A 46,691-nucleotide genomic window follows, 5' to 3' on the forward strand; every position below is an offset into this window, starting at 1 on the left:
GTGTCCGGCCATGGGCCGGACCTACGAATTGTTACGGGCCCATTGGGACCCGGATACATCATCAACGGGCGTCGGGCAGATCAATTCGCGGTTCACCACTTGAACAACACCAGGCTGATCGCCAGGCTGGCCATGCCGGCCACCAGGCCGTAGACCGTTTCGTGACCCTTGGCGTAGCGCTTGGCCGCCGGCAGCAGCTCGTCCAGCGCCAGGAACACCATCACCCCCGAGATCAACCCGAATACCCAGCCGAAGGTGGCGTGGTTGAGCACGTTCGACAGCAGCAGGTAGCCGATGGCCGCGCCGATCGGTTCGGCCAGGCCCGACAGCAGGCTGGCGCCGAAGGCGTAGGCCTTGTTCTGCGTGGCGAAATACACCGGCACGGCAATGGCGATGCCTTCGGGAATGTTGTGGATGGCAATGGCGAAGGCCAGCGGCATGCCCACCGACGGGCTTTCCAGCATCGCGAAGAACGTCGCCAGGCCTTCGGGGAAGTTGTGCGCGGTGATCGCCACGGCGGTCAACAGACCCACCCGCTTGATGTAGGCCTTGTTGTTCTCGCGGAACATCGGGTCCTGCTTGTCCAGGCTTTCGTGCGGGTTGGGAATCAGGTGGTCGATCAGCACGATCAGCAGCACGCCGCACAGGAACGCGGCCGTGGCATAGGCATAGCCCACCCGCGCGTCGTAGGCGAGGGTGAACGAATCGATCGCCTTGGTCAGGATCTCGGTCAGCGACACGAACACCATCGCGCCCCCCGCGAAGGCCAGGCCGAACGCCAGCAGGCGGGGGTTGGGGCGGCGCGAGAACAGCACCATCAGGCTGCCCAGGCCGGTGGCCAGGCCGGCAGCCAGGGTCACCAGCAGGGCGACCCCTACATTTTCATTGGAAATTTCCAGCGTCAGCCGCCCCGACGCAGGCGTTCTTCCACCGCGAAGCACTCGTCGGGCTTCGGCTGCGGCGGATTGAAGCTCACCGGCACCTGGATGGTGGTGGACACCGGCTGGCCGGCGCGGGTAGCGGCGTTGAACTGCCAGCCTTCCACGGCCTTCTGCGCCTGCTCGTCGAGCTGCGCGTTGCCGCTGCCCGAGACCAGCTGGATCTGGCCCGGCTTGCCGTCGGTGCCGATCACCACCTTGAGCGTGGTGGTGCCACCGATGCCCTGGCAGGCCAGCTCGATCGGGTACGCCGGCGGCGGGGTCTTCACCGCCGCCACCTCGGTGGGCGCCGCCACCGGCGCGGCCGGCGCAGACGGACCACCGCAACCGGCAAGCCCGGCAACAAGCGCGACAATGGCAACGCGTAGAGCCACGCCCTGCGTGGCTGCTCCTGTCATTTTCATGGCAATCACTCCGTCAGGCTCGAAGCCTTGGCTGCACAGATGAAGTCGTTCTCGCTCAGCCCGCCCACGTCGTGGGTGGAGAAGCGCACCACGGCCCGGTCGTAATGCACGCCCAGGTCGGGGTGATGGTCCTCACGGTGGGCCACCCAGGCCAGGGCGTTCACGAACGCCATCGTGCCGTGGTAGTCCTTGAACCGGAAGGTGCGGGTCAGCGCCTGGCCCTGTTCGGCCAGCTCCCAGCCGGGTACCTGGGTCAGCAGCTCGGCGATCCGGGCCTCGCCCAGTTTGTGGTCGCTGCCCTTGCGCGGCACGCAATGGGCCTGCGCCAGCGGAATCAGGTCGGCCATGAAATTCTCCATCTCGTCTATGCCTGAACAATGCGCCGGACAGTGTATAAACCGAATGAGCGCATAACATGTAAGCCGCTAGAATAGCCGCATGATCCAGATCTCCGACACTGCCCAGACCTATTTCCGCAAGCTCATCGAGCGCGAAGCCGTGCCCGGCATGGGCGTGCGCCTCAGCGCCGTGGACGCCGGCACCCCGCGCGCCGATGCGCGCCTGGAGTTCGCCGAACCGGCCGACCTGCTCGGTGACGAGTGGGCGGTGGACTGCGACGGCTTCACCCTGTACGTCGCCGCCACCAGCGTGGCCTGGATGGACGGGGCCGACATCGACATCGTCACCAACGCCACCGGCGGCCAGCAGCTGACCATCAAGGCGCCGAAGATCAAGGGCGATGCGCCGAACGATTCGGCCTCGCTGGTCGAGCGCGTGCGCTGGGTGGTGGAGAACGAAGTCAACCCGCAGCTGGCCTCGCATGGCGGCAAGGTTGCCGTGCAGGAAGTCTCCGCCGACGGCGTGGTGCTGCTGCGCTTCGGCGGTGGCTGCCAGGGCTGCGGCATGGCCGACGTGACCCTGAAGCAGGGCATCGAGAAGACCCTGATGGGGCGTGTGCCGGGCATTACCGCAGTGCGCGACGCGACCGACCATGACAGCGGTCACGCGCCGTACATTCCCCGCGGCACGGCTGCCTGATCGCCCTGCGTGACCTCCCGTCGGGCTGACGACATCCTCGATTGGCTGCTGGCCCGCCAGCCGGACAAACGCATTGTCGAAAAGACCACTGGCCTGCCTTATGGCTGGGGCCTGTGGCTGCGCGCGTTGACGCCGTTGCCGCGCCCGTTCCGTTCTACGGAAGTGATTGCCCAGTTGATCGATCGGCCGCTGCCTGGCTCGCCCGGCCGCCTGCCGGCGCTGGGCACCGTGCAGGCGCTGCGCCGCCTGCTGTGGCAGACCTGGGACCCGGCGCCGCGCGACCAGCGCTGGATGCGCTGGACCTCGGCGGCGCTGAGTCTGCTGCTGCATGTGATGTTTGCCGCGCTGCTGCTGTGGGTGGCGCTGGTGCGCCCGCCGGTGGAGCCGGAGCAGGGCGGCGATGGCGGCCGTATCCAGGTGGAATTCATCGGCAAGGGCACGCCGCAGGAAAGTGGCGGCGGCGAACCGGCTGCCGCAGCCGGCAGCGCGGCGGCCGCGGCCAGCGCACAGTCCGCGTCGGCAGCAGCGGCGAGCGCGCGTGCCGGCAGTACCGCGGCGGCTACCGCCCCGCAGCCCCCGGCCCAGCCCGAGCCGCAGCTGGCCGCCAGTGCCGAACCGACCCCTGCGCCAACGCCGCCCGCGCCGACGGCGGTTGAGCAGCCGGTCCAGGCGACCGATGTTGCCGTGGCCACCACCGATTTCGTGGTGCCGCCCACCAGCGTGCCGCGCACCGAAGTGCGGGTGATTCCGCGCGAAGCACCCGAGGTGCAGGTGCGCGAGCGCACCGTGGAGGTGGTGGAAGCCCCCGCCGCACGCGCGGTCACGCCCACGCTGCGGCCGGTTGAGCCGCAACTGCGTACGCCGGAAGTCGCGGTCCGCGAGCGCGAGGTCACGGTGGTGAGCGCGCCCACGCCGCCGGTGCCCACGCCGGGCCCGCGCGTGGAGGTGACGCTGCCGCAGCGCGAGCTGCAGGTGCGCGAACGCGAGGTTGCACCGGCTCCGTCGGTATCGGTCACCGTGGCGCCGGTACCGCAGCGCGAGATCAGCGTGCCCGGGCGCAGCCCGGAGGTGACGGTGCGCGAACGTGCGGTGCCCAATGCCGCGCCGCGACCGTCGCCATCACCTACGCCGACGCCGGCAGCGTCCACCGCTGCGACCACGCCCAGCCCGACCGCTGGCGCGGCCACCCAGCCGTCGCCGAGCCGCAACGCGGCGTCTGCAACGACACCGTCGAAGACCCCGTCCAGTACGCCGGCCGCACGCCCCGCACCGAACCCGGGCAATTGGGCAACGCCGGCGCGCGGCGACGACTGGGGCGCGGCCGACCGCAACCGCGATGGCGACCGCAGTGGCGCGCAGGCCAACCAGGGCACCGGACGCACCGGTGATGGCCTGTTCAATGCCGACGGCAGCGTGCGCGTGCCCGGCCAGGAAGGCAGCGGCGACACCGCGCGCGGCGCGCCCGGTGGCGACAACGATGGCTGGAGCCGCGAGCGCATCGCGCAGTCCGGCACGTGGCTCAAGCGGCCGCCGTACGACTACACCCCGACCTCGTTCGACAAATACTGGGCGCCCAACGAATCGTTGCTGGCCGAATGGGTGCGCAAGGGCATCAAGGCCGTGGAGATTCCGATTCCGGGCAGCAGCTCGAAGATCTCCTGCGTGGTATCGATCCTGCAGTTCGGCGGCGGCTGCGGCCTGACCGACCCGAACATGCAGGACCAGCCGGCCGTGGCGCGCCCGCCGCCGGATATTCCGTTCAAGAAAGAGCTGCAGGACGACAACGGCAGCCGGTGATGGCTGCGCCGTCACCGTCCGGTAGAGCCTAGCCGTGCGTGGCTATCGAGGTGCCAAAAGAATCCGGTAGAGCCACGCCGCGCGTGGCTATCGCGGTGCCGGATACTCCGCAGCCACCCATGGGGTGGCTCTACGGCGTTGGATCATTCGCGCAGCGCGATGGGTGTTTGATCATTCCTGCAGCGCGACGAACGCCCAGAACGGCACGTCCTGGGCGCTCCACGCCTGGCTGGTTTCATCCAGCACATCCAGCAGCGTGTCGAAATCGGCGGTGGCATCGGCCTTCAGCCCATCGGCATCGCTGAAGAACAGCGCATGCCCATCGGCCTTCAGCCACGACAGGTCGCGCAGGCTGTCCGACAACGCATCCCAGTTGCCGCCAAACGAGCTGGGAAAATCCAGCTGCGCGGCAATGCGCGCCAGCAGCGTGCGTTTGTCATGGCAGCCCGCCAAATCAATGGTGGCCACGCGAAGTCCGGCATCGCGCATCGCGGCCGACAGCGGACCGATATCGTCGTTGGTGACCGAATACACGCCGGCGTTGTTGATGTCGTCCAGGCCCAGTTCGAATGCGTCGTGGTTCATTGCCAGCTCCCGGCGGGTGGGACCTCGAAACTGCGGAAGGTTTCGTAATGGTCGTCGGTGTAGAACCAACCGGTCGGCGGGTTGCCGCCGGTCACGATGCGGCGCGCGCCGCGGTTGCCGGCGCCCGGCGTATCGACGGTGTATTCGCGGTAATAGCCGCGTGGGCGCTCCGGCAGCCGCTGTTCGCGATTGCTGAAGACCCCACCGTCCTGACGGTGCGGGTAGGGGCCGCCGCGCTGGATGAGCACGATGGTCTGCCGTGCTTCGGTTGGCAGGAAGGCGGGTAGGGCGTCGTGGGTCTGCTGCGCGGCCGCGCCCGGGTTGGCCGGCGCGTCGTTGCTGACTGCGGGGCCTGCATCGGGTTGGGTCAGCGACGGGGCGAACTGTGGCTTCGGTGCGCGCTGTGCTTCCTTGATGGCGAACAGGCCGCCAACCAGCAGGACGATGGCAACGAGCAGTAATAGGGGTTTGCGCATGGGCGGGCATGGCGTGTTGGGTGGGGGTACTGTACTGCGTCTTTGTTTAACGCTGCTTGGTTGCCACGCAGGGCGTGGGATTGTGGCTTCGGATGGCGGTGCGTGGTTGCCACGCATGGCGTGGCACTACGCTTCGTCACCGGTACGTAACATGCGGGGCTCATGGAAAGAAGTTTCCTTTACGTGGGGCTTGGTAAGCTTGTCGGCCATCCCCATCATCGACTTCGCAACGCCCTGCCTTCGCCGGGCGAGTGAGCTACCAGGAGATCCACATGGCCTACACCCTCCCCAAGCTGTCCTACGCCTACGACGCGCTCGAGCCGCATATCGACGCGGCAACGATGGAAATCCATCACACCAAGCATCACCAGACTTACATCAACAACGTCAATGCGGCACTGGAAGGCACCGAATACGCCGACCTGCCGATCGAAGAGCTGGTGAAGAAGACCAAGTCGCTGCCGGAGAACCTGCAGGGCGTGGTGCGCAACAACGGTGGCGGTCACGCCAACCACTCGCTGTTCTGGACCGTGATGGCCCCGAACGCCGGCGGCAACCCGGTCGGTGACGTCGCCCAGGCGATCGACGCCCAGCTCGGTGGCTTCGAGAAGTTCAAGGAAGCCTTCACCAAGGCCGCGCTGACCCGCTTCGGCAGCGGCTGGGCCTGGCTGAGCGTCACCCCGGACAAGAAGGTCGTGGTGGAAAGCAGCGCCAACCAGGACAGCCCCCTGGAAAACGGCAACACCCCGATCCTGGCACTGGACGTGTGGGAACACGCGTACTACCTGAAGTACCAGAACCGTCGCCCGGAATACATCGGCGCGTTCTTCAACGTCGTCGACTGGAAGGAAGTCGAGCGTCGTTACCAGGAAGCCATTGCCTGATTGTTTTGGCGGGTTGATTGAATGCGAAAGGCCGGGCGGAGACGCCCGGCCTTTTCGTCTGAGGCGACGTTACCGCGATCGTCAGCCGGGCAGAGCCCGGCGCTACCGTGTTTGGGCTTCGCCCTGTAGGCGCAACGTAGCGATGACGCCCAGGCGCAGCTCGCCCGCGTCACTGCCCTCGGTTGCCGGCAGCCTCAACGGCTGCTGGCCCATGCCGGCGAAATATTTCACCTGGAACAGCACGTCCAGGCCGTGGCCGCGGGCTGCGCCGGCGGCTGAGGGCGGGTCGACCCGCTCACCGGGATTCTTGCGGGCCGGCTGGAAGCCCGGGGAGTTGCCGACCAGTTCGGGCGTGCCGGCGGAAAAATCGCCTGCGATCAACGAGGGCAGGCCGTCGGCGGTGGCGCCGATCCAGGTCATCAGGTCGCTGGTCTGGTGCTGGCGCACTAGCGCCTCGTCCGGGTCCGGGCGCAGCCGGGCCACGTAGACGTTGACCAGCTCCTCCTGCAGCTTCACCCGCAGCATGCCCGCCGCGCTGTACTGGCCGGGGGGATGCAGCAGGGTGACGCCGTCCTCGGCCACCGGCAGCCGGCTGAGCAGGGCGCTGCCATAGCGCAGCGGCTGGCTCGGCGGGTCCGCGGTGACGAAATCGCAGCTGTAGCGCAGGCGGGTGGCCAGCCAGCAGGCCGGGTTGCGGCCCTGGGTCTGCAATACCCGCTGCACGGCGATCACATCCGGCTGCAGCGCCTCAAGCACCTGCAGGAGCTGGTCGCGACGCTGTTCCCACTGGCTGTCGTCCAGGGTGGGCAGCTCCAGCGTGGCGATTTTGAGCACGCGCGTTGCGTCCTCGCTCTGGCGCGCGAAGGCGGTGGGGGCAGACAACAGGAGCAGCAGAAGCCAGCCGGGCCAGCGCGCTGCGACAACCGTGGGGTGGATGCGCATAACGATAAGTTTACGCTTCGGCCGTCGACGCGCCGTGACTTCCGGCGGGTTTATCGCGACTCGCCTGCCATGTCGCGAACGACCTGTCACGTAGGGCCGCAGCGTGCGCGCCCGCGGCCCATCCGGTAACCTTGCGCCCTTTGAAGCCGCAGGACAGCCCCAACGAATGAGCACGATCGCAGCCGCCAGCGCCGGCAAGGGAAAAATGCCGCGCCAGATTCCGTACATCATCGGCAATGAGGCCTGCGAGCGGTTCAGTTTCTACGGGATGCGCAACATCCTGGTGCAGTTCCTGATCACCTCGCTGCTGCTGCAGGAGATCACCGCCGATGGCCGGGCCGCCGAGGCCAAGGACATCATGCACAGCTTCATGATCGGCGTGTACTTCTTCCCGCTGCTCGGCGGCTGGCTGGCCGACAAGTACTTCGGCAAGTACCACACCATTCTCTGGTTCAGCCTGATCTACTGCGCCGGCCACGCCTGCCTGGCGCTGTTCGAGAACAGCCGCGAGGGCTTCTTCCTCGGCCTGGGCCTGATCGCGCTGGGCGCGGGCGGCATCAAGCCGTTGGTGGCCTCGTTCATGGGCGACCAGTTCGACCAGAGCAACAAGCACCTGGCCAAGTTCGTCTTCGACGCCTTCTACTGGATCATCAACTTCGGCTCGCTGTTCGCCTCGCTGTTGATCCCGCTGGCGCTGAAGAACCTGGGTCCGCAGTGGGCGTTCGGCATTCCGGGCATCCTGATGTTCGTGGCCACCTTCGTGTTCTGGCTGGGCCGCAAGCGCTACGTGCTGGTGCCGCTGCCGCCGAAGGACCCCAATTCCTTCGCCAGCGTCGTTCGCACTGCGCTGATGACGCCGCGTGCCGTTGATGGGCCAGCTTCGCCAGCGATGCGCGCGCTCGGCGTGCTGATCGCGGTGGGTTCGGCTTACTGGCTGAGCGTGTGGGCCATCGTGCCGTGCGTCGCTGCAGCGGTGCTGTGGGTGCGCCGAGAGCGCCCGGGTCTGGCGATGGCGCTTGGTGGCGCCGCGGCGGCCTTGGGCATGGGCATCTTCACCCCGATGCTGGGCATCGTGATCGTGCTGTGCCTGGCGCTGGTATCGCTGCTGATCGGCGTGGGCGGCGGTGCGTGGATGCGGCTTGATACGGCCCGCGCGGTGCACCCGGCCGAGGCCGTGGAAGGCGTGCGTTCGGTGCTGCGCGTGCTGGTGATCTTCGCGCTGACCACGCCGTTCTTCTCGCTGTTCGACCAGAAGGCCTCCACCTGGGTGCTGCAGGGCCAGCAGATGGCGATGCCGTCGTGGTTCACCGCCTCGCAGATGCAGGCGCTGAACCCGCTGCTGGTCATGATCCTCATCCCGTTCAACAACCTGGTGCTGTACCCGGCGCTGCGCCGCTTCGGCTTCGAGCCGACCGCGCTGCGCCGCATGACCGCCGGCATCGCCTTCAGCGGCCTGGCCTGGATCGTGGTCGGCGGCATCCAGGTGATGATGGACGGCGGCAACGTCATGTCCATCTTCTGGCAGATGCTGCCGTACGCGCTGCTGACCTTCGGCGAGGTGCTCGTCTCGGCCACCGGCCTGGAGTTCGCCTACAGCCAGGCGCCGCAGGCGATGAAGGGCGTGGTGATGAGCTTCTGGAACCTCACCACCACCATCGGCAACCTGTGGGTGCTGCTGTCCAACGCGGCGGTGCGCAATGACACGGTGACCCACAAGATCGCCAGTACCGGGCTCAGCGAGGCGGCGTTCCTGATGTTCTTCTTCGCCGGCTTCGCGTTCGTGGCGGCGTTGGCCTTCGGTTGGTATGCAAAGCGCTATCGTATGGTCGACAACTACCGCGCTGCCTGAGTACCGCCATGACCCCCGTCAACCTGCTGCTGATCGCCATCACCGTCCTGGTGTCGTGGATGGCGTTCAAGAACCGTGCGCTTGCCGACCGCCTGATCCTGTGGCCGCCGGCGGTGGACCGCAAACGCCAGTACGACCGCCTGGTGACCTACGGCTTCATCCACGCCGACCTGGCCCACCTTGCGTTCAACATGATCACGCTGTACTTCTTCGGCGGGCAGATCGAAACGGTGATGGTCAGCCTGACTGGCAGTTACCTGACCTATCCGGCGTTCTACCTGAGCGCGCTGGTGGTTTCGATCCTGCCCAGCTACCTGAAGAACCAGAAGAACCCGAATTACCTGAGCCTGGGTGCCTCGGGGGCGGTGTCGGCGGTGCTGTTCGCCTTCATCCTGCTCAGCCCGTGGACCATCATCCTCGTATTCTTCATTCCGGCGCCGGCGATCATCTATGCCGTGTTCTATGTCGGCTACAGCATCTGGATGGACCGCCGCGGCGGCGACCGCATCAACCACAGCGCGCACCTGGCCGGTGCCGCGTTCGGCGTGATTTTCATGCTGGCCATGCGCCCGGCTATCTTCGAGCACTTCCTGCGCGAGTTGAGCAACCCGCGTTTCAGCCTCGGCGGTGGTTGACCGGGACGGCGGTCACGACCAACGGTCGTGACCTACCAGATTTGTCGGCACCCGCATTCGGCGGTAGGTCACGACCGTTGGTCGTGACCTTCGCAAACCTTACGCCGCGAAACGCTGGTCGGCACCGTAGGTGCTGAGCAGGCGGGCGTAGACTTCGTTGTCGATCAGATCGAACTCCGAGCCCTGCGTCTGGCCGTTCAGCGCAAGCTGGAACAGGCCTTCCAGCAGCGAGCTGTCGGCGTCGCCGGGCTGGGTGAAATCAGGTGCGTGGTCCATGTGGAACTCCTTGTGACACGGATGGGGCAGGCAGGTGTCGCAAAACGCGTGCCAGCTTTTGCGCCCTGTCCGTACCTGATATCGGCTTGAATCGGCGGGACTTTAGCCCGCCCCACAACGTGGTTTGCCGCCGAAGCGGCCATGAACGGGCGGGTGGGTCGGATCGGCCCTCCGCCGTCAGGGAAAGTGGCCGGATGTGACAAAATTTGTCGGGAGTTGCCCCTGTTCAGGCTTCACGCGATCATGGCGCTACGCTGCGCACTATCGCCACAGTCGCCGCAGGAGACAGTGCCCATGGCTTCGGTCACCCCGCCCGGATTGGCTTACGAGGTGGAGCACGATCTGGCCCGCCAGCGGTTCCAGGCCCGCATCCGTGGGCATCTGGCGCTGCTGGACTACCAGATCAAGCGCAAGCGGATGGTCATCACGCACACCGAGGTGCCCGAGCCGATCGGCGGCCAGGGCATCGCAGGCGAGCTGACCAAGGTGGCGCTGCGCTATGCGCGCGAGAACAAGCTCAAGGTGGTGCCGGCCTGCGCCTATGCCGAAGCCTTCCTTGCGCGGCACGAGGAATACAACGACCTGCTGGTGCGCTGAGCACGGCAGGGGATGTTTCAGGGACGAAGGATCATGATGCTCGGATTCAACAAGGGGATTGCAATGAACATCGCAGGAAACCGCCGCGCGCTGCGTACTGGCGCGCTGGCGTTGGCCGTGGGCCTGGTGCTGTTGGCCGGCTGCAAGCGCGACGCGGACAGTGCCGCACCGGCACCGGCCGACAGCGCCGCCACGGCGTCGCCGGGCACCGTGGAAACCCCGGCGGCGGCCGAGGCACCGGTCGAGCTGCGCGACGTGATCGAAAACACGCCGCAGGCCGTGGTCGGCATCAGCTACCCGCAGGACGTGAACCGCTACCCGGGGTTGGCCAAGGCGCTGTCGGACTATGCGGCCGCCTCGCGCGCCGAGCTGCAGCAGGCGGTGGACGGGCTGGGCAATGACAAGCCGACCATGCCGTACGAACTGTCGCTGAGCTTCGAAAAGGTACTGGACACCCCGCAGATGGTGGTCATCAGCGCCGATGGCAGCCGCTATACCGGCGGCGCGCATGGCGAGCCGCTGGTGGCCCGCTTCGTGTGGCTGCCCGAACAGCAGCAGATGCTGACGGCGGACAAGCTGATTGCCGATGCCAAGGGCTGGGACGTGGTCAGCGATTACGTCGCCGACCAGCTGAAGGAGCGCGTGGCGACCCGGCTCAGCAGCGAAGACATGGAGCCGGGCCAGCTGCAGGAATCGCTGCGCAGCGCCAGCCGGATGATCGCCGACGGCACCGAGGCCAGCGCCGACAACTTCAGCCAGTTCCAGCCGCTGACCGACGCGTCGGGGCATATCAACGCCGTGCGCTTCGTGTTCCCGCCTTACCAGGTGGGGCCGTACTCGGATGGCACGCAGACGGTGGACGTCCCGGCCAGCGTGCTGGCGCCACACGTGGCCCCGGCCTACGCCGGGCTGTTCGCCAAGGGCTAGCGGAGGCCGGGCCGTGGACGTGGGGCTGCAACGGCGGGTGATCGAGTTGCTGCACGAGGCGGACGTCACCGTCGATGGTGACCGCCCGCATGACCTGCACGTACACGACCCGCATTTCTATCCGCGCGTCATCGCCCAGGGCTCGCTCGGCCTGGGCGAGAGCTACATGGACGGGCAGTGGGATGCCGCCTCGCTGGACGGCTTCCTGCTGCACCTGATGCAGGCCCACCTGGACGAACGCGTGCACGGCTGGCGCGAGCTGGCCGATGCGCTCAAGGCGCGGCTGTTCAACCTGCAGGCCGGGGGCGGCAACCTGGAAGTGGGGCGCCGCCATTACGACCTGGGCAACGATCTTTACCACGCGATGCTCGGCAACCGGCTGGTGTACAGCTGCGGTTACTGGGCGCAGGCCGACGACCTGGACAGCGCGCAGGCCGCCAAGCTCGACCTGATCTGCCGCAAGCTCGGGCTGCGCCCGGGCCAGCGCGTGCTCGACATCGGCTGCGGCTGGGGCGAGGCGCTGAAGTTCGCCGCCGAGCGCTACGGCGTGAGCGGGGTGGGCATCACCATCTCGCAGGAGCAGGCCGACTACGCCCGCGAGCTGTGCGCGGGGCTGCCCATCGAGATCCGCCTGCAGGATTACCACGACGTCGAGGATACCTTCGACGCGATCCTGTCGGTCGGCATGTTCGAGCATGTGGGCGACAAGAACTACCGCAGCTATTTCGAGATGGCGCGGCGTTGCCTGGCGCCGGAAGGGCTGTTCCTGCTGCACAGCATCGGCAGCAACATCTCGCGCCACCGCACCGATCCGTGGATCGCGCGCTACATCTTCCCCAACTCCATGCTGCCCTCGGCCGCGCAGATCACCGCCGCCTACGAGGGTCTGTTCGTGCTGGAGGACTGGCACAGTTTCGGCGCCGACTACGACCGCACCCTGCAGGCCTGGCGCGCCAACGTGGAGGCCGCGTGGGCGCGGCTCGACCCGCAGCGCTATGACGAACGCTTCAAGCGCATGTGGCGGTTCTACCTGGCCGGCTCGATGGCCAGCTTCCGCTGCCGCCATGCACAGTTGTGGCAGCTGGTGCTGTCACCGAACGGCGTACCGGGCGGGTACATCGCGCCGCGGTGATGGTGTACCGGGAATGTCGATGGGCTCCCGGCGGTAGGGTCGGTTCCCGAACGACTGCCGATGAAGATGATCGGCTCGGGGACGCATGGACGTGTATCGAAACAGAGGGGTCAAGAGACGGAAACGCTTGGCTGCAGACCGAGTATTCCGGGGTGCTCCGGTGATCGACGCTGGGGCACAGGTATGGCACATTCCGCACACAACAAAGGAAAGGTCGATGCGGCTGCTGCTGAGGGGTCGTTCGCTCTCCGTCTTTCCGACCACCGGTTCAAATGCACCTACCGATCCGAACCTTTTGTGCCGGCTGAAATGGATGCGGAAAAATGAAGAAGTTCGTGGAACATTGCTGGGGAGCTGCGTGTGAGTGCTGCTGAAGCGCTTAAAGGGTTGCGCGAGATCGAGTTTCACGACGCGCTGCTGGGTGATCTGGCGTTCTGCGTGGAAACACGGTCCTGCACCTTGCAGATGGCGATCTATGAAAAAGAGCACGCGAGGCACAGGACCGAGGCAACGCTCGCAATGACGTCGGTCGAGCGTTGTTTTGCCAGCCTGGATTTCAGGGATTTGCTGGCCAACGCGTTCGCAGGCAATGTTCAGAACTGCCGGGTGGATGTCGACCGCGGTGCGGTACGGCACTATCTGTGCGGAGGGATGCTGGAGACCATTCCGGGCAGCGTATCGCTGAGCTATGGCCGGGAGCTTGATCCGGTGGATGCGGTTGATGCCGCTGATGCCGTTGATCAGACGCCTGGCGGCACGATGATAGCCGACTCGTTCGCGGCGCTTGCAGGCGTGGAATTCATGAATTCGATTCTGCTGCGTGTCGAGGTTTCACCGAAGCAGGGAACGTGCACGCTGCATGTTCAGATGTGCCCGACGGAGGATTCGCTTGACCGCGTCGCTGCGCGGATCGTACTGAGGGGTGTGGTCTTCTGCCTCGTGAGCATGGATATGCCGAGCCTTGCGCTCGAACGGATGCACGGGAACGCCCTGGTCTGCCATGTGGAAGAGAAGCGCAACATATTCAGGTGGTATCTGATGGACGGCCTGATCGATGTCCGCGCGAAATCCGTGTCTTTGATTCGGGATTGACGTTGTGCGTGGTGCCACAAAAAACCGCCCGGCTTTTGGCCGGGCGGTTTTTTGTTTCAAGCAGCAGATCAAGGGCGTAGCGGACTAACAGTCCGCTCTACACAGTCCGCTCTACACAGTCCGCGTTACTTCTTTTCCGCGGTCAGGCCGCGCTTTTCGAGCAGCGGCTCGATCTGCGGTTCGTGGCCGGCGAAGTTCTGGAACAGCTGCATCGCGTCCACGCTGCCACCCTTGGACAGCAGGGTTTCGCGGAAGTGATCGCCGTTCTTGCGGCTCAGGCCGCCGTTGTCACGGAACCACTTCTGGGTGTTGGCATCGAGCACTTCCGACCAGATGTAGGCGTAGTAGCCGGCCGAGTAGCCGCCCATGATGTGGCTGAAGTACGGGGTCTTGTAGCGCGGCGGAACCGGCGCGTAGTAGATGCCGTCCTTCTCCAGCGCGGCGCGCTCGAAGGCCATCACGTCCTTGGCGGCCGGCACCTGGTCCGGGCCGATCTGGTGCCAGCGCTGGTCAAGCATGGCCGCGCCCAGGTATTCGGTGGTGGCAAAACCCTGGTTGAACTTGGCGGCGGCAATCACCTTGTCCAGCAGCGCCTGCGGCATGGCACCGCCGTTCTGATAGTGCTTGGCGTAGTTCTTCAGGATGAGCGGGTTGTCCGACCACATCTCGTTGACCTGCGAGGGGAACTCGACGAAGTCGCGCGGCACCGAGGTGCCCGAGAAGTAGGGGTACTTCACGTTCGAGAACATGCCGTGCAGGGCGTGGCCGAATTCGTGGAAGGTAGTGGTCACTTCATCCCAGGTCAGCAGGGTCGGCTGGCCAGCCGGCGGCTTGGGGATGTTGAGGTGGTTGGCCACCACCGGCTTGAAACCGGTCAGCGCCGACTGCGAGACGTAGGAGTTCATCCACGCACCGCCACGCTTGGACGCGCGCGCGTACGGGTCGAAGATGAAGATCGCCAGCTGGCTGCCGTCGGCGTCGAACACGTCGTACACGGTGACGTCGTCGTGGTAGACCGGCAGGTCGGTGCGCTGCTTGAAGCTCAGGCCGTATTCCTGGTTGGCGGCGAAGAACACCCCGTTCTCCAGCACGTTCTTCAGTTCGAAGTACGGCTTGAGCTGGGATTCGTCGAAGTTGTACTTGGCCTGGCGCACCTTCTCGCTGTAATAGGCCCAGTCCCACGCTTCGAGCTGGAAGGTCGGCTTGCCGGCGGCCTTCTGTTCCTTGTCGATCATCGCCTGCAGGTCGGCGGCTTCGCGCTTGGCGTTGGCGACGGCGGCCGGGGCGAGCTGGCCGAGCATGGCGTTGACCGCGTCGGGGGTCTTGGCGGTCTGGTTGGTCAGGTTGTAGGCGGCGAAGTTGTCGAAGCCCATCAGCTTGGCCTTGTCCGCGCGCAGCTGCATGATGCGCGAGACCAGGGCGGTGTTGTCGAACTCGCCGCCGCGGCTGCCACGCGCGACGGACGCGTCGTAGATCTTCTTGCGCAGGTCGCGGTTGGACAGGTTGGTCAGCGGCGGCTGGCCGGTGGTGTTGAGCAGGGCGATGACGTACTTGCCGTCGAGCTTCCGTGCCTTGGCCGCTTCGGCGGCGGCGGCGATCTGCTCGGCCGACAGACCGTCGAGCTGCTTGACGTCGTCGACGACGATGAACGAGGCATTCACTTCGTTCTGAACGTTCTGGCTGAACTTGGTGCCCAGGTTGGCCAGCTCGGCATTCATGCTCTTGAGCTTGGTCTTGTCGGCTTCGTTGAGCTTGGCACCGGAGCGCACGTAGTTTTCGTAGTACTTCTCGACCAGGCGCACGCCTTCGGCGTCGAGGCCGAGCTGGTTGCGGGTGTCATACAGCGCCTGGATGCGGGCGAACAGCTTGCCGTTCAGCGCGATGGCGTCGCTGTGCGCGGCGAACTTGGCCGAGTAGTCGGCCTGCAGCTTCTTGCGGGTGTCGTTGGTGTCGGCGCCGACCAGGCTGAAGAACACGGTGGTCGCACGGTCCAGGGTGTCACCGCTCTTTTCCAGGGCGATGAGGGTGTTGTCGAAGGTCGGCTTGGCGGTGTTGTTGGCAATGGCCTCCACTTCCTTCAGCTGCTGGGCCATGCCAGCGTCGAAGGCGGGGGCGAAGTCGCTGTCCTTGATCTTGTCGAACTGGGGATAGTGCAGCGGCAGCGTGCTGTCGGCGAAGAACGGGTTGGCCTGCTGGGCATTGGCGGCCACCGGGGTGGCGGCAACGGCGGAATAGGCAGGCAGGGCAAGGCCGAGGGTCACGGCGACGGCAAGAGCGAGGCGGGTGGTCAAGGGGTAATCTCCGGTCAGACAAGTGCCCGAGGTTAACCCGGGGTGATGGGGCGGGGCTTGTGTCGAAAGGCATGTGTGGGCGGCGCGCGGCCCAGCAGTCTTCACGCTGCTGCACCGGGGGATGGCTGGCTGCGATCAGGTAGAGCCACCCCATGGGTGGCTTGTGCGGTGCCGGACATCACGCAGCCACCCATGGATCACGCAGCCACCCATGGGGTGGCTCTACAATCTTTGATTCCCCTTCCTGGAGCACTCCCATGACCACCGCATTCGATTTCTCGTTCGTGGACCTGGACGGCCAGCCGCAGGCGCTGGAGCAGTACCGGGGCAAGGCGCTGCTGCTGGTCAACGTGGCCAGCAAGTGCGGCTTCACGCCGCAGTACGAGGGGCTGGAAACCCTGTGGCGGGAGTACCGCGAGCGCGGCCTGGTGGTGATCGGCTTCCCCTGCGACCAGTTCGGGCACCAGGAGCCGGGCAATGCCGAAGAGATTCGTTCCTTCTGCTCGCTGACCTACGAGGTGGATTTCCCGTTGTCGGAGAAGGTCGACGTCAACGGCGACGGCGCGCACCCGCTGTGGCAGTGGCTGAAGGCCGAGAAGACCGGCCTGCTGGGCTTCAGCGGCATCAAGTGGAACTTCAGCAAGTTCCTGATCGGCCGCGACGGCAAGGTGCTCGAACGCTACGCGCCGACCGACAAGCCGGAAAACCTGCGCGGCGATATCGAGGCTGCGTTGGAGTAACCGTGGGACACGCGTGGCGTGTCGCTACGCGCAACGGACGTAGAGCCACCCCATGGGTGGCTGCGCGGTGCCTGCTGACGCTCAGCCACCCATGGGGTGGCTCTACGGTTTGATGTCCCGAGCCGGCGTTACTTCTCGACGAACGCGCGCTCGAACACGTAATGACCCGGGGTGCCGATGCGCGGCGAGGTCTGGAAGCCGCGGGCGTCCAGCACACTGCGCAGGTCGGCCAGCATCTGCGGGCTGCCGCAGATCATGGCGCGGTCGTTTTCCGGGCTCAGCTCGGGCAGGCCGAGGGTGCGCTGCATCTCGCCGCTTTCCATCAGCGAGGTCAGGCGGCCCTGGTTCGGGAACGCTTCGCGGGTCACGGCCGGGTAGTAGAGCAGCTTGTCGCCGATCATCTCGCCCAGGAACTCGTGCTCGCGCAGTTCCTTCTCGAACAGGCCGCGGTAGGCCAGGTCCTTTTCGTAGCGCACGCCGTGGGTGAGGATCACCTTGTCGAAGCGCTCGTAGGTTTCCGGGTCCTTGATCACCGACAGCCACGGTGCCAGGCCGGTGCCGGTACCCAGCAGATACAGGTGCTTGCCCGGGTGCAGGTCGCTGATGAGCAGGGTGCCGGTGGGCTTCTTGCCGACCAGCACCTTGTCGCCGGGCTTGATGTGCTGCAGGCGCGAGGTCAGCGGGCCGTCTTGGACCTTGATGCTGAAGAACTCGAGGTTCTCTTCCCAGTTGGCGCTGGCGATGGAATACGCACGCAGCAGCGGCCGGGTCTCGGTTTCGAGGCCGATCATCACGAACTGGCCGTTCTCGAAGCGGAAACCGCTGTCGCGGGTCGTGGTGAAGCTGAAGTAGGCGTCGGTCCAGTGACGGACCTCAAGCACCGTTTCGGCGCCGAAAGCGGAAGACATGGGGGTGGGGTCTGATCTGTGTTGTCCCGCTCAGTTTAGCTCAAATGAGATAAATTCTCATTGAACCCCGTTTGGCGGCGTTCCCGGGCCAGCGGGGCAGAGCCTCGCTCTACGCATTCCGGGTTTCCGCCGTAGCGCCGGGCTCTGCCCGGCTGCTTCACCGGTAACCCGCTGCCTGCAGCTCGAACAGCTCCGCGTAGCGGCCGCCCTGGGTCATCAGCTGGGCGTGGGTGCCGCTGGCCTCGATCCGGCCGCCGGCCAGCACCAGAATGCGGTCGGCCATGCGTACCGAGGAGAAGCGGTGCGAGATCAGCACGGCGGTGCGGTTGTCCGACAGCTCCTTGAAACGCTGGAATACCTCGAATTCGGCGCGTGCATCCAGCGCGGCGGTCGGCTCATCAAGGATCATCACCTGCGCATCGCGCATGTACGCACGCGCGATGGCGATCTTCTGCCACTGCCCGCCGGAGAGGTCCACGCCCTGCTTGAAGCGGCGCCCGATCAACTGCTCATAGCCGTGCGGCAGGGCGGCGATGACATCCTCGGCCATGCCGCGGCGGGCGGCGTCGCGGATGCGCGCATCGTCGGTCATCGCTTCGACCAGGCCGACGCCGATGTTCTCGCCGGCACTGAGGTTGTAGCGCACGAAGTCCTGGAAGATCACCCCCATGTTGGCGCGCAGATCGTCCAGGTCGTAGTCGCGCAGGTCGCGCCCGTCGAGCAGGATGCGGCCTTCATCGGGGTCGTACAGGCGCGCCAGCAGCTTCACCAGCGTGGTCTTGCCCGCGCCGTTCTCGCCGACCAGGGCCAGCACTTCACCGGCGCGCAGTTCGAAGTCCAGATGACGCACCGCCCAGGCCTCGGCGTCGGGGTAACGGAAACCCACGTTCTCGAACACGAAGCCCTGGGTGATCGGCTGTGGCACCGGCACCGCATCGGGGCGCGAGTGGATCTCCGGCTGGATATGGAAGAACGAAAACAGATCGTCCAGGTACAGCGCCTGGCTGGCCACCTGCGAGAAGCCGATCAGCAGGCCTTCCAGCAGCTGGCGCAGGCGCAGGAAGCTGCCGGCCAGGAAGGTGAGGTCGCCGATGGAGAAGTCGCCGCGCACGGTGCGCCAGGCGATGTACGCATACGCGGTGTAGTAACCCAGCGTGCCCAGTGCGGCCAGCAGCGTGCCCCAGAACGCACGCTTGCGTGCCAGGGCGCGGTTGGCGCGGAAGAATTTCTCGGCCAGGAACCGGTACCGGTCGATCAGGAACCGGTGCAGGTTGAAGATCTTCACTTCCTTGGCGGTTTCCACGCTGGCCCCGATCTGGCGCAGGTAGTCGAGCTGGCGGCGCTCAGGCGTCCACTGGAAGTTGAGGCTGTAGCCCACCGCATTGAAATGCGCTTCGCCGATGAAGGCCGGCACCAGCGCCACGGCCAGCAGCAGGATCAGCCACGGTGCGTAGACCAGCAGGCCCACCGCCAGGCTGGCCACGGTGATGGCGTCCTGCACCTGGCCGAACAGCTGGCTCATCAGGTTCATGCGCCCCATGGTCTGGCGCCGCGCGCGGTCCAGCTTGTCCTGCAGGTCGGGGTCCTCGAAGTCCTCCAGGTCCAGCTCGGCGGCGTGTTCCATCAGCCGGATGCTGGTGACGTTGGTGAACAGCTCCGAGAGCAGCGCATCGGCGTAGCTGACGATGCGACCAAGCAGGTCCGAGCCGATCGCCAAGCCGAATTCCAACGCAAGCAGCGCCAGCAGCGGGTTGAGCAGGCCGCTGGACAGCGCCTCGCCGAAGGGCGGGAAGCCTGCCTCATGGCGGCTCAGCAGCAGCGCCGCATCGATGATGAGCTTGCCCACGTAGAGCATCGCCACCGGCAGCAGCGCGCGGATGACGCGCAACCCCAGGCTGGCAGTCGCCAGCATTGGGCTGGTCTGCCAGACCTGGCGCAGGAACGGGGGGAGATTGCGCATCGCCTGGAAGCGTTCGCGCAGGCTGGGATTCTTCTGGCCGGCGGGACCGGCAGCGGGGGAGGCGGGCATGGCACGCATTGTGCCAGCCCGCGTTGTGACAGAACGGTAGGTATCGACCGTTGGTCGATACGCGTTTTCAAATTACATCAACGGCGGCAACAGCCCCGCACCCAGCCGGTTCCAGGCGTTGATCACCGCGATGCCCATGCTCAGGTCGCTGATGCCCTTTTCATCGAAATGCGGCGCCAGCGCATCGAACGCCGCATCCGACGGCGCCGCCGTGCTGAGCCGGGTCAGCGACTCGGCCCAGCCCAGCGCCGCCTTTTCGCGTGCGTCGAAGAAGCGGCTCTCGTGCCAGGCGGGCAGGGTGTCGAGCTTGCGCGGCTCGATGCCACCCTTGCGCAGCGCCGTGCCGTGCATGTCCATGCAGTAGCCACAGCCATTGATCTGCGACACGCGCAGGAACACCAGCTCCATCAGCGTCGGGTCGATCGAACTGTCATGCACGGCCTTGCTGGTGGCCAACAGGCCCTTGACGGCGTCGGCGGCCAGGCGGAGGTAGGGAACACGGGGTGAAGCGGACATGGCGCAACTCCATGACGGCCGCAGTGGCCGTCTTCATCAGGAGGACGCGCCAGCACCGCGCGCTGTGACAAGCGCCTGCAGTTTTTCCGGATTGAGCACGCTGAGCACCTGCACGATGCGGCCGTCCTCCACGCTGATCAGCGTGACCGAGTGCAGCTGGTCACCGTCGAAACGCAGGATCGCCGGTTCGCCGTTGACCCAACCGATCCGTGCCGGGTGCGCGCCGTTGCGGCGGGCGATGGCCCAGTACAGCTGGGCGATGCGCTCGGCGCCGAGCAGCGGGCGGATTGCTGCAGTGACCCGTCCGCCGCCGTCGGAAACCATCTCCGCGTTGGCGTGCAGCAGCGAGAGCATGGCGGCCTGGTCGCCCTGCTGGGAGGCCTGCATGAAGCGGCTGAGCAGGTCGCGATGCTGGTCGGCACTGACCACAAAACGCGCACGCCCGGCCTGCAGGCGCTGCCGGGCGCGGTGCACCAGCTGGCGGCAGTTGGCCTCGGTGTGCTCGAGCAGGGCCGCAATCTGCGGGTAGTCGTGGTCAAACACATCCTTGAGCAGGAAGGCCGCGCGTTCCTCCGGCCCGAGCTGTTCCAGCAGGGCCAGGAACGCGACCGAGACGTCGTCGGCCCGCGCGTGTCGCTCCGCCGGGTCGTGCAGGGGATCGGGATCCAGCGCGATCTCCAGCGGTTCGGGCAGCCACGGCCCCACGTACTCGATGCGGGCGTTGCGCCGTGCCCGCAGCCGGTCCAGGCCGAGCCGGGTGGTGGCGGTGACCAGCCAGCCCTCCGGGTCGCGGATGCCGGCCACGTCGGCCCCCTGCCAGCGCAGCCAGGCGTCCTGGACCACGTCGTCGGCGTCGCTGCGGCTGCCCAGCAGCCGGTAGGCCAGGGCGAACAGGCGGGGGCGGTGGGTCTGGAAGGTGTCGGTAGGTTCCATGCCGGGAGGACGCTTCAGGGTGCGTGGCTGTGACAGGCGATACGCGGCCGGGGCCGGGATCGGGGGCGCTAACGGGATCGATTATCAACGCCGAATGGCGTCAGGGCGTAAAATGGCGGGCTTACCCCCGCCAGCCCCCAGCAAGCGAGCATTACGTGACATCGATCAAGCAGGAAGACCTCATCCAGTCCATCGCCGACGCGCTGCAGTACATCTCGTACTACCACCCGGTCGACTACATCAAGAGCCTTGCCGCCGCCTACGAGCGCGAGGAGTCGCCGGCCGCGAAGGAGGCGATGGCCCAGATCCTGATCAATTCCCGGATGTGCGCCGAAGGCCACCGGCCGATCTGCCAGGACACCGGCATCGTCACCGTGTTCCTGGAAATCGGCATGAACGTCCGCTGGGACGACGCCACCATGGGCGTGGAAGACATGGCCAACGAAGGCGTGCGCCGCGCCTACAACTACCCGGACAACAAGCTGCGCGCCTCGGTGCTGGCCGATCCGGCCGGCAAGCGCACCAATACCAAGGACAACACCCCCGGCGTGGTCAACGTCAAGGTGGTGCCGGGCAACACCGTCGAGGTGATCGTCGCGGCCAAGGGCGGCGGTTCGGAAGCCAAGAGCAAGTTCGCCATGCTCAACCCGTCCGATTCGATCGTGGACTGGGTGCTCAAGACCGTGCCGACCATGGGCGCCGGCTGGTGCCCGCCGGGCATGCTGGGCATCGGCATCGGCGGCACCGCCGAGAAGGCGATGCTGCTGGCCAAGGAATCGCTGATGGAGCCGATCGACATCAACGAACTGAAGGCCCGTGGCGCCTCCAACCGTGCCGAGGAGCTGCGCCTGGAGCTGTACGACAAGGTCAACGCGCTGGGCATCGGCGCGCAGGGCCTGGGCGGCCTGACCACGGTGCTGGACATCAAGGTCAAGGACTTCCCGACCCACGCGGCCAACCTGCCGGTGGCGATGATTCCCAACTGCGCCGCCACCCGCCACGCGCACTTCACGCTGGACGGCAGCGGCCCGGTGATGCTGGACCCGCCGTCGCTGGAAGACTGGCCGGAGATCACCTACGACGCCTCCAAGGGCACCCGCGTCGACCTCGACACGATCACCCCGGAACAGGTGGCCAGCTGGACGCCCGGCCAGACCCTGCTGCTCAACGGCAAGCTGCTCACCGGCCGCGACGCCGCGCACAAGCGCATGGTGGACATGCTCAACAAGGGCGAGCCGCTGCCGGTCGACCTCAAGGGCCGCTTCATCTACTACGTGGGCCCGGTGGATCCGGTGCGCGACGAAGTGGTGGGCCCGGCCGGTCCGACCACCGCCACGCGCATGGACAAGTTCACCCGCCAGGTGTTGGAACAGACCGGCCTGCTGGGCATGGTCGGCAAGGCCGAGCGTGGCCCGGCCGCGATCGACGCAATCCGCGACAACAAGTCAGCCTACCTGATGGCGGTGGGCGGTTCGGCCTACCTGGTGTCCAAGGCGATCAAGGCGGCCAAGGTGGTCGGCTTCGCCGACCTGGGCATGGAGGCCATCTACGAGTTCACCGTGCAGGACATGCCGGTGACCGTGGCGGTGGATTCCACCGGCGAATCGGTGCACATCACCGGCCCGCGCGAGTGGCAGGCCCGCATCGGCAAGATCCCGGTGGTCGTGGTCTAACGCCGCGCCTCCACCAACATCCGCACCGCCAGCCCGCCCAGCACGGTGCCCATCAGCGCGCGCTGCACCACCTGCCAGCGCGGGCGCCCGGCCAGGAACGCGGCGATGCTGCCTGCGGCCAGCACGATCACGCCGTTGACGCTGATGCTGGTGGCGATCTGCAGCGACCCCAGCAGCAGCGACTGCGCCATCACGCTGCCATGGTCGTGCGGCTGGATGAACTGCGGCAGCAGCGAGAGATACAGCACCGCGATCTTCGGGTTGAGCAGCGCGGTGAACAGGCCCATCGAGAACAACCGGCGCGGGCTGTCCTGCGGCAGCGTACGCAGCTCGAACGGCGAACGCCCACCCGGTCGCAGCGCCTGCCAGGCCAGGTAGAGCAGGTACAGCGCACCGCCGATGCGCAGCGCGTCGTAGGCATGCGGCACCGCCATGAACAGCGCGCTGATGCCCAGCACCGCGCACAGCAGGTAGACCATCAACCCCACTGCGATGCCGCCCAGCGAGACCAGCCCGGCCGCGCGGCCCTGGCAGATCGAGCGCGACACCAGGTAGATCATGTTCGGCCCCGGGGTGAGGACCATGCCCAGCGCGATCAGGCTGAAGGCCAGCAGGTGGGAAGGGTCGGGCATGGCGGCACGGCGCTCGGCAGGGGTGTGGGCTGCATGCTAGGCCGGTGCCGGGCAGCCCAACAGCCACAGTGGCGTGGCATTGCAGCGGCCATCTGTATCCATTGCCGGTGGCGGTGGTGCGGGCATAATCAAGGCTTCCCACCTGCAGGTTCCGCGCATGGCCACTACGTTGTATGGATCGTCCAGCACCGCCTCGCTGGTGGTGCACTGGCTGCTGATCGAACTGGGCATCGAACACAAGCTGGTGCTGCTGGATTTCGATACCCGCGAGCAGAAATCGGCCGATTATCTGGCGCTCAATCCCGCCGGGCGCGTGCCCACCCTGGTGATGGGCAGCCAGGTGCTGACCGAGGCGGCGGCCATCGCATTGCACCTGGCCGACCTGCACCCGCAGGCCGGGCTGCTGCCGGCACCGGGGTCACCCGAGCGCGCGCAGGCCTACCGGTGGATGTTCTGGTGCGCCAATACGCTGCAGCCGGCGTACCGCGCCTGGTTCTATGCCGACGAAGTGGCTGGCGCCGCGAACGTGGACGCGGTGCGCGACGGCGCGCGCCAGCAACTGGAAGCGGGGTGGGCGCGGTTTGCCGAGCACCTGCAGCAGGCAGGACCCTACGTGCTGGGTGAGCACATCAGCGTGGTCGATTTCATGCTGGTGATGCTGATGCGCTGGTCGCGCAACATGCCGACGCCCAGCGATACATGGCCGGAGTTGAAGGCGTATGCCGAGCGGCTGAAGGCGCGCCCGGCGTTTGTCGAGGTGTATCGCCGCGAAGGGATTACCGACTGGCGGTGATTACCGCGCAGCCACCCGTGGGGTGGCTCTACCTCTTTGCGCTCAATACCACTCCAGCAACGACACGCCCAGGCCGATGTACGTTGCCTTGTGGTTGTAATCGATCATGCTTTCGCCGTAACCGTCGAACACCTGCACGTGGCCACGCAGCAGGTTGCTGATCGGGAAGCCGTAATCGAGCTGCAGCGCGCCGTGCGAACGGTCGCCGCCGCGCAGCGAATGGCGTGCCATCAGCGAGACCTCGTGGCCGTTGCGGTTCCAGGTCAAGGTGGCGTCGCCACGGCCCATGTAGTCTTCGATGTCCGGGTTGTTGTCGTCCTTTTTGTCTTCCGGCAGGCGGTACCACGGGCGCAGCACCAGCGCCCAGTTCTCGCGGTCCAGGCCGATGTTGGCGATCACCCGGTTCCAGCTGCGCGACAACGGGTCGGCGCGACCATTGGACATGTGGGTCAGGCTGATCCCGCTCATGCGCCCGCGCCAGCCGCCGATGGAATAGCCGTTGCGGAAGACCATCATGATCTCCGGCTCGTAATTGGTCTCGCGGAACGGGCGCGAGTTGTCGGCGTTGTAGGCCTGCCAGCGCGAACTCTGGGTGTAGCCGGCCCAGATGTCGCCGTTGTCGCCGAACACGTTCTCCCAGACCTTGGTCTTGAAGCTGAGCTGGAACTTCAGCTCGTTGCTGTCCAGCTGCTGCGGCGTGTTCACCGTGTTGTCCGGGTTGGGCGACTGCGGCATCTGGTTCTTGTCGCTGGTCCAGAACGCCGGCAGCAGGTACACCGGCTTGTAGGCGCGCAGCTGGAACGCGCCCAGCTTGGAGTCCTGCGCCAGTTCCCAGCGGCTGTCCAGCAGCGAGCCCTTGCCGGCATTGGCCAGCGCGGCGTCGTGGCCATCGTTCTTGAACACTTCGCCCAGCCGCTGCTTGACCCGCTCGGTGGCCGGCGCGTCGGGGGTGCGCGCGGCCTGACGCTCTTCGCGGCGCTCCTGCTTGGCGGCCGTCGCAGCCGCGTCGGCGGCCAGCGTGGTGTCCGCCGTGGGCCGGAAGAGCTTGTCGAAGCAGGCCAGCCGGGCCGCGTCGGTGGCGACCTGCGCGCACGCTTCGGGCGAGGCCGGGGTCGGCGACGCTTCCTGTGCGGCCAGCGGCAGGCTGGCCGTGGCCAGGGCCAGGGCGGTGAACAGGGCGGAACGGGGGCGCGGGTTGGTCATGGGGCAGGCCAGGTAAATGAATGGTTAAACGCGGACAGTGTCGCCGCTGTCCGTCCTTCCTGCCAGCATGCCGGCAGGAAGGACGCGTGCAGTGACGGGAACAGCGCGTTTATGCCGGTGTCCCCCGTGCGCGGGGTGTGAAGCCGTTTGGCGGTCAGAAGAACCAGGCGAACGCGAAGATGCCCAGCATGGCGATGACCAGCGCCAGCTTCAGGGCGAAGCCGAGCAGGATGCCCAGCCACGTCGCCAGGCCGACCTTGGTTGAGCGCCCCAGCTCACGCGTATGCCAGTACTCCCCGAGCAGGGCGCCTGCCAGTGGCCCGGCAAACAGCCCGATAGGCATGAAGAACAGGCCCACGATGCTGCCGATGAAGGTGCCCCACAGCGCCTTGCGGCTGGCGCCGACCCGCTTGGCGCCCACCACCGTGGCCAGGATGTCCACCGCGAACGAGGCCAGGGTCAGCAGGCCCAGCACGGTCAGCGGCACCCAACCCACGTGCACGAAGCCGTCGGCCCACGCGGCCACCAGCAGCCCGGCGAACACCAGCGGAATGCCGGGCAGGGCCGGCAGGATGATCCCGGCGATGCCGATCAGCACCAGGACGACGGCTAGCACGTAGAAGATGAATGAAGGGTCCATGCTTATGAGTATGGTCCGTAATTTGGGGTTGACATATGTGAAATCAGGTAGTTGCTTTTTCGTTTTGCCCGGGTTAAGTTGCAGGCGCTGAGCTTGGCAAGGTCACCGTGGATCGTGGCCTGATGATGGTAGATCTTCCAGATCCGCTGCATCGTTGCACCTCGCTTCCCCCTTGCTGTCAGCCGCCCGCAAAGGCGTATCCAACGACAAAAGCAGAGACACCAGGGAGTAGTGAGATGGCTGATCGTGAAACGGGTACTGTGAAGTGGTTCAATGATGCCAAGGGTTTCGGCTTCATCAGCCGCCAGAACGGCGAAGACGTGTTCGTGCACTTCCGCGCCATTGAAACCCAGGGTTTCAAGAGCCTCAAGGAAGGGCAGTCCGTGACGTTCGAAGTGGTCAACGGGCAGAAGGGCCTGCAGGCCGACAAGGTGCAGCCGGCCTGATGCCGATTGCCACTGCGGCGTAGATGCGAAGAAGGCCCGCGCAAGCGGGCCTTCCTTTTTGCTTGCAGGGGCCGATGCGCCGATCAGCGCAGGATCACCCGGCCATTGACCACGCGCACATAGGTGTTCTCGCGGATGCCGCCCAGGTCGCGCTGGTTGACCACGATGGTGCGGCCATCGTCCATGCGCACGCTGATGTCGAAGGTGTCGCTGGTGACGTTCTTCTGGATCTGATTACCGGCCAGCGCGCCACCGACCGCGCCTGCAGCGGCGGCGATGTTCTGGTTGCCCTTGCTGCCGCCGGTGTGATCGGAGATCTCATGACCCGCCACGGCGCCCACGATGCCGCCGAGGATCGCACCGGTTGCCGTCGGCGCAGTGCGGCCGGAGGCGACCTGGTTGATGCGGGTCACGATGCCGCAGTCGGCGCAGCGGTTGGTGTTGTAGTTGCCACCGGAGTTGCCGTAGCCGTTGTTGTTGTTGTAGCCGCCACCGCCATAGCCAGGCGAGGTGGTGGCGCAGCCGGCCAGCGCGACGGTGGCAACGGCAGCAGCGGCAATCAGTTGGATCTTCATGGTGGTTCTCCTGGCCAGAAGGGGTGGTCGTGAATGCGTCTGGGTCGCATGGCGCCGATCCTGTCGTGTCCTGCGTGAACAGGGCGCCAATCCGCCACCCGCTACGTGGCTGCCAGATGAATCAGCGGAAATCCTGGTGGCAGGCCTTGCAGTCGGTCTGGATTTTTTCCACCAGCTGGCCCATGGCCACGCAGTCGGTGGGCGGTGCGGCCAGCGCGGTGTTGAGCGTGGCGCGCAGACCGCTGGCGTGCTGCTGGAACTGTGCGCTGTCCTTCAGCCCCGGGAATGCCAGGTCCAGGTCGTTGGACAGCGAACGCAGCGTCTGCAGGCGCGGCACGCTGTCGGCCAGGCTGCAGCGGTTCTGCGCCTGCGCATCGCGCAGCAGGCTCACCTGCCGCTCCATGACGTGCATCAAGCTGCCGGGGAACGGGTCCTGGCGGGCCTGGATGGCGCGCGACACCATCACCGTGGCGATCAGGCCGACGATCAACCCCAGAACGCCGACGAAGAGATAGCGATAGGCGGCAGAGGGGCGGCGGGGAGGGACGGGGGCATTCATGCGGGTGGCTTCCGTGTGGGTGGCTCGCTGCATCCTACCGCTGGGGGCACGCTGCGCGTACGTGCGGGGCCCCGGGCCGTCTAAAATAGGCGGCATGAATGACGTATTGCGCGAACGCTTTGCCGGCATCGACCGGCTGTATGGGGTAGGCACCGTGGATCTGCTGTCGCGCCGCCGGGTGGCGGTGGTCGGCATGGGCGGGGTCGGCTCGTGGGTGGTGGAAGCCTTGGCACGCACGGCGGTGGGGCACCTGACCCTGATCGATGCCGACGACATCTGCGTGTCCAACACCAACCGCCAGCTGCCTGCACTGGCCGGGCAGTACGGGCGCAACAAGGCCGAGGCGATGGCCGAGCGTTGCCGTGCGATCAATCCCGACATCGAAGTTGACGCTATTGCCTCCTTCCTCACCGTGTCGAACATGGTGGAACTGCTGGACCGCGACTTCGACCTGGTCATCGATGCCTGCGACAGCTTCCGGGTGAAGGTTGAAACCATCGCCTGGTGCCGCCGCCGCAAGCTGCCGATCCTGACCGTGGGCGCGGCCGGCGGCCGCACCGATCCGACCCTGGTGCGCATTCGTGACGTGTCGCGGACCGAGCACGACGCGATGATGGCGCTGATCCGCAAGAAGCTGCGCAGCGACTTCAACTTCCCGAAGAACGCCTCGCGCTACTTCGGCGTGCCGGCGGTGTATTCGCTGGAAAACGTGAAGTACCCGCAGGCCGACGGTTCGGTCTGCGGTGTCCGCCCGCAGCTGGGCGCCGACGCGGCGTTGAAGCTGGACTGCGGCGCGGGGCTGGGCGCGGCCACGCATATCACCGGCGCGTTCGCGTTCGCGGCGGTGGGCAAGGCGTTGGAGATGTTGATGAAGAAGAAGCCAGCGGCGTAACGCAACGCCGCGTAGGGACACGCCATGCGTGTCCAGCCGGGGATCAGGCATTGCGTGGGACACACATGGCGTGTCGCTACGCCAGGCCGAACAACCGCCGCGCATTCGCCGTGGTCTGCTCGGCAATCGCTTCCACCGTCTCGCCTCTCAACGTCGCCACGGTCTGCGCGATCACCGTCAAGCGCGCCGGTTCGTTGCGCTCGCCACGAATGCCGGCGTCCGGCTGGTCCGGTGCATCGGTCTCCAGCAGCAGCTGTTCCAGCGGCAGCACTGTGACCAGCCGCTGCAGGCGCTGCGCGCGGTCGTAGGTCAGCGGGCCGCCCAGCCCAACCAGGAACCCGAGCTTGTGCAGCTGCGCGGCTTGCTCGGGGCTGCCCGGGAAACTATGGATCACCCCGCGCAGCCCGCCCACCTGCTTGATCGCGGCGATCACCGCATCCACCGCGCGGCGTGCATGCGCGATCACCGGCAGGTCGAACTCGCGCGCGATGCGCAGCTGCCCGTCGAAGTAGACCTGCTGCCGGTCGGCATCCAGACCTTCCACGAAGAAATCCAGCCCGCATTCGCCCACCGCGCAGGGCCGCTCGCGGGCGATCCACTCGCGCAGTTGCTCCAGGTGCTCGGGGCGGTGCTGGTCCAGGAACATCGGGTGCAGCCCGTAGGCCGGGTAGAGTCCTTGGGCGAGCGCGCAGGTATCACGCAGCTTGGGCCAGCTGGCCGCCGTGACCGCGGGTACGACCTGCGCGTGCACGCCGGCCGCCTGCGCGCGCGCGATGACCTCGGCGCGGTCGGGGTCGAATTCGTCCGCGTCCAGGTGGCAGTGGCTGTCGATCAGGCTCACGCGTCGCGCCGGTCCAGGCGCGGCGGCAGGGTGTCGCTGCGGCGTTTCCAGTTGGCCAGCAGCAGCGTGCCCAGCCCGAACAGAATCTCGTCCACGAACGGAATCGGGTCCGGAATGACCAGCGTTACCGCGAACAACGCGGCGGTGATCTTGAACAGCGTGGGATAACGCAGCCGGCGGGCCCAGTTCATGACCGGCAACAGCAGGGGACCAGGCATCGGCACTCTCCTCGACAGATGCTGTAAACGCTATCACGAGCCTAATGATCACAGAACCTGAATGGGTAAGCGTGGCGTGTGCGTACTGTGGAGATTCCGTTCAGGCTCGACATGCTGGAATCCGCATCAAGAACGTTGCGGATCGTCCGCAGGGAGTCGGATATGAAAAGCACAACTACTACTGCCCTGGTCGCCGCTGGCGCCCTGCTGGTCGGCGGCATCGCCACCGCGGCCTTCATGAAGAGCGGCTCCCCGTCAGACCCGGTCACCGCCGCGCAGACGCGCCCGACGCTGGATACCACGCCGCTGGCCGACGATGGCGCGCGTACTGATGGCGTGGCCGTGGAAGACAAGGCTGGCCGTCTCGAATACGCCGACGTGGTCAAGGTCGATCCGCTGACCAAGAAAGAAAAGGCCTACGCCACCGTGATCGGCACCGAGCCGGTGCGCGAGACCTCCACCACCCAGACCCCGCACGAAGTCTGCCAGGACGTCGTTGTGCAGGAACGCCTGCCCGAGCGCGACGGCAACGTCGGCGGCACCGTGGCCGGTGCGGTCATCGGTGGCCTGCTCGGCAACCAGGTGGGCGGCGGCAACGGCCGCAAGGCTGCCACGGCCGCGGGCGCCGTCGCCGGTGGCGTGATCGGCAACCAGGTGGACAAGCGCCACGTGGGTGGCCGTGTGGTCAACCGTCCCGAGCGCCAGTGCCATACCGAAACGGCGACCTCCGAGTCGACCAAGGTCACCGGCTACAACGTGACCTACCGCAATGAAGACGGCACCACCGGCACCATGCGCATGGCCAGCAAGCCGGGCAACCGCATCCCGATGGGCACCAGCAACGCGGTGACCGGCTACAACGTCACCTACCGCTACGACGGCGTCGAAAAGACGGTGAAGATGGACAACAAGCCGAGCAGCGACCGCCTGCCGGTGGTCGATGGCCAGCTGGTCACCCAGACCGCCGCGCTGAGCAACAACCAGTAGTGCCGGGGCTCTGCCCGGCAGGCTCCGCCGGGGCTCTGCCCGGCAGTCTCCGCCGGGGCTCTGCCCGGCAACCCCAAAGAGGCCGGCATTTGCCGGCCTCTTTCGTTCTGCGAAGATGGATCCCGGCTTACCAACGGGATGCCCCCATGAGCATTTTCGACCTGCGCCTGGAAACCGACCGGTTGATCCTGCGCCCACCGCGCGCGGAAGACTTCGATGCTTTCCTGCAGTTCTGCACCGATCCGCAGGTGATGCAGCACCTGGGCGGCGTGCTGGCGCCGTCCCAGGCGTGGCGGAGTTTCAGCTGCCTGGTCGGCAGTTGGCACCTGTATGGCTTCTCGATGTTCTCGGTGATCGAGAAGAGCAGCGGCGAATGGGTGGGGCGCATGGGGCCCTGGCAACCGCTGGACTGGCCGGGCACCGAAGTCGGCTGGAGCGTTCGCCACGCCAGCTGGGGCAGGGGCTACGCACCGGAGGCGGCGGTGGCCGCCATCGACTGGGCGTTCGACACGCTCGGCTGGCAGGAGGTAATCCACACCATCGACCCGGCCAACGAGAACTCCAAGGCGGTGGCACGCAAACTCGGCAGCACGCTGCTGCGCATGGGCGAGCTGCCGCCGCCACACGACGGCAAGCCCATCGAGATATGGGGCCAGTCGCGGGAGCAGTGGAGAAGCACGCCGAGGTAAGCGCGCTTTTGTGCACCTGCGCTTGGCAAGCGGCGGCGATTGCGGCGATGCTCGGCCCGGTCGTCCGTTCGGCTCAGCTGGAGGGTGTGCATGTTTGCCGTGGTTCCCGATCCGATTCCCGCACGCATGAAGGCCCTCAACCGGGCCGAGATCTGCGACACCAATTTCATCGAATTCGTGCAGCAGTGGCGCGGTGACGCCGCCCCACGCCCGGCGCCGGACGCGCCGATCCTGCCCGGCAGCACGCTGGACGCACGGGGCTTCGACGCGCTGTTCGAGTCGCAGCTGGTCAGCCGCCACCTGGACCTGATGGCGCGCGTACTGCGCGTGCAGAACAAGGTCTTCTACACCATCGGCTCATCCGGCCACGAGGGCAATGCGCTGGTGGCGCGGCTGGCCCGGCACACCGATCCGGCGTTCCTGCACTACCGCTCCGGCGCGTTCATGGCCGAACGCTTCCGCCAGTTGCCGGGCATGGACCCGGTGATGGACGCGGCGCTGTCCTTCGCGGCCAGCCGCGACGATCCGGCCAGCGGCGGCCGCCACAAAGTGTGGGGCAGCAAGCCGCTGTGGGTGCTGCCGCAGACCTCCACCATCGCCTCGCACCTGCCCAAGGCGCTGGGCACCGCCATGGCGATCGAGACCGCGCGCCGCATTGGGCACACGCTGCCGGTTCCCGACGACAGCGTGGTGATCTGCTCCTTCGGTGATGCCTCGGCCAACCATGCCACCGCGCAGACCGCGTTCAACACCGCCGCGTGGGCCGCCTACCAGCGCTTGCCGGCGCCGATCCTGTTCGTCTGCGAAGACAACGGCATCGGTATTTCGGTCAAGACACCCGACGGCTGGATCGCCGACAGCTTCAGTCACCGCCCCGGGCTGGACTACTTCTTCGCCGACGGCCTGGACCTGGCCGGTGGCCATGCGCAGGTACATCGCGCGATGGCGCACTGCCGGCAGACCCGGCGGCCGACCTTCCTGCACCTGCGCACCACGCGGCTGATGGGCCACGCCGGCACCGATTTCGAGATCGAATGGCGGCCGCTGCCGGAGCTGTGTGCGGCCGAGGCCGCCGATCCGCTGCTGCGTTCGGCGCAGATCGCGCTGGCGTCGGGCTGGATGACGGCGGCTCAGTTGCTGGAGCGCTACGAGGCGATGCGCGCGCGCTGTTTCGCCGCCGCCGAGGCGGCCGACCAGCGGCCCAAGCTGCACGCGCTGGCCGAGATCGTCGCGCCACTGGCGCCGTACACACCGGCAGCGGTGCAGGCCGAGGCCACGCGACCAGCGCTGGCGCAAGCCCGTGAGGCCGCCTTCGGCGGCGCCGCGCAGCTGCCCGAGCGGCAGCCGCCGCGTCATCTGGCGATCCAGATCAACCAGGCGCTGCATGACCTGCTGTGCAAGTACCCGTCGTCGCTGCTGTTCGGCGAAGACGTCGCACAAAAAGGCGGCGTGTACACCGTCAGCAAGGGCCTGCTCAAGGCCTTCGGGCCGCGCCGGGTATTCAACACGCTGCTCGACGAGACCATGATCCTGGGCATGGCCCAGGGCCTGGCCAACATGGGCATGCTGCCGGTGCCGGAGATCCAGTACCTGGCCTACCTGCACAATGCCGCCGACCAGCTGCGCGGGGAGGCGTGTTCGCTGCAGTTCTTCTCCAACGACCAGTACCGCAACCCGATGCTGGTGCGGATCGCCGGGCTCGGTTACCAGAAGGGCTTCGGCGGGCATTTCCACAACGACAACTCGATCACCGCCTTGCGCGACATTCCCGGGCTGGTGGTCGGCTGCCCCTCGCGCGGCGACGACGCGGCGATGATGCTGCGCACCCTGGCTGCGCTGGCGCAGGTGGATGGGCGCGTGGCGGTGTTCTTGGAGCCCATCGCGTTGTACATGACCAAGGACCTGCACGCACCGGCCGATGCCCAGTGGCTGTTCCCATACCCCGCGCCGGACCAGGCGCTGGTGCTGGGCGAGGGCCGGGTGTATGCGCCGGAGGCCAACGATCTGGTCATCTTCACCTACGGCAACGGCGTGCCGATGAGCCTGCGTGCGGCGCGCACCATCGCCGCCGAGCAGGGCTGGCAGGTGCGCGTGGTCGACCTGCGCTGGCTGGTGCCACTCAACGCCGGCTTCATCGCCGAACAGGCCGCCGACGCCCGCCGCGTGCTGGTGGTGGACGAGGGGCGGCACAGTGGTGGCGTGGGGGAGGGCGTCATCACCGCCCTGGTCGAGGCCGGGCTCGGCCACCTGCCGCTGCAGCGCGTGTGCGGTGCCGATACCTATACCCCGCTTGCAGGGGCAGCAATGTCGGTGCTTCCAAGCGACAATGCGCTGGTAAGCGCCGCGCGGGTGTTGGCGCAGGAACACTGACGCATGTGTGGACTGGCAGGACTGTTGCTGGCCGCCCCGGTACGGGAGCAGGCCGCGTTGGAGGACTTGGCACGCCGGATGGGCGATGCCCTGGTGCACCGTGGGCCGGATGACAGCGGCGTGTGGGCCGACGCGGCCAGCGGCATCACCCTGGCGCACCGCCGGCTGAGCATCCTGGATCTGTCGCCGTTGGGCCACCAGCCGATGGCGTCCGACGATGGCCGTTACGTGCTGGCCTACAACGGCGAGGTCTACAACTTCGCCACGCTGCGCCAGGAACTGGAGGCGCTGGGGCACGCATTCCGCGGCCATTCCGATACCGAGGTGCTGCTGGCCGCGTTCGTGGCCTGGGGCCTGGACGAGACCCTGCAGCGCGCCAACGGCATGTTCGCCATCGCCCTGTGGGACCGCGCCGAACAGTGCCTGTGGCTGGCCCGCGACCGGGTCGGCAAGAAGCCGCTGTATTACGGCTGGGCCGGCGAAGCGCTGGTGTTCGGCTCCGAGCTGAAGGCGCTGTGGCAGCACCCGGACTTCGACAACGACATCGACCGCGACGCGCTGACCCTGCTGCTGCGGCTGGACTATATTCCCGCGCCGCACTGCATCCACGAACGCTGCTTCAAGCTCATGCCGGGCCGCGTGCTGCGCCTGGATGCGGCGGCAGTGGCCGCCGGTGCCGGCGCGCACCGGCCGGACCAGCAGCAGCTGCCGTTCTGGAATGCGCGCGAGCGCATGCAGCAGGCGCTGGCCGCGCCGTTCGTGGGTAGCGCGGACGAGGCCGAACACCAGCTCGACGCGCTGCTGCGCGACGCGGTCGGGTTGCGCATGGTGGCCGATGTGCCGGTGGGCGTGTTCCTGTCCGGCGGCACCGATTCGTCGGTGGTAGCCGCGTTGATGCAGGCGCAGTCGTCCACGCCGATCCACAGTTTCAGCATCGGCTTCGAGGGGTCCGACCACGACGAGGCCCCGTTGGCCAAGGCGCTGGCCACGCACCTGGGCACCGACCACACCGAGCTCTATGTCAGCGGCGCCGATGCGTTGGCGGTGGTGCCCGAGCTGCCGGCCATGTTCGACGAGCCGTTCGCCGATGCCTCGCAGGTGCCGACCGCGCTGGTGGCGCGGCTGGCCCGCAGCGCGGTGACCGTGGCGCTGTCCGGCGATGGCGGCGACGAGCTGTTCTTCGGCTACAGCCGCTACCAGCGTGCGCTGCGCAACTGGACGCTGCTGGGCCGCGTGCCGGCGCCGCTGCGGCGCTGGATGGCCGCCCATTCGCAGACCCAGGGCGAGGCCTCGCGTACCGGCGGCCTGGCCGCGTTGCTGGCCGAGACCGGGGCGCGTGGCATCGGCGATGTGTACCGCAACCGCATCTCGCGCTGGCGCGATCCGGCCGCCGCGGTGATCGGCGCGCGCGGCGCGGGCAGCTTCTATGACCTGGCCGACCCGCTGCACGGCGCGGGTTCGCCGGCCGACGCGATGATGCTGGCCGATTTCAGTACCTATCTGCCCGACGACCTGCTCTGCAAGGTGGACCGCACCAGCATGGCGGTCAGCCTGGAGGCGCGTGCGCCGCTGCTGGACTGGCGCGTGGCCGAATTCGCCTGGTCGCTGCCGCTGTCGATGAAGCAGCGCGACGGGGTGAGCAAGTACCTGCTCAAGCGCGTGCTGGGCCGTTACGTGCCGCAGGACATGGTGCACCGGCCCAAGCGTGGGTTTGGCGCGCCGGTCAGTGCGTGGTTGAAGGGCGACCTGCGTGGTTGGGCCGACGCATTGCTGGATCCGGCGCGGTTGGAGGCCGAAGGGGTGTTCAAGGTCGACGCGGTGGCGCCCCTCTGGGCGCAGTTCAAGAACGGCGAACGCAAGTGGCACACGCACCTGTGGAACGTGTTGATGTTCCAGGCGTGGCAGGCGCATTGGAAGCAGGTGCGGGCGCGGGTGTCGCGCGCCTGACCTTCACCGCCCGCAACGGTTGCGCGGCCTAGGCTGGGTCTCCCCCTTATCCGGAGACCCCTCATGGCCCACCCCACCATCGCCGTGCTCGTCGGCAGCCTGCGCAGCGGCTCGCACAACCAGGCGCTGGCCCATGCGCTGGAGAAACTGGCCGCCGGCAAGGCCACCTTCGAATACGTACAGATCGGCAACCTGCCGCTGTACAACCAGGACTTCGACAAAGACTACCCGGCCCAAGGCGTGCGGCTGAAGGACCAGATCCGCAAGGCCGACGCCGTGCTGTTCGTCACCCCCGAATACAACCGCTCGGTGCCGGGCGTGCTGAAGAACGCCATCGACCTCGGCTCACGCCCGTACGGCCACAGCGCCTTCGCCGGGAAGCCCGCCGCCGTGATCGGCGCCTCCATCGGCGCGATCGGCACCGCGCTGGCCCAGCAGCACCTGCGCAACATCCTGGCCTACCTGGACATGCCGGTGCTCGGCCAGCCAGAGGCATTCATTCATTTCAAGGAAGGCCTGATCGACGGGCAGGGCACCATCAGCAATGAGGGCACACGCGACTTCCTGCAGGGCTTCGTGGATAAATTCTTGGCGTGGATCGATACCCACCGTCCTGCCGCCTGAACCGCGCGGCGCGGGTGGTTCTGCGATAATGCGCGTCCCGGCGGCAACGCGCCCGGCACCTTCGGCTATCCACCGCTTATCCACAGAGTTGTGCATGGCTGTGGTGGCCGACCCGTGCCTACCATGTCCCACGCTCCACTCTGCAGGAAGAACACCCCGTCATGTCCGCCCGCTCCGGCTTCCGTTCCGACCGCAAAGAACGCGGTGACCGCTTTGATCGCGATGAGATGCGCATCGACGCGCTGCGCGTGCCCCCGCACTCGATCGAGGCCGAACAGGCGGTGCTGGGCGGCCTGATGCTGGCCCCGGAAAGCTACGACCGGATCAACGACCAGCTGACCGAGACCGATTTCTACCGGCGCGACCACCAGACCATCTACCGCGCGATCCGCGAGCTGTCCGAACGCGACCGCCCGTTCGATGCGGTGACGCTGGGCGAGTGGTTCGAGTCGCAGGGCAAGATGGAGCTGGTCGGCGACGGCGCCTACCTGATCGAACTGGCCAGCACCACGCCGTCGGCCGCCAACATCTCGGCCTACGCCGAGATCGTGCGCGACAAGGCCGTGCTGCGCCAGCTGATCCAGGTCGGCACCGACATCGTCAACGACGGCTTCCAGCCCGAAGGCCGCGAGAGCAGCGAACTGCTGTCGGCGGCGGAAAAGTCCGTGTTTGCCATTGCCGAGCAGGGCGCACGTGGCCGCACCGATTTCGTGGCGATGCCCGGCGCGCTGAAGGATGCCTTCGAAGAACTGCGCAACCGCTTCGAGAACGGCGGCAACATCACCGGCCTGCCGACCGGCTACGCCGATTTCGACGCGATGACCGCCGGCCTGCAGCCGACCGACCTGATCATCCTGGCCGCGCGACCGGCCATGGGCAAGACCACCTTCGCGCTGAACATTGCCGAGTACGCCGCGATCAAGTCCAAGAAGGGCGTGGCGGTGTTCTCGATGGAAATGTCAGCCTCGCAGCTGGCCATGCGCCTGATTTCCTCCAACGGCCGCATCAACGCCCAGCGCCTGCGTACCGGCCAGCTGGAGGACGAGGACTGGAGTCGCGTCACCGGCGCGATCCGCATGCTGAAGGAAACCAAGATCTTCATCGACGACACACCGGGCGTGTCGCCGGAGATCCTGCGTTCCAAGTGCCGCCGCCTCAAGCGCGAGCACGACCTGGGCCTGATCGTGATCGACTACCTGCAGCTGATGAGCGTGCCGGGCAACAGCGAGAACCGCGCGACCGAAATCTCGGAAATCTCGCGTTCGCTCAAGGGCCTGGCCAAGGAGCTGCACGTGCCGGTGATCGCGCTGTCCCAGCTCAACCGCTCGCTGGAAACGCGTACCGACAAGCGCCCGGTGATGGCCGACCTTCGCGAATCCGGCGCAATCGAGCAGGACGCGGACATGATCGTGTTCATCTACCGCGACGATTATTACAACAAGGAAAATTCCCCGGACAAGGGCCTGGCCGAGATCATCATCGGCAAGCACCGAGGCGGCCCGACCGGCTCGTGCAAGCTCAAGTTCTTCGGTGAATACACCCGCTTCGACAACCTGTCGCACGATTCGGTGGGTTCGTTCGAATAACCGGGCGGCGCACCACCAACGGTGGCGCGCTACCGCGGTAGGTGCCCACTGTTAGTGGGTACGCGTTTCGTCGGCCCATTCCGGGTTTCGTCGCAAACCCGTTGAACCTCGCGGGGCAGGGCGTCAACGTGGTTCCGGGCGGCACGGTGCCGCCAACGGAGACCGTCATGAAGACCCTGTTCGCGCTGGGCGTGTGGTGCCTGCTGTTCGTGCTGTGCTGGCCGCTGGCGATCCTGGCCCTGCTGGCCTGGCCGTTCGTGTGGCTGCTGAGCCTGCCGTTCCGCCTGGTCGGCATCACCTTCTCCGCGCTGTTCGCATTCCTGGGCGCGCTGTTCATGCTGCCGGCACGGGTGCTCGGCGTTGGGCGCGCGACGGCCTGATACCTGGCATGCATCCGGCGGTAGGGTTGGTTCCCAAACAACTGCCGTTGCCGGTGATCGGGCCTGGGACGCATGACCTCTGCCCGAGAGGCGCCTTCGTTTGAGGTCATGCGTCACCGAACGTCGGGCCGTCATCGGCAGTCGTTCGGGAACCGACCCTACCGGCGCGGGGCGTTCCGAGCGGCGTGTATTGCACGGTCGCAGCTACGCAGGGCGTGGCTCTACGGCAACGTTGATCAACAAAAAACCCCGCCGAGGCGGGGTTTTTCGTTGCATCACCACCGGCCGGTCAGTTGGCCTTGTGGATCGCGCGCTTGCTCACGGCCATGGCGGCGTCGTGGACGACTTCCGACAGGGACGGGTGGGCGTGGCAGATGCGGGCCAGGTCGTCGGCCGAACCACTGAACTCCATGGTCAGCACGCCTTCGTGGACCAGCTCGGACACGTTCGCGCCAACCAGGTGCATGCCCAGGATGCGGTCGGTCTCGGCGTGGGCCAGGACCTTCACGAAGCCCGACGGCTCGATCATCGCCACGGCACGGCCGTTGGCGGCGAACGGGAAGCTGCCGGCCTTGTACGGAATGCCCTCGTCCTTCAGCTGCTGCTCGGTCTTGCCGACCCAGGCCAGCTCCGGCTCGGTGTAGATGACCCACGGAATGGTGTCGAAGTTGACGTGGCCCGGCAGGCCCGCGATCAGCTCGGCCACCGCGATGCCTTCCTCGAAGCCCTTGTGGGCCAGCATCGGGCCGCGCACGCAGTCACCGACCGCCCACACGCCGTCCACGCCGGTGTGGCAATGGTCGTCCACTTCGATCTGGCCGCGCGCGTTGATCTTGACGCCCGTGCCTTCGGCCAGCAGGCCCTTGGTGGCGGCGCGACGGCCAACGGCCACCAGCAGCTTGTCCACCACCAGGCTCTTCTCGCCTTCGGCATCGGTGTAGGTCAGGGCGACTTCCTTCTTCTTGCCCTTGCCGGTTACTTCAGCCTTGGACACCTTGGCACCCAGGCGGATGTCCAGGCCCTGCTTCTTGAATTCCTTGGCGGCGACCTTGGCCACTTCGCTGTCGGCAGCGGCCAGGAAGTCGGGCAGCGCTTCCAGGATGGTCACTTCCGAACCCAGGCGCTTCCACACGCTGCCCAGTTCCAGGCCGATCACGCCGGCGCCGATCACGGCCAGGCGGGCCGGCACTTCGGTGAAGTCCAGGCCGCCGACGTTGTCGACGATGGTCTCGCCGTCGAACTTGGCGAACGGCAGTTCGATCGAATCCGAACCGGCGGCGATGATGACGTTGGTGCCCTTCAGCTCGATTTCCGAACCGTCGTGCTGCTTGACCTTGACGATGTTGCCCGGCTGCAGCTCACCGAAACCGTAGTAGGCGGTGACCTTGTTGGCCTTGAACAGCATGGCGATGCCGCCAGTGAACTGCTTGACGATCTTGTCCTTGCGGCCAACCATCGCCTCGACGTCCATCTTGGCGTCCTTGAAGCTGATGCCGTGGTCGCCAAAGATGTGGCCCATGTTCCAGAACTGGCGCGAGGAATCCAGCAGCGCCTTGGACGGAATGCAGCCCACGCGCAGGCAGGTGCCGCCGAGGGCCGGCTTGCCATCCTTGCCCAGCGCTGCGTCGATGCAGGCGGTCTTCAGGCCCAGCTGTGCGGCGCGGATCGCGGCATGGTAGCCGGCCGGGCCGGCACCGATGACGACGACGTCGAATTGTTCAGCCATTTGTCATTCCTTGTTTCTTTACCAGAACCCCTCCGCGCGGACGCGGAGGGGCGGGAGGTCTTACAGGCCGAACAGCATGCGGCCCGGGTTTTCCAGCTGGTTCTTGATGTCCACCAGGAACTGCACCGAGTCCTTGCCATCGATGATGCGGTGGTCGTAGGACATCGCCAGGTACATCATCGGCGCGATCACGACCTGGCCGTTCTGGGCGATCGGACGCTCCTTGATGGCGTGCATGCCCAGGATGGCGCTCTGCGGCGGGTTGATGATCGGGGTGGACAGCAGCGAACCGAAGGTGCCGCCGTTGGTCACGGTGAAGGTGCCGCCCTGCAGTTCTTCCAGGCTCAGCTTGCCGTCACGGGCCTTCTTGGCGTAGTCGGCAATGGTCTTCTCGATGTCGGCAAACGACATGCGTTCGACGTTGCGCAGCACCGGGGTGACCAGACCCTTCTCGGTCGACACGGCGATCGAGATGTCCGAGTAGCCGTGGTAGATGATGTCGTCGCCGTCGATCGATGCATTGACCAGCGGGAAGCGCTGCAGCGCGTTGGCGGCGGCCTTCACGAAGAAGCTCATGAAGCCCAGCTTGATGCCGTGCGCCTTGACGAACTCGTCCTGCAGATCCTTGCGCGCCGCCGAGACCTTGGACAGGTCGACTTCGTTGAAGGTGGTCAGCATGGCCGTGCTGTTCTTGGACTGCATCAGGCGCTCGGCGATGCGCTTGCGGATGCGGGTCATCGGCACGCGCTCTTCCGGACGCGCACCGGCGGCCTTGCCGGCGCCGCCATTGCGGGCGAAGTTGACGATGTCTTCCTTGGTCACCGCGCCGCGGCGGCCGGTGCCGTCCACGTCGGCCGGGTTCACGCCTTCGGTGATGGCACTGAAGCGGGCGCCCGGGGGCAGGGCATCGGCAGCGGACTTCGACGCCGGGGCCGGCGCAGCGGCGGCGGCCGGGGCAGCAGCCGCGGCCGGAGCAGCGGCAGCAGCCGGCTTGGCTTCGGCAGCCGGGGCCGGGGCAGCCGCCACGGCGCCTTCTTCGATGATGGCCACGATCTGGCTGGAGGTCACGGTGGCGCCCACCTCGAACTTGATCTCCTTCAGCACGCCGTCGACTGGCGACGGCACTTCCAGGACGACCTTGTCGGTTTCCAGATCAAGCAGGTTTTCATCGCGCTTGACGGCATCGCCGACCTTCTTGTGCCAGGTGGCGATGGTGCCGTCGGCGACGGATTCGGGCAGTACCGGGGCTTTGACTTCGGTGGCCATGCGGGAGCTTCCTGGTTTGTCTTTTTCTAGAATGGGGGGAGGTTATTCAGCGACCGCGTCGTTGAACGGGTTGACCAGTGCATCGGCGACCAGCTTCTGCTGTTCGATGATGTGGTCCGCCATGTGTCCAGCGGCGGGCGATGCCGAACGGGCGCGACCGGCGTAGTGCAGGCTCTGGCCATCGGCCAGGCAGAACTGCAGGTGGTGGCGGATCTGGTACCACGCACCCTGGTTTTGCGGTTCTTCCTGCGTCCACACCACGTCGGCAGCCTTGCCGTACTTCTTGAGCTCGGCGGCCAGCAGCGCACGCGGGAACGGATACAGCTGCTCCACGCGGATGATGGCGACGTCGTCCTGGCCACGCTTGGTCTGGTCTTCGAGCAGGTCGTAATAGACCTTGCCCGAGCACAGCACCACGCGCTTGACCTTCTTGGCATCCGCATTCGCGTCGCCGATCAGGTGCTGGAACTCGCCATTGGCCAGTTCGTCCAGGGTCGACACGGCCAGCTTGTGGCGCAGCAGCGACTTGGGCGACATCACCACCAGCGGCTTGCGGGTGGTCAGGTGCAGCTGGCGGCGCAGCATGTGGAACGCCTGCGCCGGGGTGGAGGGCACCACCACCAGCATGTTCTCCAGCGCGCACAGCTGCAGGAAGCGCTCCAGGCGCGCCGAGCTGTGTTCCGGACCCTGACCTTCGTAACCGTGCGGCAGCAGCAGGGTGAGACCGGTAACGCGGCCCCACTTGGCTTCACCGGCGGCGATGAACTGGTCGATGACCACCTGGGCGCCGTTGGCGAAGTCGCCGAACTGACCTTCCCAGATGCACAGGGTGTTCGGGTCGGTGGTGGAGAAGCCGTACTCGTAGGCCATCACCGCTTCTTCGCTGAGCAGCGAATCGATGATGGTGGCCTTCTCCGGCGAATCCACCAGCTGACGCAGCGGCAGGTAGTAGTTGTCGGTCTTCTGGTCGTGCAGGATCGCGTGGCGGTGCGTGAACGTACCGCGGCCGACGTCCTGGCCGACCAGGCGCAGCGCGTGGCCTTCGTCGAGCAGGGTGGCGTAGGCCAGGTTCTCGGCAAAGCCCCAGTCGCCCGGGATCTCGCCGGCGGCCATCTTGCGACGGTCGTCGTATACCTTGGACACGCGCGAGTGCAGTTCCACTTCGGCCGGCACGGTGTTGATCAGCTCGGCCAGCTGCTTGAGCTTGGCCGGGTCGACCTTGGTGGACACCGGGTCGGACAGCTTGCCTTCCAGCAGCTTGGGCCAGTCGACGAACAGCGCGCTGCTCGGCGGGGTCTTTTCGACCTTGGCCAGCTCGGTGGTCACTTCGCCCGCGTCCAGCTTGTTGCGGTAGGCATCGACCATCGCCTTGCCGGCGCCGGCTTCGATCACGCCGGCCTGTTCCAGCTGGGCGGCGTAGAGCTCGCGGGTGGTCTGGTGCTTGCGGATCACCTGGTACATCAGCGGCTGGGTGATCGCCGGCTCGTCGGCCTCGTTGTGGCCCCAACGGCGGTAGCACATCAGGTCGATGACCACGTCCTTGGCGAACTTCTGGCGGAACTCGAAGGCCAGCTTCGCGGCGAACACGACCGCTTCCGGATCGTCACCGTTCACGTGCAGCACGGGCGCGGCGATCATCTTGGCCACGTCGGTGGCATAGCGGGTGGAGCGGGTGTCTTCCGGGTTGGACGTGGTGAAGCCCACCTGGTTGTTGACCACGATGTGCACGGTGCCACCGACGGCGAAGCCGCGGGCCTGCGACATCTGGAACAGTTCCATGACCACGCCCTGGCCCGAGAAGGCCGCGTCGCCGTGGATCAGAATCGGCATCACCTGCTTGCGCGCGGTGTCCTTGCGGCGCTCCTGGCGCGAACGTACGGAACCGGCAACCACCGGGTCGGCGATTTCCAGGTGCGACGGGTTGAACGCCAGTGCGAGGTGGACCGGGCCACCTTCGGTGGCGATGTCGGCCGAGAAGCCCATGTGGTACTTCACGTCGCCGGCCGAGGCGTGCTCGTCGTGCTCGAACTTGCCTTCGAACTCGTCGAACAGCTTGCGCGGGTTCTTGCCGAGGGTGTTGACCAGCACGTTCAGACGGCCGCGGTGGGCCATGCCGACCACGACATCCTTGACGCCATCCTTGCCGGCGTCACGAATGATGGTGTCCATCATCGGGATCAGCGAGTCGCCGCCTTCCAGCGAGAAGCGCTTCTGGCCGACGTACTTGGTGTGCAGGTAGCGTTCCAGGCCTTCGGCGGCGGTCAGGCGCTCCAGCGTGCGGCGCTGGGTAGCGGCGTCCATGCTGTAGTTGCCACCGGCCAGTTCGAGGCGCTGGTAGATCCACTGGCGCTGCTCGACCTCGGAGATGTGCATGAATTCCGCACCGATCGAGCCGGTGTAGGTCTTCTTCAGGCGCTCCAGCAGGTCGCGCAGTTTCATGCGCGGCTGGCCACCCACACCGCCGGTGCTGAACTCGGCATTGAGGTCGCCGTCGGACAGGCTGTGGAACGGCAGGCCGAGGTCGGGCGAGTTGACCGCCTGGGCCAGGCCCAGCGGATCCAGACGGGCGTCCAGATGGCCGCGCGAACGGTAGGCGGTGATCAGACGGCCGACATTGCGCTCGCGCTCGTCGCCGGTACCGGTGGCCGTGGCGCTGTTGCCAGCGTTCTTGGCCGCTTCGGTGATGTGGGCGATGACGGCCGAGTGCGGAATGTCACCGGCTTCGCGGCCCTTGAAGCCGTCGAAGTAGGTCTTCCATTTGGGATCGACACTGTCCGGAGAAACGAGGTACTGCTCGTACAGATCCTCGATATAGGAGGCGTTGCCGCCGGCGAGCTGCGAAGACTGCGCAAACTGCTTCAGTAGATTGTCCACGATGGAGGGTCGGATTCGCTTGTGGGGTAGGGCTTCGATGATCCGGCAGGAAAGATGAATAGCCCTGCGCGGGCGGTATCTAACTCCACAAATTGTACCCCCATCGGGACAGGAAGGGGCACCGCACGGGTCCCGGCGGGACCTGCGGTGTCATTCCCAGACAGGTTCGAGACCGTTGCGTGGACTACAGACCGAGCGCGCGCAGTTCCGTGCAATCACGCGAACGTTCCCATACGCGCTGCAAACCGTCCTGCAACGGTCGCGAACGTGCAGGTAGCGCGAGCGCCGCTTCGCCGTCGAAGCGCAGGCCGCTCAGACGAAAGTAGTAGTCGCCCGCATCGTTGAGCAGGCAGGCCGAGGCCAGCGCACGGTCGATGGGATCGCTCACCTGGCGCACCCGGAACACGGTCGGCAGGCGCTGGATCAGGCCCAGCAGCGGCGAACCGGCCTGGGCGATGGCGGCCGCGTCGTGGACGATGAAGGTGGCCTGCTTGTCGTGGCGGGCAGTGGCGAAGCGGCGCAGCGCCTCCAGCACCGGGGGTGCATCGAGCAGGCCGGGGTCGAGCACGCGGCTGTGGATCCACAGCTGGCGGCGGGCACGGTGGACCAGCGCGGTGGTGATGGCTACCGCTTCGGCGGCATTGTCGATGTTGACCGCCCCGTCCAGCACGCGGCGCATGTGCTGGTGGGCGATGCCGGCCTCTTCGAACACCTCGCCATGGGGCAGGAAGCCCTGCCGGGCGTAGAACGCACGGGCCGGCAGCTGGGCGTGCAGGCTCACCTCGCGCCAGCCACGCTGGCGGGCGGCGTCGACCAGGGCGAGCAGCAGCTGTTCGCCGACGCCCTGGCTGCGCCAGTCGGCCAGAACGGCCATGCGCCCGATCCGGCCGTCCGGGGTCAGGCGGCCGGCGCCGACCGGCTGGCCCTGCGGATCGCTGGCCAGCACATGCACGCTGAGCGGGTCGAGCGCGTCGATCTCCAGTTCGGCCGGCACCTGCTGTTCGTCGACGAACACGGTGTGGCGGACCCGGTGCAGCAGGTCCCGATGGGCGGGGTAGTCGACCACCTCGACCTGGACGCCGGGCCGGGACATATCAGGAGCGGCTGCCGGACGGCTCGCCGTCGTCGCTGTCGTCGAAATCGACGATGACCTCGACCCCGTCCTCGTGGATGGTCACTTCGTGCACGCTGGCCTGCACGTCTTCGTCCTCGACCACTTCGACGGTCTCGATGGCGTCGATGATTTCGTATTCGGCCACGTCGCCTTCGGCGTAGTCGTCTTCGTCTTCGTCATCGAATGCCTGGCCGTCCAGCAGCTGGTAATAGCCCCCGGCGACGAGCTCATGCAGCGCATCGCGGCCCTTGGCCGACAGCTTCTGGTACAAGGCGGCACCGACCTGCTCGGCGGCGGCCAGGGCCTGCGCGTCCTTCACCGGCAGGGCGAATTCCAGGCCGCTGCAGTACAGGCTGGCGCCACGCTTGGCCCGGCGCCAGGCCAGGCGGGCCCACGGGTGGCGGCCCAGCTCGATGCCTTCGGCCAGGGCGGCTTCGATGTCCTCGCGCGACAGCGCGTCACCGGAGGCCACGACCTCACCGGCGGCGCGGTAGGTGGTGATGAAGCGACCGAACCAGTCGCCGAGGCGGTCCGGGTCGTTCATGCGGATGGCGTTGAGCGCCTGCACGACGCGGTTCATGGCGACGACGTCGATTTCGTTCGGGTCCTCGGGCACCTTCAGGTCCGGGTCCTGGTAGCGGATGGCCTCGTCGGCATCCTCGATCAGGGTGTCCAGATAGTCGCTGATCAGCTCGGCCGACGCCGGGGCGCGCATGCCGAAGGAGAAGGTCAGGCAGGGGTCTTCGGCCACGCCGTTGTGCGGCACGTTCGGCGGCAGGTACAGCATGTCGCCCGGTTCGAGCACCCAGTCGTGGGTCGGCTTGAAGCGGCGCAGCAGCTTGAGTTCGACGTCGTCGCGGAAGTCCAGCGGCGGGCGCTTGCCCTTGATGGACTCGCTGGCGTCGATCTGCCAGCGGCGGTGGCCGTAGGCCTGCAGCAGGAAGACGTCGTACTGGTCGACGTGGGCGCCGACCGAGCCGCCGGTGGCGGCGAAGCTGATCATCACGTCGTCCATCCGCCAGCGCGGCAGGAAGTTGAAGTGGCTGATGAGGGCGCGCACGTCCGGGTCCCACTTGTCCACGTCCTGGACCAGCAGGGTCCAGTCGTGGTCGGGCATGCCCGGGAATTCTTCTTCCTGGAACGGGCCGGTACGCACGGTCCAGCCGTCGGTGGCACGGTCGTGGCTGATGAGGCGGGCGAGGGCGGTTTCCTCGCAGGCCAGGCCGGCCAGGTCTTCGGGCTGCAGCGGCGTTTCAAAATCGGGGAAGGCGCCGCGGATGAGCAGCGGGCGCTTCTGCCAGTAATCGCGCAGGAAGGTCGCGGCGGGCATGCCCAGCGGCAGGCCCGGGCGGGCCTGGACTTCGATGACAGGGGTTTTGGTCTTGCGCACAGCCATGGGGGAATCCTTGCAGCGTAAAGACGGAAAGCGGGGCGCGGCGTGGTCGCGCGCTCAGGCATGCCTATTGTCTGCTGGTTGGCGGCGATGTGCACCTGCGGTGGGTTGTCGCGTGGAACGTTGGCGCCTCAGTGTTTGCGTGCGGGGCGGCCGGCGGGTAGCCCCCGTAGGGACACGCCGTAAACCGCCCTCCGGGCCCCGGCCCAACCGCCAGCGGTTGTGCGTTCAGTCGCACGCGAGGCAGTGCCTCGCAAGCAGTGCGCCTTCACCC

General features: G+C 66.7%; 46 protein-coding genes. 22 read left to right on the forward strand and 24 right to left on the reverse strand.

Annotated elements, in window-relative coordinates:
* Positions 1–92: 92 nt before the first annotated feature.
* Genes zupT through ACREPD_RS09025 form a run of 3 tightly spaced genes read right to left on the reverse strand, consistent with a single transcriptional unit; the run spans position 93 to position 1,689 of the window.
* Positions 93–899, reverse strand: a complete 807-nt coding sequence (gene zupT, locus ACREPD_RS09015) for a zinc transporter ZupT (protein WP_431599046.1) — start codon at positions 897–899, stop codon at positions 93–95.
* Positions 900–901: 2 nt separating this feature from the next.
* Entirely contained in the window at positions 902–1,336 is a 435-nt protein-coding gene (locus ACREPD_RS09020) for an energy transducer TonB (protein WP_431599047.1), read from the reverse strand.
* Between the two features lie 11 nt (positions 1,337–1,347).
* Positions 1,348–1,689, reverse strand: a complete 342-nt coding sequence (locus ACREPD_RS09025; protein WP_431599007.1) for a 4a-hydroxytetrahydrobiopterin dehydratase — start codon at positions 1,687–1,689, stop codon at positions 1,348–1,350.
* Positions 1,690–1,780: 91 nt separating this feature from the next.
* Between ACREPD_RS09025 and ACREPD_RS09030 the strand changes: the two genes are divergently transcribed.
* Entirely contained in the window at positions 1,781–2,380 is a 600-nt protein-coding gene (locus ACREPD_RS09030; RefSeq protein WP_421570274.1) for an NfuA family Fe-S biogenesis protein, read from the forward strand.
* Positions 2,381–2,389: 9 nt separating this feature from the next.
* Positions 2,390–4,177, forward strand: a complete 1,788-nt coding sequence (locus ACREPD_RS09035) for a hypothetical protein (RefSeq protein ID WP_431599008.1) — start codon at positions 2,390–2,392, stop codon at positions 4,175–4,177.
* Positions 4,178–4,348: 171 nt separating this feature from the next.
* Here the strand turns inward: ACREPD_RS09035 and ACREPD_RS09040 are convergent, their stop codons facing one another.
* On the reverse strand, positions 4,349–4,762 hold the full coding sequence (locus tag ACREPD_RS09040; protein ID WP_431599009.1) for a barstar family protein: 414 nt from the start codon (positions 4,760–4,762) through the stop codon (positions 4,349–4,351).
* Positions 4,759–5,238 (reverse strand): ribonuclease domain-containing protein, encoded by a 480-nt coding sequence (locus ACREPD_RS09045; RefSeq protein ID WP_431599010.1) that lies wholly within the window; start codon positions 5,236–5,238, stop codon positions 4,759–4,761. Before ACREPD_RS09045 ends, ACREPD_RS09040 begins: the two co-directional genes overlap by 4 nt.
* Before the next feature lie 272 nt (positions 5,239–5,510).
* Between ACREPD_RS09045 and ACREPD_RS09050 the strand changes: the two genes are divergently transcribed.
* Positions 5,511–6,122, forward strand: coding sequence for a superoxide dismutase (locus ACREPD_RS09050; RefSeq protein WP_421570888.1), 612 nt, complete (start codon positions 5,511–5,513; stop codon positions 6,120–6,122).
* Between the two features lie 102 nt (positions 6,123–6,224).
* Here the strand turns inward: ACREPD_RS09050 and ACREPD_RS09055 are convergent, their stop codons facing one another.
* Positions 6,225–7,064 (reverse strand): endonuclease/exonuclease/phosphatase family protein, encoded by an 840-nt coding sequence (locus ACREPD_RS09055; protein WP_431599011.1) that lies wholly within the window; start codon positions 7,062–7,064, stop codon positions 6,225–6,227.
* 166 nt (positions 7,065–7,230) lie between these two features.
* On the opposite strand from ACREPD_RS09055, the gene ACREPD_RS09060 reads away from it, so the two are divergent.
* Together ACREPD_RS09060 and ACREPD_RS09065 are read left to right on the forward strand one after the other, a co-directional pair.
* Positions 7,231–8,913, forward strand: coding sequence for an MFS transporter (locus ACREPD_RS09060; protein WP_431599012.1), 1,683 nt, complete (start codon positions 7,231–7,233; stop codon positions 8,911–8,913).
* 8 nt (positions 8,914–8,921) lie between these two features.
* Positions 8,922–9,548: a rhomboid family intramembrane serine protease gene (locus ACREPD_RS09065; protein WP_431599013.1), complete on the forward strand. Its 627-nt coding sequence runs from the start codon at positions 8,922–8,924 to the stop codon at positions 9,546–9,548.
* Positions 9,549–9,647: 99 nt separating this feature from the next.
* Here ACREPD_RS09065 and ACREPD_RS09070 read toward each other — a convergent pair whose 3' ends face one another.
* The gene (locus ACREPD_RS09070; protein WP_421570892.1) at positions 9,648–9,824 is read right to left on the reverse strand and encodes a hypothetical protein; all 177 of its coding nucleotides are present in this window, start codon (positions 9,822–9,824) and stop codon (positions 9,648–9,650) included.
* A 294-nt stretch (positions 9,825–10,118) separates the two neighbouring features.
* On the opposite strand from ACREPD_RS09070, the gene ACREPD_RS09075 reads away from it, so the two are divergent.
* The 5 genes from ACREPD_RS09075 (at position 10,119) to ACREPD_RS09095 (ending at position 13,572) form a co-directional block, all read left to right on the forward strand.
* Entirely contained in the window at positions 10,119–10,421 is a 303-nt protein-coding gene (locus tag ACREPD_RS09075) for a GNAT family N-acetyltransferase (RefSeq protein WP_431599014.1), read from the forward strand.
* Between the two features lie 63 nt (positions 10,422–10,484).
* Positions 10,485–11,348, forward strand: a complete 864-nt coding sequence (locus ACREPD_RS09080) for a PdaC/SigV domain-containing protein (protein WP_431599015.1) — start codon at positions 10,485–10,487, stop codon at positions 11,346–11,348.
* Between the two features lie 13 nt (positions 11,349–11,361).
* On the forward strand, positions 11,362–12,480 hold the full coding sequence (gene cfa / locus ACREPD_RS09085; protein ID WP_431599016.1) for a cyclopropane fatty acyl phospholipid synthase: 1,119 nt from the start codon (positions 11,362–11,364) through the stop codon (positions 12,478–12,480).
* A 217-nt stretch (positions 12,481–12,697) separates the two neighbouring features.
* Positions 12,698–12,844, forward strand: coding sequence for a hypothetical protein (locus ACREPD_RS09090; RefSeq protein ID WP_431599017.1), 147 nt, complete (start codon positions 12,698–12,700; stop codon positions 12,842–12,844).
* Entirely contained in the window at positions 12,841–13,572 is a 732-nt protein-coding gene (locus tag ACREPD_RS09095) for a hypothetical protein (protein ID WP_431599018.1), read from the forward strand. Before ACREPD_RS09090 ends, ACREPD_RS09095 begins: the two co-directional genes overlap by 4 nt.
* 125 nt (positions 13,573–13,697) lie before the next feature.
* Here ACREPD_RS09095 and ACREPD_RS09100 read toward each other — a convergent pair whose 3' ends face one another.
* Positions 13,698–15,863 (reverse strand): M3 family metallopeptidase, encoded by a 2,166-nt coding sequence (locus tag ACREPD_RS09100; protein ID WP_431599019.1) that lies wholly within the window; start codon positions 15,861–15,863, stop codon positions 13,698–13,700.
* A gap of 257 nt (positions 15,864–16,120) precedes the next feature.
* On the opposite strand from ACREPD_RS09100, the gene ACREPD_RS09105 reads away from it, so the two are divergent.
* A complete protein-coding gene (locus tag ACREPD_RS09105) occupies positions 16,121–16,603 on the forward strand; it encodes a glutathione peroxidase (RefSeq protein WP_431599020.1) in 483 nt (160 codons plus the stop codon).
* 128 nt (positions 16,604–16,731) lie between these two features.
* Here the strand turns inward: ACREPD_RS09105 and ACREPD_RS09110 are convergent, their stop codons facing one another.
* The 4 genes from ACREPD_RS09110 to sigJ form a co-directional block, all read right to left on the reverse strand.
* Positions 16,732–17,511, reverse strand: a complete 780-nt coding sequence (locus ACREPD_RS09110) for a ferredoxin--NADP reductase (RefSeq protein WP_431599021.1) — start codon at positions 17,509–17,511, stop codon at positions 16,732–16,734.
* Positions 17,512–17,668: 157 nt separating this feature from the next.
* On the reverse strand, positions 17,669–19,540 hold the full coding sequence (locus tag ACREPD_RS09115) for an ABC transporter ATP-binding protein (RefSeq protein WP_431599022.1): 1,872 nt from the start codon (positions 19,538–19,540) through the stop codon (positions 17,669–17,671).
* 72 nt (positions 19,541–19,612) lie between these two features.
* Entirely contained in the window at positions 19,613–20,056 is a 444-nt protein-coding gene (locus ACREPD_RS09120) for a carboxymuconolactone decarboxylase family protein (protein ID WP_431599023.1), read from the reverse strand.
* Between the two features lie 36 nt (positions 20,057–20,092).
* Complete coding sequence (gene sigJ / locus ACREPD_RS09125; protein WP_431599024.1) at positions 20,093–20,989, reverse strand: RNA polymerase sigma factor SigJ; 897 nt, start codon at positions 20,987–20,989, stop codon at positions 20,093–20,095.
* Positions 20,990–21,144: 155 nt separating this feature from the next.
* Here sigJ and ACREPD_RS09130 point away from each other — a divergent pair, with 155 nt between their 5' ends.
* A complete protein-coding gene (locus tag ACREPD_RS09130; protein ID WP_431599025.1) occupies positions 21,145–22,662 on the forward strand; it encodes a fumarate hydratase in 1,518 nt (505 codons plus the stop codon).
* Here ACREPD_RS09130 and ACREPD_RS09135 read toward each other — a convergent pair.
* Positions 22,659–23,294, reverse strand: a complete 636-nt coding sequence (locus tag ACREPD_RS09135; protein ID WP_431599026.1) for a LysE family translocator — start codon at positions 23,292–23,294, stop codon at positions 22,659–22,661. The genes ACREPD_RS09130 and ACREPD_RS09135 overlap by 4 nt on opposite strands.
* Before the next feature lie 157 nt (positions 23,295–23,451).
* Here ACREPD_RS09135 and ACREPD_RS09140 point away from each other — a divergent pair, with 157 nt between their 5' ends.
* Positions 23,452–24,087 carry a glutathione S-transferase family protein gene (locus tag ACREPD_RS09140; protein WP_431599027.1) on the forward strand — a complete coding sequence of 212 codons (636 nt, stop codon included), beginning with the start codon at positions 23,452–23,454 and terminating at the stop codon, positions 24,085–24,087.
* A gap of 42 nt (positions 24,088–24,129) precedes the next feature.
* Here the strand turns inward: ACREPD_RS09140 and ACREPD_RS09145 are convergent, their stop codons facing one another.
* Together ACREPD_RS09145 and ACREPD_RS09150 are read right to left on the reverse strand one after the other, a co-directional pair.
* On the reverse strand, positions 24,130–25,290 hold the full coding sequence (locus ACREPD_RS09145) for a phospholipase A (protein WP_431599028.1): 1,161 nt from the start codon (positions 25,288–25,290) through the stop codon (positions 24,130–24,132).
* Positions 25,291–25,444: 154 nt separating this feature from the next.
* Positions 25,445–25,930 (reverse strand): DUF456 domain-containing protein, encoded by a 486-nt coding sequence (locus tag ACREPD_RS09150; protein ID WP_431599029.1) that lies wholly within the window; start codon positions 25,928–25,930, stop codon positions 25,445–25,447.
* A 236-nt stretch (positions 25,931–26,166) separates the two neighbouring features.
* Between ACREPD_RS09150 and ACREPD_RS09155 the strand changes: the two genes are divergently transcribed.
* Complete coding sequence (locus tag ACREPD_RS09155) at positions 26,167–26,376, forward strand: cold-shock protein (protein ID WP_431599030.1); 210 nt, start codon at positions 26,167–26,169, stop codon at positions 26,374–26,376.
* 83 nt (positions 26,377–26,459) lie between these two features.
* Here ACREPD_RS09155 and ACREPD_RS09160 read toward each other — a convergent pair whose 3' ends face one another.
* Both ACREPD_RS09160 and ACREPD_RS09165 read right to left on the reverse strand, forming a co-directional pair.
* Positions 26,460–26,951 carry a glycine zipper 2TM domain-containing protein gene (locus ACREPD_RS09160; protein WP_431599031.1) on the reverse strand — a complete coding sequence of 164 codons (492 nt, stop codon included), beginning with the start codon at positions 26,949–26,951 and terminating at the stop codon, positions 26,460–26,462.
* Positions 26,952–27,072: 121 nt separating this feature from the next.
* Entirely contained in the window at positions 27,073–27,510 is a 438-nt protein-coding gene (locus ACREPD_RS09165; protein ID WP_431599032.1) for a hypothetical protein, read from the reverse strand.
* 94 nt (positions 27,511–27,604) lie between these two features.
* Here ACREPD_RS09165 and ACREPD_RS09170 point away from each other — a divergent pair, with 94 nt between their 5' ends.
* Entirely contained in the window at positions 27,605–28,402 is a 798-nt protein-coding gene (locus ACREPD_RS09170; protein WP_431599033.1) for a tRNA threonylcarbamoyladenosine dehydratase, read from the forward strand.
* Between the two features lie 76 nt (positions 28,403–28,478).
* Here the strand turns inward: ACREPD_RS09170 and ACREPD_RS09175 are convergent, their stop codons facing one another.
* The gene (locus ACREPD_RS09175; protein ID WP_431599034.1) at positions 28,479–29,243 is read right to left on the reverse strand and encodes a TatD family hydrolase; all 765 of its coding nucleotides are present in this window, start codon (positions 29,241–29,243) and stop codon (positions 28,479–28,481) included.
* Positions 29,240–29,461 (reverse strand): DUF6116 family protein, encoded by a 222-nt coding sequence (locus ACREPD_RS09180; RefSeq protein WP_421570918.1) that lies wholly within the window; start codon positions 29,459–29,461, stop codon positions 29,240–29,242. The genes ACREPD_RS09175 and ACREPD_RS09180 overlap by 4 nt, the downstream gene beginning before the upstream one ends.
* A 162-nt stretch (positions 29,462–29,623) precedes the next feature.
* Here ACREPD_RS09180 and ACREPD_RS09185 point away from each other — a divergent pair, with 162 nt between their 5' ends.
* From ACREPD_RS09185 to ACREPD_RS09215, 7 genes are all read left to right on the forward strand, one after another.
* Positions 29,624–30,448 carry a glycine zipper 2TM domain-containing protein gene (locus ACREPD_RS09185; protein ID WP_431599035.1) on the forward strand — a complete coding sequence of 275 codons (825 nt, stop codon included), beginning with the start codon at positions 29,624–29,626 and terminating at the stop codon, positions 30,446–30,448.
* A 146-nt stretch (positions 30,449–30,594) separates the two neighbouring features.
* Complete coding sequence (locus tag ACREPD_RS09190; RefSeq protein ID WP_431599036.1) at positions 30,595–31,137, forward strand: GNAT family N-acetyltransferase; 543 nt, start codon at positions 30,595–30,597, stop codon at positions 31,135–31,137.
* 90 nt (positions 31,138–31,227) lie between these two features.
* On the forward strand, positions 31,228–33,507 hold the full coding sequence (locus ACREPD_RS09195) for a transketolase C-terminal domain-containing protein (protein WP_431599037.1): 2,280 nt from the start codon (positions 31,228–31,230) through the stop codon (positions 33,505–33,507).
* Positions 33,508–33,510: 3 nt separating this feature from the next.
* Complete coding sequence (gene asnB / locus ACREPD_RS09200) at positions 33,511–35,454, forward strand: asparagine synthase (glutamine-hydrolyzing) (RefSeq protein ID WP_431599038.1); 1,944 nt, start codon at positions 33,511–33,513, stop codon at positions 35,452–35,454.
* 63 nt (positions 35,455–35,517) lie between these two features.
* Positions 35,518–36,078 (forward strand): NADPH-dependent FMN reductase, encoded by a 561-nt coding sequence (locus ACREPD_RS09205; protein ID WP_431599039.1) that lies wholly within the window; start codon positions 35,518–35,520, stop codon positions 36,076–36,078.
* Between the two features lie 161 nt (positions 36,079–36,239).
* Positions 36,240–37,664 carry a replicative DNA helicase gene (locus ACREPD_RS09210; protein ID WP_421570924.1) on the forward strand — a complete coding sequence of 475 codons (1,425 nt, stop codon included), beginning with the start codon at positions 36,240–36,242 and terminating at the stop codon, positions 37,662–37,664.
* A 167-nt stretch (positions 37,665–37,831) separates the two neighbouring features.
* Entirely contained in the window at positions 37,832–38,044 is a 213-nt protein-coding gene (locus tag ACREPD_RS09215; protein ID WP_431599040.1) for a hypothetical protein, read from the forward strand.
* A gap of 289 nt (positions 38,045–38,333) precedes the next feature.
* On the opposite strand, the gene lpdA is transcribed toward ACREPD_RS09215, so the two are convergent.
* The 5 genes from lpdA to ACREPD_RS09240 all read right to left on the reverse strand — a co-directional run bounded on the left by lpdA (position 38,334) and on the right by ACREPD_RS09240 (position 46,420).
* On the reverse strand, positions 38,334–39,770 hold the full coding sequence (gene lpdA, locus ACREPD_RS09220) for a dihydrolipoyl dehydrogenase (protein ID WP_431599041.1): 1,437 nt from the start codon (positions 39,768–39,770) through the stop codon (positions 38,334–38,336).
* 60 nt (positions 39,771–39,830) lie between these two features.
* Complete coding sequence (gene sucB, locus ACREPD_RS09225; protein WP_431599042.1) at positions 39,831–41,036, reverse strand: dihydrolipoyllysine-residue succinyltransferase; 1,206 nt, start codon at positions 41,034–41,036, stop codon at positions 39,831–39,833.
* A 42-nt stretch (positions 41,037–41,078) separates the two neighbouring features.
* Positions 41,079–43,910, reverse strand: coding sequence for a 2-oxoglutarate dehydrogenase E1 component (locus ACREPD_RS09230; protein WP_431599043.1), 2,832 nt, complete (start codon positions 43,908–43,910; stop codon positions 41,079–41,081).
* Positions 43,911–44,094: 184 nt separating this feature from the next.
* Positions 44,095–45,003 (reverse strand): GNAT family N-acetyltransferase, encoded by a 909-nt coding sequence (locus ACREPD_RS09235; protein WP_431599044.1) that lies wholly within the window; start codon positions 45,001–45,003, stop codon positions 44,095–44,097.
* 1 nt (position 45,004) lies between these two features.
* Complete coding sequence (locus tag ACREPD_RS09240; RefSeq protein WP_431599045.1) at positions 45,005–46,420, reverse strand: JmjC domain-containing protein; 1,416 nt, start codon at positions 46,418–46,420, stop codon at positions 45,005–45,007.
* Between the last annotated feature and the right edge of the window lie 271 nt (positions 46,421–46,691).

It is taken from the genome of Stenotrophomonas sp., assembly GCF_050737075.1.
Lineage (GTDB): Bacteria > Pseudomonadota > Gammaproteobacteria > Xanthomonadales > Xanthomonadaceae > Stenotrophomonas.

Coding starts and splice junctions, on each gene's coding strand:
- asnB (WP_431599038.1), top strand. CDS start 33,511: ATGTGTGGACTGGCAGGACTGTTGCTGGCCGCCCCGGTACGGGAGCAG.
- ACREPD_RS09055 (WP_431599011.1), bottom strand. CDS start 7,064: ATGCGCATCCACCCCACGGTTGTCGCAGCGCGCTGGCCCGGCTGGCTT.
- ACREPD_RS09110 (WP_431599021.1), bottom strand. CDS start 17,511: ATGTCTTCCGCTTTCGGCGCCGAAACGGTGCTTGAGGTCCGTCACTGG.
- ACREPD_RS09120 (WP_431599023.1), bottom strand. CDS start 20,056: ATGTCCGCTTCACCCCGTGTTCCCTACCTCCGCCTGGCCGCCGACGCC.
- ACREPD_RS09160 (WP_431599031.1), bottom strand. CDS start 26,951: ATGAAGATCCAACTGATTGCCGCTGCTGCCGTTGCCACCGTCGCGCTG.
- ACREPD_RS09090 (WP_431599017.1), top strand. CDS start 12,698: ATGCGGCTGCTGCTGAGGGGTCGTTCGCTCTCCGTCTTTCCGACCACC.
- ACREPD_RS09135 (WP_431599026.1), bottom strand. CDS start 23,294: ATGCCCGACCCTTCCCACCTGCTGGCCTTCAGCCTGATCGCGCTGGGC.
- ACREPD_RS09045 (WP_431599010.1), bottom strand. CDS start 5,238: ATGCGCAAACCCCTATTACTGCTCGTTGCCATCGTCCTGCTGGTTGGC.
- ACREPD_RS09115 (WP_431599022.1), bottom strand. CDS start 19,540: ATGCCCGCCTCCCCCGCTGCCGGTCCCGCCGGCCAGAAGAATCCCAGC.
- ACREPD_RS09040 (WP_431599009.1), bottom strand. CDS start 4,762: ATGAACCACGACGCATTCGAACTGGGCCTGGACGACATCAACAACGCC.
- ACREPD_RS09080 (WP_431599015.1), top strand. CDS start 10,485: ATGAACATCGCAGGAAACCGCCGCGCGCTGCGTACTGGCGCGCTGGCG.
- ACREPD_RS09210 (WP_421570924.1), top strand. CDS start 36,240: ATGTCCGCCCGCTCCGGCTTCCGTTCCGACCGCAAAGAACGCGGTGAC.
- ACREPD_RS09060 (WP_431599012.1), top strand. CDS start 7,231: ATGAGCACGATCGCAGCCGCCAGCGCCGGCAAGGGAAAAATGCCGCGC.
- ACREPD_RS09145 (WP_431599028.1), bottom strand. CDS start 25,290: ATGACCAACCCGCGCCCCCGTTCCGCCCTGTTCACCGCCCTGGCCCTG.
- ACREPD_RS09150 (WP_431599029.1), bottom strand. CDS start 25,930: ATGGACCCTTCATTCATCTTCTACGTGCTAGCCGTCGTCCTGGTGCTG.
- ACREPD_RS09170 (WP_431599033.1), top strand. CDS start 27,605: ATGAATGACGTATTGCGCGAACGCTTTGCCGGCATCGACCGGCTGTAT.
- sucB (WP_431599042.1), bottom strand. CDS start 41,036: ATGGCCACCGAAGTCAAAGCCCCGGTACTGCCCGAATCCGTCGCCGAC.
- ACREPD_RS09190 (WP_431599036.1), top strand. CDS start 30,595: ATGAGCATTTTCGACCTGCGCCTGGAAACCGACCGGTTGATCCTGCGC.
- ACREPD_RS09025 (WP_431599007.1), bottom strand. CDS start 1,689: ATGGCCGACCTGATTCCGCTGGCGCAGGCCCATTGCGTGCCGCGCAAG.
- lpdA (WP_431599041.1), bottom strand. CDS start 39,770: ATGGCTGAACAATTCGACGTCGTCGTCATCGGTGCCGGCCCGGCCGGC.
- ACREPD_RS09165 (WP_431599032.1), bottom strand. CDS start 27,510: ATGAATGCCCCCGTCCCTCCCCGCCGCCCCTCTGCCGCCTATCGCTAT.
- ACREPD_RS09140 (WP_431599027.1), top strand. CDS start 23,452: ATGGCCACTACGTTGTATGGATCGTCCAGCACCGCCTCGCTGGTGGTG.
- ACREPD_RS09070 (WP_421570892.1), bottom strand. CDS start 9,824: ATGGACCACGCACCTGATTTCACCCAGCCCGGCGACGCCGACAGCTCG.
- ACREPD_RS09050 (WP_421570888.1), top strand. CDS start 5,511: ATGGCCTACACCCTCCCCAAGCTGTCCTACGCCTACGACGCGCTCGAG.
- ACREPD_RS09020 (WP_431599047.1), bottom strand. CDS start 1,336: ATGACAGGAGCAGCCACGCAGGGCGTGGCTCTACGCGTTGCCATTGTC.
- ACREPD_RS09030 (WP_421570274.1), top strand. CDS start 1,781: ATGATCCAGATCTCCGACACTGCCCAGACCTATTTCCGCAAGCTCATC.
- ACREPD_RS09155 (WP_431599030.1), top strand. CDS start 26,167: ATGGCTGATCGTGAAACGGGTACTGTGAAGTGGTTCAATGATGCCAAG.
- ACREPD_RS09185 (WP_431599035.1), top strand. CDS start 29,624: ATGAAAAGCACAACTACTACTGCCCTGGTCGCCGCTGGCGCCCTGCTG.
- ACREPD_RS09075 (WP_431599014.1), top strand. CDS start 10,119: ATGGCTTCGGTCACCCCGCCCGGATTGGCTTACGAGGTGGAGCACGAT.
- ACREPD_RS09195 (WP_431599037.1), top strand. CDS start 31,228: ATGTTTGCCGTGGTTCCCGATCCGATTCCCGCACGCATGAAGGCCCTC.
- ACREPD_RS09240 (WP_431599045.1), bottom strand. CDS start 46,420: ATGGCTGTGCGCAAGACCAAAACCCCTGTCATCGAAGTCCAGGCCCGC.
- ACREPD_RS09180 (WP_421570918.1), bottom strand. CDS start 29,461: ATGCCTGGTCCCCTGCTGTTGCCGGTCATGAACTGGGCCCGCCGGCTG.
- ACREPD_RS09235 (WP_431599044.1), bottom strand. CDS start 45,003: ATGTCCCGGCCCGGCGTCCAGGTCGAGGTGGTCGACTACCCCGCCCAT.
- ACREPD_RS09215 (WP_431599040.1), top strand. CDS start 37,832: ATGAAGACCCTGTTCGCGCTGGGCGTGTGGTGCCTGCTGTTCGTGCTG.
- ACREPD_RS09065 (WP_431599013.1), top strand. CDS start 8,922: ATGACCCCCGTCAACCTGCTGCTGATCGCCATCACCGTCCTGGTGTCG.
- ACREPD_RS09205 (WP_431599039.1), top strand. CDS start 35,518: ATGGCCCACCCCACCATCGCCGTGCTCGTCGGCAGCCTGCGCAGCGGC.
- sigJ (WP_431599024.1), bottom strand. CDS start 20,989: ATGGAACCTACCGACACCTTCCAGACCCACCGCCCCCGCCTGTTCGCC.
- ACREPD_RS09105 (WP_431599020.1), top strand. CDS start 16,121: ATGACCACCGCATTCGATTTCTCGTTCGTGGACCTGGACGGCCAGCCG.